General features: G+C 68.4%; 55 protein-coding genes (2 of these 55 running past the window's edge). 20 read left to right on the top strand and 35 right to left on the bottom strand.

The window, feature by feature from the left end; all coding sequences use genetic code 11:
* From ACGFH6_RS32325 to ACGFH6_RS32315, 3 genes are all read left to right on the top strand, one after another.
* A protein-coding gene (locus ACGFH6_RS32325; protein WP_393391466.1) for an FtsX-like permease family protein crosses the window boundary here: on the top strand, positions 1-2198 show its 3' portion. Its footprint begins 901 nt before the window's first position; the window shows 2198 of its 3099 coding nt (coding positions 902-3099); the start codon falls outside the window, past its left edge; it ends in the stop codon at positions 2196-2198.
* Positions 2199-2274: 76 nt separating this feature from the next.
* Positions 2275-3111, top strand: coding sequence for an ABC transporter ATP-binding protein (locus ACGFH6_RS32320; protein ID WP_393391464.1), 837 nt, complete (start codon positions 2275-2277; stop codon positions 3109-3111).
* Positions 3108-3770, top strand: coding sequence for an ABC transporter ATP-binding protein (locus ACGFH6_RS32315; RefSeq protein ID WP_393391462.1), 663 nt, complete (start codon positions 3108-3110; stop codon positions 3768-3770). The genes ACGFH6_RS32320 and ACGFH6_RS32315 overlap by 4 nt, the downstream gene beginning before the upstream one ends.
* Here the strand turns inward: ACGFH6_RS32315 and ACGFH6_RS32310 are convergent.
* The 9 genes from ACGFH6_RS32310 to leuA all read right to left on the bottom strand — a co-directional run bounded on the left by ACGFH6_RS32310 (position 3729) and on the right by leuA (position 13927).
* Positions 3729-3983, bottom strand: a complete 255-nt coding sequence (locus ACGFH6_RS32310) for an SAV_915 family protein (RefSeq protein ID WP_393391460.1) — start codon at positions 3981-3983, stop codon at positions 3729-3731. The genes ACGFH6_RS32315 and ACGFH6_RS32310 overlap by 42 nt on opposite strands.
* 120 nt (positions 3984-4103) lie before the next feature.
* Positions 4104-5561, bottom strand: coding sequence for a GNAT family N-acetyltransferase (locus ACGFH6_RS32305; RefSeq protein ID WP_393391459.1), 1458 nt, complete (start codon positions 5559-5561; stop codon positions 4104-4106).
* Positions 5562-5609: 48 nt separating this feature from the next.
* On the bottom strand, positions 5610-7466 hold the full coding sequence (locus ACGFH6_RS32300; protein WP_393391458.1) for an ABC transporter substrate-binding protein: 1857 nt from the start codon (positions 7464-7466) through the stop codon (positions 5610-5612).
* 64 nt (positions 7467-7530) lie between these two features.
* Entirely contained in the window at positions 7531-7734 is a 204-nt protein-coding gene (locus ACGFH6_RS32295) for a hypothetical protein (protein WP_393391456.1), read from the bottom strand.
* Positions 7734-8792: an ABC transporter ATP-binding protein gene (locus ACGFH6_RS32290; protein ID WP_393391454.1), complete on the bottom strand. Its 1059-nt coding sequence runs from the start codon at positions 8790-8792 to the stop codon at positions 7734-7736. The genes ACGFH6_RS32295 and ACGFH6_RS32290 overlap by 1 nt, the downstream gene beginning before the upstream one ends.
* Positions 8789-9898, bottom strand: a complete 1110-nt coding sequence (locus ACGFH6_RS32285) for an ABC transporter ATP-binding protein (RefSeq protein ID WP_393391452.1) — start codon at positions 9896-9898, stop codon at positions 8789-8791. Before ACGFH6_RS32285 ends, ACGFH6_RS32290 begins: the two co-directional genes overlap by 4 nt.
* Before the next feature lie 14 nt (positions 9899-9912).
* A complete protein-coding gene (locus ACGFH6_RS32280; RefSeq protein WP_393391450.1) occupies positions 9913-10818 on the bottom strand; it encodes an ABC transporter permease in 906 nt (301 codons plus the stop codon).
* Positions 10819-10822: 4 nt separating this feature from the next.
* Positions 10823-11923, bottom strand: a complete 1101-nt coding sequence (locus tag ACGFH6_RS32275; protein WP_393391449.1) for an ABC transporter permease — start codon at positions 11921-11923, stop codon at positions 10823-10825.
* A gap of 330 nt (positions 11924-12253) precedes the next feature.
* Positions 12254-13927: a 2-isopropylmalate synthase gene (gene leuA, locus ACGFH6_RS32270; protein WP_393391741.1), complete on the bottom strand. Its 1674-nt coding sequence runs from the start codon at positions 13925-13927 to the stop codon at positions 12254-12256.
* A 343-nt stretch (positions 13928-14270) separates the two neighbouring features.
* Here leuA and ACGFH6_RS32265 point away from each other — a divergent pair, with 343 nt between their 5' ends.
* Together ACGFH6_RS32265 and ACGFH6_RS32260 are read left to right on the top strand one after the other, a co-directional pair.
* Entirely contained in the window at positions 14271-14939 is a 669-nt protein-coding gene (locus ACGFH6_RS32265) for a response regulator transcription factor (RefSeq protein ID WP_393391447.1), read from the top strand.
* The gene (locus ACGFH6_RS32260) at positions 14936-16300 is read left to right on the top strand and encodes an ATP-binding protein (RefSeq protein WP_393391445.1); all 1365 of its coding nucleotides are present in this window, start codon (positions 14936-14938) and stop codon (positions 16298-16300) included. Before ACGFH6_RS32265 ends, ACGFH6_RS32260 begins: the two co-directional genes overlap by 4 nt.
* Before the next feature lie 19 nt (positions 16301-16319).
* Here ACGFH6_RS32260 and ACGFH6_RS32255 read toward each other — a convergent pair whose 3' ends face one another.
* Positions 16320-17570: a DUF1501 domain-containing protein gene (locus ACGFH6_RS32255; RefSeq protein ID WP_393391443.1), complete on the bottom strand. Its 1251-nt coding sequence runs from the start codon at positions 17568-17570 to the stop codon at positions 16320-16322.
* A gap of 17 nt (positions 17571-17587) precedes the next feature.
* A complete protein-coding gene (locus ACGFH6_RS32250) occupies positions 17588-18898 on the bottom strand; it encodes a DUF1800 family protein (RefSeq protein WP_393391442.1) in 1311 nt (436 codons plus the stop codon).
* 112 nt (positions 18899-19010) lie between these two features.
* On the opposite strand from ACGFH6_RS32250, the gene ACGFH6_RS32245 reads away from it, so the two are divergent.
* From ACGFH6_RS32245 to ACGFH6_RS32235, 3 genes are all read left to right on the top strand, one after another.
* Complete coding sequence (locus ACGFH6_RS32245; RefSeq protein ID WP_393391440.1) at positions 19011-19841, top strand: hypothetical protein; 831 nt, start codon at positions 19011-19013, stop codon at positions 19839-19841.
* Between the two features lie 54 nt (positions 19842-19895).
* Positions 19896-20312, top strand: a complete 417-nt coding sequence (locus tag ACGFH6_RS32240) for a PPOX class F420-dependent oxidoreductase (protein ID WP_393391439.1) — start codon at positions 19896-19898, stop codon at positions 20310-20312.
* Positions 20313-20378: 66 nt separating this feature from the next.
* The gene (locus ACGFH6_RS32235) at positions 20379-21368 is read left to right on the top strand and encodes a GNAT family N-acetyltransferase (protein ID WP_393391437.1); all 990 of its coding nucleotides are present in this window, start codon (positions 20379-20381) and stop codon (positions 21366-21368) included.
* A gap of 1 nt (position 21369) precedes the next feature.
* On the opposite strand, the gene ACGFH6_RS32230 is transcribed toward ACGFH6_RS32235, so the two are convergent.
* The 7 genes from ACGFH6_RS32230 to ACGFH6_RS32200 form a co-directional block, all read right to left on the bottom strand.
* Positions 21370-21645 (bottom strand): hypothetical protein, encoded by a 276-nt coding sequence (locus ACGFH6_RS32230; RefSeq protein ID WP_393391435.1) that lies wholly within the window; start codon positions 21643-21645, stop codon positions 21370-21372.
* A gap of 90 nt (positions 21646-21735) precedes the next feature.
* On the bottom strand, positions 21736-22401 hold the full coding sequence (locus ACGFH6_RS32225; RefSeq protein ID WP_393391433.1) for a GNAT family N-acetyltransferase: 666 nt from the start codon (positions 22399-22401) through the stop codon (positions 21736-21738).
* A 25-nt stretch (positions 22402-22426) separates the two neighbouring features.
* A complete protein-coding gene (gene era / locus ACGFH6_RS32220; RefSeq protein WP_393391431.1) occupies positions 22427-23359 on the bottom strand; it encodes a GTPase Era in 933 nt (310 codons plus the stop codon).
* Positions 23343-23678, bottom strand: a complete 336-nt coding sequence (locus ACGFH6_RS32215) for a cytidine deaminase (RefSeq protein ID WP_131350068.1) — start codon at positions 23676-23678, stop codon at positions 23343-23345. The genes era and ACGFH6_RS32215 overlap by 17 nt, the downstream gene beginning before the upstream one ends.
* Before the next feature lie 29 nt (positions 23679-23707).
* On the bottom strand, positions 23708-25012 hold the full coding sequence (locus tag ACGFH6_RS32210; protein ID WP_393391429.1) for a hemolysin family protein: 1305 nt from the start codon (positions 25010-25012) through the stop codon (positions 23708-23710).
* 7 nt (positions 25013-25019) lie between these two features.
* Positions 25020-25505, bottom strand: a complete 486-nt coding sequence (gene ybeY / locus ACGFH6_RS32205; RefSeq protein WP_393391427.1) for an rRNA maturation RNase YbeY — start codon at positions 25503-25505, stop codon at positions 25020-25022.
* On the bottom strand, positions 25502-26428 hold the full coding sequence (locus tag ACGFH6_RS32200) for a PhoH family protein (protein WP_360447387.1): 927 nt from the start codon (positions 26426-26428) through the stop codon (positions 25502-25504). Before ACGFH6_RS32200 ends, ybeY begins: the two co-directional genes overlap by 4 nt.
* Between ACGFH6_RS32200 and ACGFH6_RS32195 the strand changes: the two genes are divergently transcribed.
* From ACGFH6_RS32195 to ACGFH6_RS32185, 3 genes are all read left to right on the top strand, one after another.
* The gene (locus ACGFH6_RS32195) at positions 26427-26570 is read left to right on the top strand and encodes a hypothetical protein (RefSeq protein WP_393391425.1); all 144 of its coding nucleotides are present in this window, start codon (positions 26427-26429) and stop codon (positions 26568-26570) included. The two genes, ACGFH6_RS32200 and ACGFH6_RS32195, sit on opposite strands and share 2 nt — an antisense overlap.
* A gap of 148 nt (positions 26571-26718) precedes the next feature.
* On the top strand, positions 26719-27228 hold the full coding sequence (locus ACGFH6_RS32190; RefSeq protein ID WP_238162982.1) for a SigE family RNA polymerase sigma factor: 510 nt from the start codon (positions 26719-26721) through the stop codon (positions 27226-27228).
* Entirely contained in the window at positions 27225-28364 is a 1140-nt protein-coding gene (locus ACGFH6_RS32185) for a Gmad2 immunoglobulin-like domain-containing protein (protein WP_393391423.1), read from the top strand. Before ACGFH6_RS32190 ends, ACGFH6_RS32185 begins: the two co-directional genes overlap by 4 nt.
* A gap of 72 nt (positions 28365-28436) precedes the next feature.
* Here the strand turns inward: ACGFH6_RS32185 and ACGFH6_RS32180 are convergent, their stop codons facing one another.
* The 5 genes from ACGFH6_RS32180 to ACGFH6_RS32160 form a co-directional block, all read right to left on the bottom strand.
* Positions 28437-29153, bottom strand: a complete 717-nt coding sequence (locus ACGFH6_RS32180) for a 16S rRNA (uracil(1498)-N(3))-methyltransferase (protein WP_393391422.1) — start codon at positions 29151-29153, stop codon at positions 28437-28439.
* A gap of 196 nt (positions 29154-29349) precedes the next feature.
* Positions 29350-30492 (bottom strand): molecular chaperone DnaJ, encoded by a 1143-nt coding sequence (gene dnaJ, locus ACGFH6_RS32175; RefSeq protein WP_393391420.1) that lies wholly within the window; start codon positions 30490-30492, stop codon positions 29350-29352.
* 28 nt (positions 30493-30520) lie between these two features.
* Positions 30521-31543: a heat-inducible transcriptional repressor HrcA gene (hrcA, locus tag ACGFH6_RS32170; RefSeq protein WP_393391418.1), complete on the bottom strand. Its 1023-nt coding sequence runs from the start codon at positions 31541-31543 to the stop codon at positions 30521-30523.
* Between the two features lie 120 nt (positions 31544-31663).
* The gene (locus tag ACGFH6_RS32165) at positions 31664-32767 is read right to left on the bottom strand and encodes a Gfo/Idh/MocA family protein (RefSeq protein WP_393391416.1); all 1104 of its coding nucleotides are present in this window, start codon (positions 32765-32767) and stop codon (positions 31664-31666) included.
* A complete protein-coding gene (locus ACGFH6_RS32160) occupies positions 32752-33393 on the bottom strand; it encodes a ThuA domain-containing protein (RefSeq protein ID WP_393391415.1) in 642 nt (213 codons plus the stop codon). Before ACGFH6_RS32160 ends, ACGFH6_RS32165 begins: the two co-directional genes overlap by 16 nt.
* A 154-nt stretch (positions 33394-33547) precedes the next feature.
* Here ACGFH6_RS32160 and ACGFH6_RS32155 point away from each other — a divergent pair, with 154 nt between their 5' ends.
* From ACGFH6_RS32155 to ACGFH6_RS32145, 3 genes are all read left to right on the top strand, one after another.
* Positions 33548-34318: an MBL fold metallo-hydrolase gene (locus tag ACGFH6_RS32155; RefSeq protein WP_393391413.1), complete on the top strand. Its 771-nt coding sequence runs from the start codon at positions 33548-33550 to the stop codon at positions 34316-34318.
* Between the two features lie 115 nt (positions 34319-34433).
* A complete protein-coding gene (locus tag ACGFH6_RS32150) occupies positions 34434-35969 on the top strand; it encodes an NCS1 family nucleobase:cation symporter-1 (RefSeq protein WP_393391411.1) in 1536 nt (511 codons plus the stop codon).
* 25 nt (positions 35970-35994) lie between these two features.
* Positions 35995-36819: a DUF3097 domain-containing protein gene (locus ACGFH6_RS32145; RefSeq protein ID WP_393391410.1), complete on the top strand. Its 825-nt coding sequence runs from the start codon at positions 35995-35997 to the stop codon at positions 36817-36819.
* On the opposite strand, the gene ACGFH6_RS32140 is transcribed toward ACGFH6_RS32145, so the two are convergent.
* The 4 genes from ACGFH6_RS32140 to hemW form a co-directional block, all read right to left on the bottom strand.
* Positions 36794-39376 (bottom strand): DUF3376 domain-containing protein, encoded by a 2583-nt coding sequence (locus ACGFH6_RS32140; protein ID WP_393391409.1) that lies wholly within the window; start codon positions 39374-39376, stop codon positions 36794-36796. The two genes, ACGFH6_RS32145 and ACGFH6_RS32140, sit on opposite strands and share 26 nt — an antisense overlap.
* A 102-nt stretch (positions 39377-39478) precedes the next feature.
* Entirely contained in the window at positions 39479-40486 is a 1008-nt protein-coding gene (locus ACGFH6_RS32135; protein WP_393391407.1) for a LacI family DNA-binding transcriptional regulator, read from the bottom strand.
* Between the two features lie 81 nt (positions 40487-40567).
* On the bottom strand, positions 40568-41896 hold the full coding sequence (locus ACGFH6_RS32130) for an extracellular solute-binding protein (protein WP_393391405.1): 1329 nt from the start codon (positions 41894-41896) through the stop codon (positions 40568-40570).
* A 207-nt stretch (positions 41897-42103) separates the two neighbouring features.
* Positions 42104-43309: a radical SAM family heme chaperone HemW gene (gene hemW, locus ACGFH6_RS32125; protein WP_393391404.1), complete on the bottom strand. Its 1206-nt coding sequence runs from the start codon at positions 43307-43309 to the stop codon at positions 42104-42106.
* 83 nt (positions 43310-43392) lie between these two features.
* Here hemW and ACGFH6_RS32120 point away from each other — a divergent pair, with 83 nt between their 5' ends.
* Positions 43393-45408 (top strand): MDR family MFS transporter, encoded by a 2016-nt coding sequence (locus tag ACGFH6_RS32120; protein ID WP_393391402.1) that lies wholly within the window; start codon positions 43393-43395, stop codon positions 45406-45408.
* 69 nt (positions 45409-45477) lie between these two features.
* On the opposite strand, the gene ACGFH6_RS32115 is transcribed toward ACGFH6_RS32120, so the two are convergent.
* Both ACGFH6_RS32115 and ACGFH6_RS32110 read right to left on the bottom strand, forming a co-directional pair.
* The gene (locus tag ACGFH6_RS32115; protein WP_393391400.1) at positions 45478-46233 is read right to left on the bottom strand and encodes an inositol monophosphatase family protein; all 756 of its coding nucleotides are present in this window, start codon (positions 46231-46233) and stop codon (positions 45478-45480) included.
* Positions 46234-46245: 12 nt separating this feature from the next.
* Positions 46246-47772: a SulP family inorganic anion transporter gene (locus tag ACGFH6_RS32110; RefSeq protein WP_393391398.1), complete on the bottom strand. Its 1527-nt coding sequence runs from the start codon at positions 47770-47772 to the stop codon at positions 46246-46248.
* A gap of 189 nt (positions 47773-47961) precedes the next feature.
* On the opposite strand from ACGFH6_RS32110, the gene ACGFH6_RS32105 reads away from it, so the two are divergent.
* Positions 47962-48294 carry a hypothetical protein gene (locus tag ACGFH6_RS32105; RefSeq protein ID WP_393391396.1) on the top strand — a complete coding sequence of 111 codons (333 nt, stop codon included), beginning with the start codon at positions 47962-47964 and terminating at the stop codon, positions 48292-48294.
* A gap of 54 nt (positions 48295-48348) precedes the next feature.
* Here ACGFH6_RS32105 and ACGFH6_RS32100 read toward each other — a convergent pair whose 3' ends face one another.
* The gene (locus ACGFH6_RS32100) at positions 48349-48828 is read right to left on the bottom strand and encodes a GNAT family N-acetyltransferase (RefSeq protein WP_393391395.1); all 480 of its coding nucleotides are present in this window, start codon (positions 48826-48828) and stop codon (positions 48349-48351) included.
* A gap of 110 nt (positions 48829-48938) precedes the next feature.
* Between ACGFH6_RS32100 and ACGFH6_RS32095 the strand changes: the two genes are divergently transcribed.
* The gene (locus tag ACGFH6_RS32095; RefSeq protein ID WP_393391394.1) at positions 48939-49700 is read left to right on the top strand and encodes a class I SAM-dependent methyltransferase; all 762 of its coding nucleotides are present in this window, start codon (positions 48939-48941) and stop codon (positions 49698-49700) included.
* On the opposite strand, the gene ACGFH6_RS32090 is transcribed toward ACGFH6_RS32095, so the two are convergent.
* The 4 genes from ACGFH6_RS32090 to ACGFH6_RS32075 all read right to left on the bottom strand — a co-directional run bounded on the left by ACGFH6_RS32090 (position 49693) and on the right by ACGFH6_RS32075 (position 52531).
* On the bottom strand, positions 49693-50124 hold the full coding sequence (locus tag ACGFH6_RS32090) for a hypothetical protein (protein WP_393391393.1): 432 nt from the start codon (positions 50122-50124) through the stop codon (positions 49693-49695). The two genes, ACGFH6_RS32095 and ACGFH6_RS32090, sit on opposite strands and share 8 nt — an antisense overlap.
* A gap of 5 nt (positions 50125-50129) precedes the next feature.
* Complete coding sequence (locus ACGFH6_RS32085) at positions 50130-51503, bottom strand: DUF4331 domain-containing protein (protein WP_393391391.1); 1374 nt, start codon at positions 51501-51503, stop codon at positions 50130-50132.
* Between the two features lie 37 nt (positions 51504-51540).
* Positions 51541-51816, bottom strand: a complete 276-nt coding sequence (locus ACGFH6_RS32080) for a hypothetical protein (RefSeq protein ID WP_131350022.1) — start codon at positions 51814-51816, stop codon at positions 51541-51543.
* A gap of 67 nt (positions 51817-51883) precedes the next feature.
* Entirely contained in the window at positions 51884-52531 is a 648-nt protein-coding gene (locus ACGFH6_RS32075; protein ID WP_393391389.1) for a TetR/AcrR family transcriptional regulator C-terminal domain-containing protein, read from the bottom strand.
* 97 nt (positions 52532-52628) lie between these two features.
* On the opposite strand from ACGFH6_RS32075, the gene ACGFH6_RS32070 reads away from it, so the two are divergent.
* Complete coding sequence (locus ACGFH6_RS32070; RefSeq protein ID WP_393391387.1) at positions 52629-54110, top strand: FAD-dependent monooxygenase; 1482 nt, start codon at positions 52629-52631, stop codon at positions 54108-54110.
* Positions 54111-54153: 43 nt separating this feature from the next.
* Here ACGFH6_RS32070 and ACGFH6_RS32065 read toward each other — a convergent pair whose 3' ends face one another.
* Positions 54154-54642: an NUDIX domain-containing protein gene (locus tag ACGFH6_RS32065; protein ID WP_393391385.1), complete on the bottom strand. Its 489-nt coding sequence runs from the start codon at positions 54640-54642 to the stop codon at positions 54154-54156.
* A gap of 166 nt (positions 54643-54808) precedes the next feature.
* Here ACGFH6_RS32065 and ACGFH6_RS32060 point away from each other — a divergent pair, with 166 nt between their 5' ends.
* Positions 54809-56071: an ATP-grasp domain-containing protein gene (locus ACGFH6_RS32060; RefSeq protein WP_393391384.1), complete on the top strand. Its 1263-nt coding sequence runs from the start codon at positions 54809-54811 to the stop codon at positions 56069-56071.
* Positions 56068-56349, top strand: partial view of an MFS transporter gene (locus ACGFH6_RS32055; RefSeq protein ID WP_393391382.1) — the 5' end (the start) only. It continues 948 nt past the right edge of the window; the window shows 282 of its 1230 coding nt (coding positions 1-282); its start codon is at positions 56068-56070; the stop codon falls past the right edge of the window. Before ACGFH6_RS32060 ends, ACGFH6_RS32055 begins: the two co-directional genes overlap by 4 nt.

Raw genomic sequence — 56349 nt, 5'->3', positions numbered from 1 at the left:
TCCTGGCCTTGGCGCTCGGGGCTGTGGTCGACCAGCGGCGGCCCGAAATCGCTCTCGCACGTCTGCGGGGCTCGTCTGCCCGCCGTACCGCACGCTCCTTGTCTGTCGAGCTCGGGCTGCCTGTGCTGGTCGGCGGGCTGGCAGGTGCTTTCGGTGGGTTCGGACTGCTGCTGATCGTCCGGGTGACCTGGCTGCGCCACGGCTCCCCCATCGAGTTGCCGTGGACAGTGCCAGTGGCGCTGGCCGTTGCCGTCGTCCTCTCGCTCATCGTGGTGGCCCTGCAGGTTCGCGGCGGCGTACGGCAGCCGATCTCGAGCCTGCTGCGTCGAGTGGTCCCACGACGGCGTGGCAGGGCGATCGGGGTGCTCGACCTATGCGTCATCGTCTTCGCGGTGGCTGGTCTGGCGGCCGCGCTCACCGGTGACGGCCGTGGGCCACTGCCTGTTCTTACTCCGGCTCTGCTGGCGCTGGCGGTCGGGCTCACGTTCGCTCACCTCCTGCTGCCGATCGCAGGGCTGATCAGTCGGCAGGCGGCGCGACGCGGACGGCTGGGCCTCGCGCTCGGCGCACTCCAGGTCTCCCGTCGGCCCGCGGTCACTCGCATCGTCGCAGCGGTCGCGGTGGCCGGCGGACTGGTCGCCTTCGCCGGCCAGGCCGCGTCGGTCGGCGACCACAACCGCGACACCCGGGCGGGCTACGAGACCGGAGCCGAAGCGGTACTGCGGATGAATGCCTTGTACCTGAACGAGTTCACCCAAGCGGTCGACCAGGTCGATCCGGACCGGCACTGGATGACCCCGGTGGTCACGTCTCGACCGCCGGCACCGGACTCGCTGAAGTCGATGATGATCGAGCCGGACAGCTTTCGGCGGATCGCGTACCGCGGCGATCTGATGACCGACGCGGAGGGCTGGCAGACGCTGAAGGCACCGGCCGGGCTGAAGCCGATCGAGTTCCGCAGCTCCCAGCTCACCGTCACCGCCTCGACCGGTCCGATGAAGCCGCTCGCGTCGCAGACGCCGAACGGCGCGCAGACGGCCACCGAGCCGGCGAAGTCGGTCGTCCTGCGGGCGAACGTGGTGAGTCTGCGCAACGGCGGCCGCTACCTGGTCACCTTCCCGCCGATGCGGCTGGTCCCGGGCAAACCGCTCCAGTTGCGTGCGGCGGTCGACTGCCTGGGTGGCTGCCAGTTGCTCCGGCTCGGCATCGGTCGCGAACCACTCGACCAGGCCGGCGTCCAGGGCGACGTGACCATCAGCAAGATCTCCAGCGACGACCGTCCGTCCATCACGATCGGATCGCCGGACAACTGGCAAGCGGTGCGGCAGCCCGACTCCGACCAAGGATCCGTCACCGCCAAGACCGGCGGATTGTTGACAATCGCAGTGAAGAGCCTGGGCAACGACCAGTTCCTGCAGTACGCGACGGTGCCGCCGGTGATTCCTGCGCTAGTGACGCCGGAGTTCCCGTACGACGACGGCGCGACCACGAGTCCCGCGATCGACGGCACACCGCTGACGCTGGGCAAGGTCGACCGGCTGAAGGGCCCGGTGGACCGCTACCCCGACCGCACGGCCGTGGTCGATCTCGAGACGGTACGGCGGCTGGCCGGCACCGTGGACGAGGGCGCGACGGACTACGAGCTGTGGCTGAACGCGGACGGCCTGGCGAACGTCGACACGATCACTCAGAAGCTCAGCCAGGCAGGGTTTGCGGCCGAACTCGTCGACCGCCGGGCCGACCGGATCGCGTCGTACGGGCGGTCGGCGAGTGCGCTCGCACTGCAGCTGACGCCGGTTGTCGGCATCGCGGGCTGGGCGCTGGCGCTCGTCGTACTGCTGCTGACCGTGGTGACGTCGTGGCGGTCGCGGGCGCAGGACTACGCGAGCCTACGGATCACCGGCGTACCGTCCAACACCACAGGTCGAGCTGCCCGGTGGGAGCAGACCGGTCCGGTCGCGTTGGCTGTATTCCTCGGGTCATTGTGTGGAGTGGTCGGCGCGCAGATCGCGCTGCCGCTCATCCCTCTGTTCGCTGACACCGGTGGGCCGATACCGCTGGAGCTCGCGACCAACTGGCCCGTCGCGCTGGTGTTGTGGGTCGCCGGTACCGCAGTCCTCGCCGCAGCCACCCTGCTGCTCGGCACCGGGGTCAACCGACGCGCCGGCTACAGCCGGATCCGGGAGGAGCTGACGTGAAGGAGCGAAGCGAGTTCACCATCAAGCAGAGCACTGGCTCCCACTCAGCCGCGCCCGGAGCGAAGCGAGGACGCGGATGAGTGGTCTGGCGATCAGTACGACGGGACTCGTGCACATCTACCGTGCGCACGGGCATGACGTCGCGGCGTTGTCCGGCATCGGGATCACGGTCCGCCCTGGTGAGCTGGTCGGACTCCTCGGCCCGTCGGGTGCCGGCAAGTCGACGCTGCTGCAACTGTGCGGCGGTCTGCTGACGCCGAGCGCGGGCCGGCTGCAGATCGGTGAGCACAACGTCGCCACGATGACCGAGGCCGAGCTGGACCGGATGCGCGCCGCCGATGTCGGCATCGTGCTGCAAGGCGCGGGCCGGAACCTCATCCCCTACCTGACGCCCACCGACAACATCCGCTACGCACAACGCGCCGCACCGCGCGGCCACGACCTGCCGCAGCCGGACGACGTACTGCACATGGTGGGACTGGGCGATCACGCCAGTACGCCGTTGACGTCGCTGACTCCTGGGCAGATCCAGCTGTGCGCGGTGGCGGTCGGGATCGCGACGATGCCCGGCCTCCTGCTGGCCGACGAGCCGACCAGCCAGCTGGATCACCAGGCCCGCGACGAGGTGCTCGCGGCGATCCGGACGATCAACGCCGAGACCGGGATGACCGTGCTGCTGATCACGCACGACCCGGAAGTGGCGGCGACGCTGCCGCGGACCATCACGATCCGGGACGGGCGGATCGCATCCGAAGGCCGGTCCGGTGAGGAGTACGCCGTGGTGGCAACCGACGGCTCGTTGCCACTCCCCCCGCACGTGGCCGAGCTGCTGCCGGCCGGGACGCTGGTGCAGGTGACCACCGACGACGGCGAGATCCGCCTCACCCCGATCGAGCAGGAGGGCCCACGGTGATCAACGTCGACAATGTGACAGTCGCGTACGGCGACCTGGTCGCCGTGGCGGACGTGTCGTTCACGGTGCCGCCCGGGTTCGTGCTCGCGGTCAGCGGGCCGTCCGGCGCCGGCAAGAGCTCGTTGCTGTGGGCAATCGCCGGCGCGGTGCCGGTGAAGTCCGGCCAGGTCGAGGTGGACGGGCTCGTCATCACCGACCGGCCGAAGGCTGCCGCGCACGGCGTCGTACTGATCCCGCAGGGCAACGGGCTCGCGCGGGTGCTGACCGCGCGCGAGAACCTGACCATCCCGCTGCTGGCCGACCGCAAGCCGAGCGGCGACGCGGAGCTCGAGGAGGTCGACCGGGCGATCACGTCCGCACTCGAGTCCGTCGGGCTCGCGGACAGCGGTGATCACCTGGTCGAGGAACTGTCCGGCGGCGAGCAGCAGCGGGTCGCCGTTGCACGCGGGATCGCCCAGCAGGGCAAGGTGATCCTGGCCGACGAGTCCACCAGCGAGCTGGACAGCACCAACCGCGAACGCGTCCTCGGCCTGCTACGGGCTCAGGCCGACCGCGGCGCCGCCGTCATCATCGCCACCCACGACCCGAGTGTCGCGGAGAGCGCCGACGGCCACGCGCTAATGGACGAAGGCCGGCTGAGCTGGGTACGACGGCTGTGAGCTCCCGACGTCCGGACCGACGAGCACCGGGTCGAGCTGGATCCTGGTGACACCGAGCGGCGCGAGCACCTCGTGCAGCGTCTCCTCGTCCATCCGCAGCCACTCCTGCCGCGGTCCGGTCGCGGCCCGCAGCTGGGCCAGCGTCGTGAACGCGATGCCCACCCGCGGCCCCTCCGGCAACCGGCCGGTCTGCAGCGTCGCCGCCGCGCCCACCGACCGAACAGGAACAAACCAGTCATCACTATGTCGAGACTTCACACCTAAAAACTAGGCCGAACACGGCCCCTGAATCCCGCGTCCTCACACGCTTCCCACAACTTCCGAACGTCGCTCTCACACGCCGAGCGCCAGCGGGATGGTGGGCGGGCCGTCGCGCAACACCGACTCCACCAGGCTCGGCAGGGATCGGGGGGCGAAGCGGTCCTCGGCGGACTGGAGTTCGGGCAGGGTCCACCAGCGGTGGCCGTGGAGGTTCTCGGCCTGGAGCTCGGCTTCGGTGAGGGTGCCGCCGACTGTGAACGGGCCGGTGCGGATCAGGAAGACGTCGTTGAGGACACCGTCGTACCCGGTAGCGTGGCCCTCGGCAACGACCTCCTGGTGCCAGAGGTGTGGCGGGTCGTCCGGAGTCTCGAGACCGATCTCCTCCCGCAGCTCGCGGCGCAGCCCTTCGATGAGCGTCTCGTCCGCCTCGAGGCCACCGCCGGGGGTCGCCCACAACGGCCCGTCGTCGAACTCGAAGCGGACCAGCAGGATGCGGTCGTCCGGGTCGACGACGAGAGCGCGAGCGGCCGGACGCAGCCGCGGACAGGTGAGCTCGATCTCGCGGTTCTGCTCGACCGAGCGGAAACCGAAGCGGGCGTTGACCTTCTGCATCGGGGCGTTCGACAGTGCCGTCCACGTGTGCAGGAAGCGCTGGGTGGTGCGGTGCTTCGCCAACTGGTCGAGGTTCGCCAGCTTCAGGTGCGTGCCCAGGTTGTGCCCGCGGTGCTCCCGCAGTACCAGGGTGTCGTCCTGCTGGGCATGCTCGGCATCAGCTCGCGGCAGGTACATGAGCGTGTAGCCGGCCGGCGCGCCGGACAGCGTGTGCGCCATCGTCACCAGCGCCAGGTAGTTCCGATCGACCCGCTGCTCGCTCGCCTGCAGCTTCTCGACCGTCCACGGCACGACCTCGCGCGTCATCCCGCCGGTCGGCACGTCCTCGTCCATCGCGGTGTGCAGATCGGCGTACGCCTGCTGATGTTCCGGCGGGCACACTCCCGCCCACGAGGTGAGCCGATAGCCGTCCAGCGTCCCGGCGGACCACCGCAGCTCGTCCAGGCGGGCCTCGTCGTACGGCAGCGGTACGACGAGATGGTCCTCGACATGCTCGACGGTGAACCCGAGTCGCTCGGCGAACGCGCTGCCCGGCGACGACTCGCCCGGCACCCCGATCTCGGACTGGAAGATGGTCCGCCCGAGCTGCGCCGCGCGGGTCACGGCCCACTGCCACAGCGCCGTCCCGATCCCCCGCCGCCGATGCTGCGGCGGTACGTCGATCTCGACCTCGACGATGTCGAGGTTGTCGGTCAACCGGTACTCGAACAGCATCGCGCCGAGCACCCGGTCGTCCTCGAAGGCGCCGACCGCGATCCGGCGCTTCAGCGGGCCCGGAGTACGCAGCGAGAAGCCGAGCGCCTCCCGCCCGACCACGAGCGCGGCCTCGCGTCCCGCGACCACACCGGCCCGCAGGGCGTCGTACCACTCGTCGAACAGTGCCAGGTCGGCCGGGTCGATCTCGCGAACGATGATCACCCGGCCGACCCAACCAAACGAACGGGTCAGACGCTAGTGATTAACCGACTAGGCCGGGGCGACCTTGCCCTGGTACATGTACATGATCACGAAGTTGTCGGCGTACGGCGCGTTCTTCAGGATGGGGTCGTCGTCCGCCGGGAACTTGGCGACCCGGGTCCCCTCCAGCGCCGGGTTGTTTCCGTAGCGCTCCCACAGCGGGATGATCGGGAGCAGTTCGTTGAACGCCATCGCCGCGGCGGTGATGTTCTTCTTCTGCTCGTCGACGTTCAGGCCCTGGGCCGACTTGTCCACCACGGCCTGCAGGTCGATCGGACCCGCCGAGGTGGTCTGCTTGAGCGGGAAGTTCATTCCCTTGCCGCCCTGGTTCGCCGCGATCACGTAGTTGAACGTGTACAGGTCCTGGACGAACGCGAAGTACGGGTGCGGGTGGTTCGAGGCGCCCCAGCCCTGGATGGCGATGTCGAACTTGCCGGCCAGGACGTCGGGGTTCAGCTGGGTGAAGGTGATGCCCCGCTTGGTGATGTTGAACCCGAACTTGTTCAGCTGGTCGGCCGCGTTGGTGGCGGCCGGGTTCCAGTCGGCGAACTCGGTCGGGAACTTGATGTCGTACGCGGCCGGCTTGCCCGCCGGCGTCTGCCACTTGTCACCGGACTTCTTCCAGCCGGCCTCCTGCAGCAGCTGGGTGGCCTTGTCGAGGTCCTTCTCGTAGGCCTGGAGCTTCTGCTGGTCGGCGTCGGTGATCCAGTCGGGGACGAGGATGTCGGAGAACCCGGCCATGAACTTGCAGGGCTTGCCGGAGTCGCCGAGCGCGACGGTGCCGTTCTCGTTGCGGTCGAGGACGTAGGCGATCGCCTGCCGGACCCGGGCGTCGGAGAACTCCGGGCGGGTGGTGTAGTTGAACACCAGCGAGGGACCGGAGTACACCGGCGGGCGGAGGATCCGGAAGCCGTTCTGCTGGAACGTCTTCTCGCTGGCCACGGCGAAACCGTGGGTGGCGTAGTCGACGTCCTTGTTCATCACGACCGGAGTGATGTCGGAGGTCTCACCGTTGTACAGGACGACCTTGCTGAACCCGATCTTGTCGGCGAACAGGCCCTTGTCGTTCTTCACCAACGTCATCTGGGCGTTGGTCATGGTCTTCGGGTCGTAGTTGAACGGTCCCGACACGACCGGGTTCTCCGGCCGGAACTTCTGGAAGTCGGCGTTGACCTGCTTGCCCTCGCCGCTGTCCAGGCTGCCGTTGGCCTTGCGGAGCGTCTCGGCCTTGCTCGCCCAGTCCTTGTAGACCGAGTCCGGCAGGATCGGCGCGCGGAGGATGAAGCGCTCGAGGACCGTGGACGGCGTGCCGATGGTGAACACGACGGTGGTGTCGTCCTGCGCCTTCACGTCGGACAGGAACGTCCAGTCCTGCTGACGCATCAGCCAGCGCAGGTTGAACGTCGAGACGACGTCCTTGGCGGTGAGCGGCGAGCCGTCGCTCCAGGTCAGGCCGGACCGGAGCTTCATCGTGTAGGTCTTGGCCGTTTCGTCCAGCGTGTTGGACTCGGCCAGCAGGTACTCCCACTTCTTGTCGGCCCAGTAGTACATGCCCGCACTCGGGTAGATCAGGTCGAGGTACGGGCTCTGCTGCTGGATGCCGTCGAGGACGCCGGCGCCGAGGTTGAAGTGGCCCTTGGGCGGCAACTGGTAGGGGTACGCGCCGTGGAACTCCCCGGACTTCTTGGCGTCGTTTCCAGCGTCGTCCGGACTGCTCGGCGAACACGCCTCCAGCGACCCGATGCCGGCGATGCCGACCCCGGCGATGCCGAACAGCTGGAGCACATGCCGGCGGGAGACTGCGTTGGTCACGGCGCGCGCGCCGGACTCGCTGGTGCCGGGATCGTTGGTGCCGGTGGGACTCATCCTTCGTCCTTTCTGATCTGACCACACGCCCATGTGGGTCAGGCACTACTGGTTTGGGGTACTGCTAACCGCCCTCGCGTTTCTCCCGCCGCCGCAGCACAAGGACCGCGGCGACGACGATGAGGCCCAGTAGCAGGCCCAAACACAAGGTGAACAGGGTGACGACGAACTCCGGCGTACCGGGCGTCAGCGTGAGTAACAGAACCCCGCTGGCCAGTACCAGGAACGCCGCCCAGCTGAGTGCCAGCCGTCCGATCTGTGGTGCCATCAGGCCACCGGCTCATCGCGGACCTCGGCATCTCCGGCTCCGTCGCGCGCCACCACGTGGCACGCGGTCGACTGACCGGGACGGACTGCGACCAGCTCGGGCACCGCACCGTCGCACAGCCCGCCCTCGAACTGCGGGCAGCGCGGATGGAACGAACACCCGGCCGGCAGGTGGGCGAGACTCGGAATCTCCAGGCTGCGCAGCGATCCGGTGCCCTTGGTCTTGGTCAGGTCCGGATCGGGCTCGGGGATCGCGTCGATCAGCGCGCGGGTGTACGGATGCGTCGGCGAGTTGATGAGCTGCGGTGTCGGCCCGAACTCGACGATCCGGCCCAGGTACATCACCGCGGTCTTGCCGTGCCAGCCGAAGTACTTCGCGATCGCCAGGTCGTGGGTGATGAACAGGAACCCGACCCCGAGGTCGTCGCGCAGCCGGCCGAGCATCGCCAGCACGCTGATCCGGATCGACACGTCCAGCATCGACGTGGACTCGTCCGCGATGATGATCTTCGGGTCCAGGGTCAGCGCCCGGGCTACCGAGATCCGCTGCCGCTGACCACCGGACAACTGGTGCGGGTACTTCGACAGATAGTTCTCCGGCGGGGTCATGTCGACCTTGGTCAGCAGCTCGGCGGCGCGCTCGGCGGCGGCCTTCGCTCCCTTGACCACCCCGTGCTTGAGCAGTGGCGCCGTCATCGTCTGCAGGATGGTCCGCGTCGGGTTGAGCGAGGCGTACGGATCCTGGTGGACGTACTGCACACTGCGCCGGAAGTCGCGGAAGCCGTTGCGGTTCATCGACCAGATGTCGGTGCCGTCGAAGGCCACCCGGCCCTCGGTCGGCCTGGACAGGCCGGCCGCCATCCGCGCCGCGGTGGTCTTGCCGGAGCCGCTCTCACCGACCAGGCAGAGCACCTCACCGGGGTTGATGGACAGGTTGACGTGGTCGACCGCGCGGATCGGCCCGGCCTTGGTGTCGAACACCTGGCTGACCCTGTCCAGGGTCATCAACGGCGTACGCCCCTCGGCCTTGGCCGCCGGGGCAGTTTCGGTCGCGGTCATGAGGCGGTCCCTAAGTCGTCCTGCACTCTGACGTCCTGCACTCTGTCGTTCTGCACTCGGCGTTCGAGATGCACGTCCTTGGAATGGATGCAGGCGACCTCGTGCCCGGAGCCCGGCTCATCGGTCACCGGGATCAGTGGCGGGTCGGCCTCCGTGCACTCCGCGGTGGCGAACCCGCACCGAGGATTGAACTTGCAACCCGGCGGCAGCGCGGCCAGGCTCGGCGGCCCACCCGGGATCGACTCGAGATCCGGCAGGTCGCCGACGATCGGCGGCACCGCCTTGATCAGGCCGAGCGTGTACGGATGCCGCGGCTGGTAGAACATGTCCCGGACGCCACCGGTCTCGACGATGCGACCGGCGTACATGGTGGCGACCCGGTCGGCGAGCTCGGCGGCCAGCGACAGGTCGTGCGAGATGAAGATCATCGAGAAGCCGAGCCGTTCGCGGACCTCGTGCAGTACGTCGACGATCGAGCGCTGGGTGAGGATGTCGAGTGCCGTGGTCGGCTCGTCCAGGATCAGGACCTCCGGCTCCAGCAGCAGGCTCATCGCGATCAGCACCCGCTGCCGCATTCCGCCGGACAACTCGTGCGGGTAGCAGTCCATCACCCGCTCCGGCTCCAGCCGCACCAGCCGCAGCAGTTCGGCGGCCCGCTCTTCGATCTCGCGTTTGCTGGCCTTGGTGTGCGCCCGCATCGTGTCGTGCATGTGGCCGCGGATCTTCATCACCGGGTTGAACGCGTTCATCGCGCCCTGGAAGACCATCGCCGCGTCCCGCCAGCGGAACTGCCGCAGATCGCGCCCGTCCAGACCGAGGATGTCGATCTCGGCCCCGTCACCGCGGTTGAAGATGACCTTGCCGGAAGCGTGTCCCAGCCGTGGCAGCAGCCGCAGCAGGCCGAGCCCGAAGGTGGTCTTCCCGCAGCCGCTCTCGCCTACCAGCGCGAGGCTCTCGCCGGGGTACAGGTCGAGGTCGATACCGCGTACGGCGCGCACGGTGGCGCCGGAACCGGTCCGGTACTCGACGTTGAAGTCGCGGATCGACAGCAGTGGCTTGCCCTGACCACCGCGCACCGCGCGGGCGCTGGTCGTTCCCTGAGGCATCGAAGTCACCATGCTCACCGGTCCCGGAGACGCGGGTTGAGGATCTCTTCGAGTGATCTCGTCATCATCACCAATCCGAGCAGCAGCAGAATGATCGCGACGATCGGGCTCAGGATGAACGGCAGGCTGTCGTCGTTGAAGATGGCGCCCGCGATCCAGGCGCGGTTGAGCATGATGCCCCAGTTGGAGCCGGTCAGCGGCGCGAGCCCGAGCAGGTAGAGGCCGACCAGCGCGTAGATCGCGTTCGTCACGCCGATGATGAAGTTCATCAGGATGAAGCTGGCCATGTTCGGCAGGATCTCGACGAAGACGATCCGGATCGTGCCGAGGTCGAGCAACTTGGCCGCCTCGACAAACTCGCGTTCCTTCAGCGAGAGCACCTGGGAGCGCACCGCCCGGGTCAGCACCGGCCAGCTCAGGACACCGACCAGTACAGCGAGCAGGATCGGCGAGTCCAGCTTGAACATCGCACCGAGCACCGCGAGCAGGACGATCGTCGGGACCGTCAGTACGACGTCCGCCGCCGTCGTGACCACGGAGTCGGTGCTGGCGCCCAGGTAGGCGGCCAGGGAACCGAGGACGATCGCGATGAAGGTCGAGATCGCAGCGGCGAAGAACCCGATGAAGATGACGGATCTGCCGCCGTCGATCATCTGGATCAGTACGTCCTTGCCCTCGTTGTCGGTCCCGAGGAAGTGCCCGGGCGACCCGAACGGCAGCAGGATCTCCTTGACGTTGGGCTCCACCGCGGGGGTGAAGAACGGCCCGATCGCGGTGATCAGCACCAGCAGCGCCACGATGATGAAGCCGATGAAGCCGGCCGGGCTGCGTCGCAACCCGTGCATGATGCCGGCGAAGCGGGAGACGCTTGTCGTGCCGATCGCTCCGGACGCGCCGGCGGTGGTCATAGTCTCGGCCATCTCGTTACTCCCCTCCCCCTGGTGCGTCTCCCCCTGCGTCGCCCGCGACCGCCGCGCGCGCTTTGTCGGACCTGACGCGGATCCGTGGATCCAGCCGGCTGTAAAGAATGTCGGCGAGCAGGTTGGCCACCACCACAGAGATCGTGATGACCAGGAAGATCCCCTGCAGCACCGGGTAGTCGCGGCCCGAGATCGCGTTGTAGAGGCTGAACCCGATGCCCTGGTAGCCGAAGATCCGCTCCACGAAGATCGACCCGCCGACGACGAACCCGAGCGAGATCGCCAGCACGCTGAACAGGGGCAGTACGGCGTTGCGCCCGACGTACCCGGACCGGATCCGCGCGTCGGTCAGGCCTCGCGCCCGGGCGACCGTGACGTAGTCCTCGCCGAGCGTCTCGACCGTGGAGGATTTCATCACCAGCGCCCAGGACCCGACCGTGGTCAGCAGGTACGCCAGGATCGGCAGCATCGCGTGATAGAAGATGTCGTTCACGAACGCCAGGCTGAACGACGGTTCCACCCCCGGTGTGTACGAGCCACGGGCCTCGGTCAGGTTGAAGACCTGCAGCTTCACCCCGAGGAACACCACGATCAGGATCGCCAGGATGTAGTTCGGGATCGCGTGCAGGAATGATCCGATCGAGCTCAGTGTGTGGTCGATCCAGCTTTCCCGGCGGTAGGCCATGATCATGCCGGCCACGATGCCGATCATGAAGCTGAGGATCGTGGCGACGCCGACGGAGAACAGCGTCCAGGGCAGGTAGGTCTTGATCACCTGCGCCACGGTGGTCCCCGGCGAGAGCAGCGAGTTGCCGAAGTCGCCGTGCAGCAGGTTGAGCATGTAGGTGGCGTACTGCTGGATCAGCGGTTGGTCCGGATCCAGCGAGAACAGGTTCTTGGCCTGTGCGGCAGCAGCCTCGTACGAGATCCCTGTCTGCGCGATCTGGGTCTGGATGTAGGTGTCGACCGGGTTACCGGGCAACAGCCTGACCAGGAAGAACGTTCCCGTCGTCACGATGAAGACAGTCAGCACCGCCTTGGCTAGTCTTCGCACCAGCCAGGAGTTGAAGAATCTCTTCGGGGCCGTGGGTTTCGGTTCCTCCACCGGCCTCTCTATCAGCTTCGAGGCCGGAGTCTCGACCGCACCACTCACAGCTCACCTCCACGCGGGGTACCGACGGCGTGTCAACGCAGAAGCCGAATGCAGCCGTACTAACGCATGCTGTCTTGCATTCATCTGCGCGCAGTGTCGCTAGTTTGCGCAACCACATACACCGAGTCAACGGTTTCTACGTACCCGAGGCCACGGTCACCGAATCGTGAGTATTCGGTTGCTCTATGCACCGATTCTGACACCCTCAGTACCGGAATTCGGTACGTCGCAACGCAAACGTCGCCCGTCACCTCTAGCGGTGACGGGCGAACGTTTGATAAGTCAGCGAGTTGCGCGGTTGATCGCGGAGACAACGGCCTTCAGCGAGGCCGTGAGGATGTTCGCGTCGCGGCCGACGCCCCAGTAGACCTCGTCGCCGACCTCGCACTCGACGTACGCCGCGGCGAGCGCGTCACCGCCCGCGGAGAGCGCGTGCTCGTGGTAGTCCAGCACCCGTACGTCGTACTTCAGCGGCTGGATCGCGTCGACGAACGCCGACACCGGGCCGTTGCCCTCGCCCGACAGTTCGTGCGGAACACCATTGGAATAGACCTGAACGCGGAGCTGGTCGCCCTGCCCCTCACCGGACGACGAGTTGACGCTCAGCAGCGACAGCTTGCCGGGCGAGAGGTACTCGGCCGCGAAGATGTCCCACATCTGCTGCGGACCGACCTCGCCACCCTCGGAGTCGGTGTGCTGCTGGATCACCCGGCTGAACTCGATCTGCAGCCGGCGCGGCAGGTCGAGCCGGTGCTCCGACTTCATGATGTACGCGACGCCGCCCTTGCCGGACTGCGAGTTCACCCGGATCACGGCCTCGTACGACCGGCCGACGTCCTTCGGGTCGATCGGCAGGTACGGCGCCTCCCAGGTGATCTCGGACACCGGCCGGCCCTCGGCCGCGGCCTGCTTGTCCAGCGCCTCCAGGCCCTTCTTGATCGCGTCCTGGTGCGAGCCGGAGAAAGCGGTGTAGACCAGGTCACCCGCGTACGGCTGCCGCTCGGGCACGCGCATCTGCGTGCAGTACTCGACCGTGCGGCGGATCTCGTCGATGTCGGAGAAGTCGATCTGCGGGTCGATGCCCTGGCTGAACAGGTTCATCCCCAGCGTCACCAGGTCGACGTTGCCGGTCCGCTCGCCATGGCCGAACAGGCAGCCCTCGACGCGGTCCGCGCCGGCCATCAGGGCCAGCTCCGTCGCCGCTACCGCCGTACCGCGGTCGTTGTGCGGGTGCAGGCTGATGGTGCTGTGCTCGCGCCGGGTCAGGCCCCGGCTGAACCACTCGATCTGGTCGGCGTACACGTTCGGCGTCGACATCTCGACGGTGGCCGGGAGGTTCAGGATGATCTCCCGCCCCTCCGCCGGCTGCCACTGGTCGCTGACCGCCTCACACACCTCGAGCGCGAACTCCAGCTCGGTGCCGGTGAAGATCTCCGGGCTGTACTGGTACCCGAACTGGCAGTCGCCCAGCATGTCGTCGGCGTACTTCATCACCGTCTCGGTGCCGCGGACGGCGATGTTGAGGCACTCGGCCTTGTCCACGTTGAAGACGACCCGGCGGAACAGCGGCGCGGTCGCGTTGTACAGGTGGATGGTCGCCTTCGGCGAGCCCTGCAGCGACTGCACGGTCCGCTCGATCAGCTCGTCCCGGGCCTGGGTCAGCACCGAGATCGTGACGTCGTCGGGGATGACGTCGTCCTCGATCAGGCCGCGGACGAAGTCGAAGTCGTACTGGCTCGCGCTCGGGAAACCGACCTCGATCTCCTTGTAGCCCATCTTCACCAGCAGGTCGAACATCCGCCGCTTGCGGGCCGGCGACATCGGCTCGACCAGGGCCTGGTTGCCGTCACGGAGGTCGGTGGACAGCCAGCGCGGAGTGCGGTCGACCGACCTGGTCGGCCAGGTGCGGTCCGGCAGGTCGATCGGCGGGAACGCCCGGTAGCGCTGGATCGGCATACCGGAGGCTTGCTGGACGGGCTTGGGCTGGTTCTGCGGTGCCACGGGGGTTCTCCTCGGGAAGGTGTACTGCGGGGGTCGTGAGGGACGACCGGCGTACGACCGAACTCCGCGGCGAGGGAACCGGCCTTGTCAGGCCTCGCCGCGGCAGCGAAGGAGGAGAAGCTGGTGCCGCATGATGCCAGTGAGTCTATGCACAACCACGCTCGGCCGTCGAACCGGGGGTCTCGATCGGCGAGACACGGAGCGTGACGGCCTTGTGCCGGACAGAGTGCTGAAGAAGTGCTGAAGATGTGCGTCCTGCGGTCCTTGGCTGGCGCCGTGGCGATGCAAGGATGGCCGGATGGCGGCGCGGGTGCTGGTGGTCGAGGACGCGGAACCGATCCGCACCGGCGTCGGGATAGCGCTGACCGAGGCGGGCCACACGGTGCGGACGCACTCGGATGGCGCTGGCTTCGAGCGAGAGCTGGCGGAGTGGCAGCCGGACCTGGTGCTACTCGATGTGATGCTGCCCGGCCGGGACGGGTTCGAGCTGCTGACGGTCGCTCGGGAGATGTCGAACGCGGGTGTGATCCTGCTGACCGCGCGTGATGGGGTCGAGGACCGGCTCCACGGGCTGCGGACCGGGGCTGACGACTATGTGGTGAAGCCGTTCGTTCTGGCCGAGCTGATCGCGCGGGTCGAGGCGCTGCTGCGGAGGATGGGCCGGCTCCGCACCGTGCTGGAGATCGGCGACCTGGCAGTCGATGTCGAGGCCGGGTTGGTACGGCGGGCCGGGCAGGAGATCGAGCTGACGGCGACGGAGTACAAGCTGCTCGCGTTCCTGGCCGGCCGCAGCGGCAAGGTGGTCGGCAAGACCCAGCTGTTGACCGCGGTCTGGGGGTACGACGACTACGCGGCCAACCTGGTCGAGGTGCACGTGAGCGCGCTCCGCCGGAAGCTGGAGGCACACGGACCGCGCTTGCTGCACACAGTCCGCGGTTCGGGCTACGTCTTGCGGCCGCCGACATGAGGCCGCTGCGGACGGCGTCCTTGCGGGTTCGCGTGACGCTGACGGCGATCGCCGTACTGCTCGTCGTGCTGCCGGTGACCGGGCTGGTGGTGAAGGCGGTCTTCGACGCGCAGGCCGAGCGCAGCCTCGACTCGCTGCTGACCGGGCGGGCGCAGCTGGCTCAGCAGCTCGCCCGGCAGAACGTTGCCCCGAGCAACCTCGTACGGCGGATCGACGCGGACGGGGTCCGGGTCACGCTGATCCTCCGGTCGGGTCAGCAGCTCGGTGCGCCACCGGTCGACCCGGGTGGGACCGTTCGGCAAGTGCGTGCGACGTTGCAGGCGGGGCAGCGGACGCGCGGCGCGACGTTGCTGTTGTCGGCGGACACGGCGTTGCTGTCGGACGCGAGCGCGCGGCTCCGGACGGTGCTGCTGGTGTCGGGGGCGGCGGCGATCCTGATCACCGCGCTCGCGTTGATCATCGGGATGAGGTTCGCGCTGGCACCGCTGGATGCGATGACGGGACTAGCGCGATCGATCGTGGCAGGCCGGCGAGGTGAGCGGCTGCAGCCGGAGCGGGCCGACACCGAGCTCGGGCGTACGGCGGCTGCCTTCGACGAGATGCTGGACGCGTTGGAAGGTGCCGAGGGCTCGGCACGCCGATCGGAGGACCGGATGCGCGAGTTCGTCGCCGATGCCGCGCATGAGCTGCGTACGCCGGTCGCCGGGTTGCAGACCGCTGCGGAGACGTTGATCCAACTCGGTCCCGAGGCCCCGGCCGAACGCCGCGAAGAGCTCGAGCTCCTGCTGGTCCGCGAGTCCCGGCGCGCGGGCACTCTCGTCGCCGACCTCCTGGAACTCAGCCGCATCGACGCCGGCCTCCAACTCAACGTCGCCCAGGTCGACCTCCGCCACCTCGCCGAGGCCCAGGCCGCCCGCATCCGGTTGGTCGCGCCCGACGTCGCTGTCCAGGTGACCGGGTCGGCGACGGTCAGCGGCGATCCGGAACGCCTGGCCCAGATCCTCGCCAACCTCCTCGACAACGCCCGCCAGGCCGGTGCGCGGTCGGTGCGAATCGCGGTCAGCCCCGCCGGGCTGCTGGTCGAGGACGACGGGCCAGGGGTTCCAATCGAGGTGCGGGAACGGATCTTCCACCGGCTCGTGCACGGTCCACAGAGCAAGGGCGCAGGTCTCGGCCTGGCCATCGCGCGAGGTGTGGCCCGGGCTCACGGCGGCGACCTGACGGTCGCTGACCGGAGTGACGGCCGGCACGGTGCCGCCTTCCGGCTGGCTCTGCGGACCTACAGGCCATCACAACAGACGGCTCCCGGTCCTTCCCACGGCGAAATCAGGCCTGGCACGCCCTCGGCTGAGCCATTGTGATGGCCTGGCGGTCCGCCAGTCAGGCCCTGAGGAGACCGTCGACGGTCGTCGTGTGGCCGGCCAAGATCTTGGCGGGGTCGGTGCCGAGGACGTCACGGAGGACCGTGGCGTAGACGTCGCGGAAGTCGGTGCTCGCCTTCAGGTCGCCGTTCGAGAGGTCGGTGAGACTCGGCTGCTCGCCGAAGAAACCGCCGGACACCTTGTCCCCGACCACGAACACCGGACCCGCCGTACCGTGATCCGTCCCGTCGCTCCCGTTCGCGTGCACCCGCCGCCCGAACTCCGAGTACACGAGCACTACCGCGTTCTTGCCCCGGTCCGTCTTGCGAAGCCGTTGCACGAACGGCGTCACCGCCGCGTCCAGCTCGGTCAGCAACCGCTGCTGCGTCCCGCGCTCGTCAGCATGCGTGTCAAAACCTCCGAGGGAAGCCGAGTAGGCCCGCGTCGGCACACCCGCCTCGATGAGTCCCGCGATCAGTTCGAGCTGCGCCCCGAGTTGCGACGTACCGCCCGCCGATGCTCCCTGCGTGCGCTGCTCGTCCTCGTCTTCGTCCTTCTCGTGGCCGGTGCGGACCGCGTTGCCGAGCACCTTGGTCGCGTCCTGCAAGTCCTGCACTGCCTTGGCCGCCCGCGCCTGCCAGTGCCCCTCCCCCGGACTCGGCTTGCCCAGCGCCGCGTACGCCGTACCGAGTGCACCCTTCGGGAGGGCCAGCCCGCGCAACGGCAGCGACGCTGCCGCAGTGGTCTCGCCGGCCAGCAGCGGTGGAAGGGTGGGCTCGACCGACACGGCCCGGAGCGGATCGGCACCGGTCGCATCAAGCCAGCGACCGAGCCATCCGGTCGGAACCGGCGACTTCGGTGACGCTGTCTGCCAGATCGCCATCGAACGGAAGTGACTGCGATCCGGCTCGGGGTACCCGACGCCACGCACGATCGCGAGCCGCTTCTCGTCCCACAGACCCTTCAGGCCCTTCATGCCCGGGTTCAGCCCGAGCCCGTCACCCAGGTCAAGCACCTCGTTCTGCTCGTACGCCAGATCCGGACGCGCCTTCTGGTACGCCGGATCGCCTGCAGGCACGACCGTGTTGAGTCCGTCGTTGCCGCCGTACAAGGTGATGACCACCAGCACGGACTGGTCGCTGGGCAGTGGATTGTCGACCGCCGCGGCCATCAGGTCGGACCAGTTCACCTGCGTCGCCCCGACCGCCAGCGCTCCGGCTGCCGTCACCCCGCTGAGCGCCAGGAACCGCCTTCTCGTCAAGTTGTCCATCGGTCCTCCTCGGCCGCTCATCCGCTGACCACGTACTCGGGTGCGCAGGCGGCGAGTGCCGTCAGCTGCTTGGGGTCCTTCACGCCGCCCAGTGCCGTCCTGGTCCGCTCGGTCCAGGCATCGACACCGAGCAGGGTCGCGACCGCGGCCACTTTGTCCTTGGCGCCTTCCACTGTGGGGATCTCGGCCTGCTTCACCAGGTGCTGGGCCAACTGCAGCCGGGTCACCCCGGCCGATGTCGTCAGCCAACTCGCGCCGGCCGGCCAGCCGCCGACGCTCGGCGGCCGGAACGGCAGCTGCCCCATGCCGCGGAGCCCGGCGAGCAGCTTGGTCTGCTCCTTCTCGGCGAGCTTCCCCGGCTGGATCCGCAGGGCCCGCAGCAAGCCGGCCGCCCACTCCACCGGCTGCTTGACCAGCGCGGATTCCGGATCCCGGAACGCCGCCTCGGCAACCATTGCCGTCAGCAACGACCGTACGTTGCGCTCGGTGCTGTACGCCGTGGTCAGCCGGGCGATCGTGGCCGCATCCGGCGGCGTCGCCGAGACCAGCCGGAACCACAGCCGCCCGATCACGAAGCCGGCTGAGGCAGGTTGCGCCAGCGCCAGCCCGGCAAACCCTTTGGCGTCGAAGTTCCCGGTCCTGCCGAGCAGCGTCTTCGAGCCCGAGTCGAACCGCCTCCGCTGGAACGTCGCGCCCTTCCCGTCGCGGCCGAGCACCCACCCGGTGAGGCAGCGCGCGCCCTGGGCGACATCGGTCTCCTGATAGTGGCCGATGCCGAGCGTGAAGAGTTCCAGGTACTCGCGGGCCAGGTTCTCGTTCGGCGAGCCTCTGCGGTTCTTCTGGCCGTCGAGCCAGCGGATCATCGCCGTGTCGACGACCATCGCCTGGGCCAGGTCGCCGAACCGGCCGAGCGCATGCGTGCGCTGCGTCTGGTTCTGCGCGAGCATCCACGCGGCGTTGCGGACCTTCTGGTTGCTGGTCGCGAAGTGCCCGTGCCAGAACCAGGTCAGCCGCTCGCTCGCCGTCCGGCTCGCGACCATCCGGTCCAGCCACCACACGGTCAGCTTCCGCTCCTGCGCCGTCCGCGCTTTCGCGGCCGCCTTCTTCGCGTCCTTGTCTTTCTTGGCGTCCGGATCCTTCTTGCCCATCGGCGGAGGTGGCGCGAGCCCGGTCGGCGGCGGCAGGGCGGCGGCCGCCGCGTCCGTCGCCGGACCCAGCAATCGCCGCAACGTCGCATCGAACCCGGCCGTCAGGTCCCCGGCCGCCGGCCCGAATCCGAGCCGGTCGTTCAGCCGCCGTACCGCGGCCCGCTCGCTGATCTCGGTCATACCCCGATCGTTTCCAGCCGGGTCCGCCCGGACCAGTCTCCGGCGGCTTTCTTCAGCCAACCCACAGGTGTGGGTAGACAGTGTCTATCCTCGTCCTGTAGACACTGTCTACGTGATCGCCCTCGGCCTCCTGACCGCATCCGCCTGCTGCCACGCGGCGTGGAACCTCCTGGTGAAGAAGACCTCCCAGACCGGCCCGGCGTTCGTCTGGCTGTGCGGTCTCGTCACCCTCCCGCTTTCGGTCGCACTGCTCAGCTGGTCAGGCCTGCGAGGCAGCCTGGGGACGGCCTGGTGGTCCGGTCTGGTGAGCATGCTCCTGCACACGACGTACGCCGTGACCCTGCAGAAGGCGTACGGCGCGGGCGAGTTCTCGACGGTCTATCCGGTCAGCCGGGGGGTGGCTCCCGTACTCGTGACGGTGGCAGCAATCCCATGGCAGGGATGGCCGGCACCGAAGGCGTGGGGCGGCGTCGTACTGGTGGTGTGCGGCGTGCTGGTGATGGACGGACTACGCCGCCACCGAAGGACGGCGCTCGGTCTCGGGCTGGGTCTCGCGGTCGCGACCTGCACTGCCGCCTACACGCTGTGGGACGGCTTCGCCATGACCTCGCTCGGCGCGAACCTCGTGCCGTACCTCGCGATAGCCAACGTGGCTCAGATCGTCATGTTGTCGACAATCCTCGCACCGCGTCGCGGCGAACTGCGTGCGGTGCTCGGCCACTGGCGGCAGGCGATACCGATCGCGATCCTGACGCCGGCGAGTTATGGGCTGGTGCTGCTCGCCCTGTCCGTCGCATCCGTCGGCACCGTCGCGATCGGCCGCACCCTCAACGTCGTACTCGGCGCGATCGTGGGTCTCGTCGTACTCCGCGAGCGACTCAGCCTCGCTCGGATCGCGGGTCTGACCACCGTCGTCGCCGGCGTCCTGATCGTCACCACCTGAGACGGACCGGTCCGGGTTGCCTTCAAGCGTGCTTGAAATCTTAAGCTCCTTGGTATGACACGAACTCTCGCGGACCGGATCGGCACTCACGGGCTGGGCGTCCTGGTCACGCTCAAACGCGACGGGCGGCCGCAGTTGTCGAACGTCACCTATGTGTACGACGGCGAACGGATCCGGGTCTCGCTGACCGACGGCCGGGCCAAGACGAAGAACCTGCGCCGCGATCCGCGCGCCAGCCTGTACGTCGACGGCCCCGGCGGCCGCTCGTACGTCGTACTCGAGGGCAAGGCCGAGCTCAGTCCGGTGGCGGCAGACCCGCACGACGCGGTCGTCGAGGACCTGGTCGACTACTACCGCACCGCGTCCGGCGAGCACCCGGACTGGGACGACTACCGCCGCGCCATGATCGGTGAGAAGCGCTTGATGTTCTCGATGGTCGTCGACCACGCCTACGGCATGCCACAGCCCTGAGTGGGGAACTTCTCCACGGCGGATAAACCACTCGCGGTAACCGACGGCGTGGTGGACTCTGAGGGCGTGGAGATCACGAGACTGTCACCCGACGACGAGGCCGGGTGTATCGATGCCGTAGCCGTGCAGAACGCCGGCACGAAGCTGGACTGCCCGGAGATGCTGGACATGACCCCACGAGGGTTCGCCAACATGCTGCGGTACGGCTGGGACATGAACCCCGAGCAGGCGTTTCTGGCCCGGGAGAACGACGGCACCGCGATCGGACTGCTGATCGTGTCGGCTCCGTCGTACGAAAACCTGAACCAGGTCTGGATCGACGTCAACGTCCATCCGGACCACCGCGGTCGCGGGGTCGGGTCCGCCCTGGTCGAGTACGCCGAGAAGGTGACCCGCGAGCTGGGCCGGAGCGTGATCGGGTTCGGCGGGTACGACCTGCCCAAGGCGCAGGCGTTTGCCCGGCGGCACGGCTTCGAGCAGAAGACGATCGAGGTGAACCGCCGGCAGGACCTCGACGGCCTCGACTGGTCGAGCGTGCAGAGCCTGTACGACGCCGCCGTCGCCCGCTCGTCGGCGTACGAGTTGGTGCAGATCACCGGGGCACTGCCGGACGAGTTGCTCGACGGCATGGTCGCGGTGACCGAGTCGATCAACGACGCGCCGAAGGACGACCTCGACCTGGAGGACGACGTCTACAGCCCGGAGCGGTTGCGCGCCTACGAAGAGGCGCAGGTCAAGGGCGATCGGACCATTCACCGGGTGATCGCCCGGGAGAAGGCGACCGGTGAGCTGGCCGGCCACACCACCATCACGGTCGAGCACGAGCGCCCGCACATCGGCAGCCAGAACGACACGGCCGTCTCGCGCGACCACCGCGGCCACCGCCTCGGCGCGCTGCTCAAGTCCGCCATGCTCTTGTGGATGCGCGACGAGGAACCGGCGCTGAGCCTGGTCGACACCTGGAACGCCGAGTCCAACGACCACATGATCTCGATCAACGAACAGCTCAACTACCGCATCATCGCCCGCGTCCTCGTCTACCAGAAGACGCTGTAGTTCACGCCGGGTGGCCGAGCCCGAACAACTCGGCCACCCGGAGCGTGAGCTGGTCCTCGGTCCGGCTGCCGTCGACCGCGATGCTCGTCAGCCCGAGCCGCCGCGTCTCCGTCGCGACCTGATCGGTGAACCTCCGCTCCCGCTCCAACAAGTTGCCCAGGGCACGCTCCGGTGCGGTCGTCCGCCCGGCGATCGCCCACAACGACCCCCGGAACCAAGGGAACGTCTCGAGCATCGTCGCCGGTGACCGGTCCGCCCACCGCTCGTCGATGTCCATCGCAAGGAACTTCTGCAGGTGCGGCGTATCGCCCGGCGCACTGCGTGCGGTGTGATCCGCCGCCGAGCCGGAAGACGTGGGAGAGGTCGTTCACAGGGCCTGGACCAGGGTGACCTTCATGCGGTTGGTGAGGGTGAAGCCGAGGGACTTGTAGAGACGGATGGCGTTGGTATTGCCGCCGCCGGTGTGGAGCATCGGGGTGCGGCCGGTGGCAGTGATGTGGGCGGCTACGGCGCGGATGAGGCGGGTGGCAAGGCCCTGGCCCTGGTACGACGGATGGGTGCAGACGGCGCTGATCTCGGTGTGGTCCGGTAGCGCGAAGCGGGTGCCGGCCATCGCGATCAGCTCGCCGCCGCGGCGGATCCCGAGGTAGGTGCCAAGCTCGATCGTGCGGGTGCGGAACGGACCCGGATCGGTGAGAGCTACGAGCGCGAGCATCTCGGGTACGTCGTCCGGACCGAGCAGGACCGCCTCCGGGTCCTCGGCCGCGAGGTCCGCCGGTGCGACGAACTGCACCAGGTCGATGTGCAGGTCCAGCTTGAAGCCGTCGGGGATCGGGAACTCCGGCCGCATCAGCGCGGCCGTAGTCCCAGGGCCGAGCAGGACGGCCGCGTCGGCCCAGTCCTGCGGCGTCGGGTCGTCCGGCAGAGCGAGGAACGGCGCGACCGCGGGCGGATACCGACGGGCGTTGCCTCGAACCTCGGCGAAGCCGGAGTGCCGACCGGTCAGAGCGGCGTACACAGGATTGGTCAGCACTCGGTCTTCCCCCACGACAGATTGATCAGAATCCCAGTTTGCGCAAGTGTTTCGCGTCTGTCTGCCAGTTTTTGGCGATCTTGACGTGCAGGTCGAGGTAGACCGGCGTACCGAGCAAGGCCTCGATCTGGCGACGGGCGGCGGCGCCGACCTCGCGCAGACGGGCGCCCTTGTGGCCGATCACGATGCCCTTCTGGCTGTCCCGCTCGAGGTAGATGTTCGCGTAGATGTCGAGCAGCGGCTTGTCCTCCGGCCGGTCCTCGCGCAGGCCCATCTCGTCGATGGTGACCGCGATCGAGTGCGGCAACTCGTCCCGGACGCCCTCCAGCGCGGCCTCCCGGATGAGCTCCGCGACCAGGGTCTCCTCGGGCTCGTCGGTGATGTCGCCGTCCGGGTAGAGCGCGACGCCCTCCGGCAGCAGCTTCACCAGTTCGTCCGCGACCACGTCGACCTGGAAGCCCGACGTCGCCGACACCGGCACGATCGAGGCCCACTCGATGCCGGCCGACTCCCCCAGCGCGGCGATCTCGGCCAGGTGCTCGACCATCCGGTCCGGCTCGACCAGGTCGGCCTTGGTGGCCAGCGCGACCTTAGGGGTCTTCGCGACCTTGGCCGCCTCGGTGACCAGGAACCGGTCACCGGGCCCGATCTTCTCACTGGCCGGCAGGCAGACCGCGATCACGTCGACCTCGGCCCAGGTCGTCTTGACCAGGTCGTTCAGCCGCTCACCGAGCAGCGTCCGCGGCTTGTGCAGACCAGGGGTGTCGACCAGGATCAGCTGGGCGTCCGGCCGGTGCACGATGCCCCGCACCGCGTGCCGGGTCGTCTGCGGCTTGGACGACGTGATGACGATCTTCGTCCCGACCAACGCGTTGGTGAGGGTGGACTTGCCGGCGTTGGGGCGGCCGACGAAGCAGGCGAAACCGGACTTGAAGGCGGCCTCAGGTGTGGACGACATCGCGGACCTCTCCGGTGCCTTGGGCAACTACTACGGGGATGGCGGCGCCGGCGAAGTGGCGGACCACGTTGACGTCGACGGACTCCGCGTCGGTGACCACCGCGGCGGCCTCCAGACCCTTCACACCGGACGACAGGGCCATCGCGACCGCCAGTTGCAGCGCGGTCAGCTCGACCGTGTCGAGCGCCACCGTGCAGGCGGCGTACGTCCGCCCGTCGGAGTCGCGCACGGCCGCACCCTCGGCCGCCCGGGTCCGGGCGCGGGTGGCGCGGGCGAGCGTGACGAGTTTGGCGTCCTCGGCCGAAAGGTCTGACAACACGTACTCCAAAGAAAGGGGGCGATCCGGGATCAGGCGGGCTGGTGGTTCTGGTCCTGCGGCCGGGTCGCGGTCTCGACCCGTCGCACCAGCACAGTACCGACCTGGTTGCGGCGCCCCGACGGCCGCTCCGCCGTCAGCGACAATCCCTCGATCTCCACCTCGGCACCAGGGATCGGAACCTTGCCGAGCAGTTTCGCCATCAGGCCGCCGACCGTGTCGACGTCGTCGTCGTCCAGCGGTACGCCGAACAGCTCGCCGAGCTCGTCGATCGGGAGCCGGCTGGAGACCCGGTACGCGCCGTCGGACAGCTCCTGCACCGAGTCCGGGTCCTCGTCGTACTCGTCGGTGATCTCGCCGACGATCTCCTCCAGGATGTCCTCGATCGTGACCAGGCCGGCCGTTCCGCCGTACTCGTCGACGACGATCGCGACGTGCATCCGGGCCGCCTGCATCTCGCGCAGCAACTGGTCGACCGGCTTCGAGTCCGGCACGTACATGCATGGCCGCATCACCGACTCGACCCGCTCGGTCGACTCGGCCTGCGCGTTGTCGTAGACGCGGCGCATCACGTCCTTGAGGTAGACGACGCCGAGGATGTCGTCCAGCGACTCACCGATCACCGGGATCCGCGAGTAGCCGGAGCGCAGGGCCAGCGAGGTGAGCTGGCGCAGCTTCTTGTGCCGCTCGATGTAGACCATGTCGGTGCGCGGCACCATCACCTCGCGGACGATGGTGTCGCCGAGCTCGAACACCGAGTGGATCATCTGCCGCTCGCCGGACTCGATCACCGCGGACTTCTCGGCGTAGTCGACCAGCGCCCGCAGCTCCGCCTCGGTCGCGAACGGACCCTCGGCGAACCCCTTGCCCGGGGTGAGCGCGTTGCCGAGCAGGATCAGCACCTTCGGCAGCGGCCCGAGCACCCGGGTCAGCGCCATCACCGGACCGGCGGAGATGATCGCGAACCGGTCCGAGTGCTGCCGGCCGAGGGTCCGCGGGGCGACGCCGATGATGACGTACGAGACCAGCACCATCACCACGGCGGTGATCAGGACGTGCTCCCAGGTGACGTCGAAGACGTTCGACAGCGCCTGGGTGACCAGCACGATCGCGGTGATCTCGCAGCTCAGCCGGAGCAGCAGCAGCGAGTTCAGGTACCGCGGGGCGTCGGACAGCAGGTCCCGCAGCCGGACCGCGCGCAGGTTCCCCCGCTCGACCTGCTCGTTGGCCCGGACCTTCGAGTACGACGAGAGCGCCGCCTCGGCACCGGCGAACAATCCGGCGAGCAGCACGAGCACCGCGGCCACGACCAGCAGGACGAGGTCCTGGGAGCTCACCGGAACGTCACTCCTGTCCGGCCAGCTGGTTCGCCGGCGCTCGCCAGGCTTCCAGCAGGCGGCCCTGCACGTCCCACATCTCCGCCTTCTCGGCCGGCTCGGCGTGGTCGTAGCCGAGCAGATGCAGGATGCCGTGCACCGTCAGCAGCTCCAGCTCGGCCCACGTGCCGTGCCCGGCCTTGGCGCCCTGGGCGGCCGCCACGGTCGGGCAGAGCGCGATGTCACCGAGATGACCGAGCGGAAGATCCGAGTCCTCGCCGTTGTCGTCGGACCCCGGCCGCAGTTCGTCCATCGGCCACGACATCACGTCGGTCGGACCGGGCAGGTCCAGGAACTCGACGTGGTACCGCGCCATCGTGTCCTCGTCGACCAGCTTGATCGACAGCTCACACTCCGGGTGCAACCGCAGCGACGACATGACGAACCGGCTGAGCCGCATCAGTCCGTGCGCGTCGATCTCGACTCCGGACTCGTTGTTGACCTCGACGTTCATCTGCGGGGCTCGCCATTGCCTTCGTAGTTCTCGTAGGCGGAGACGATCCGGCCGACCAGCTTGTGCCGGACCACGTCGTGGGAGGTGAGCCGGCAGAAGGTCAGGTCCTGGACGCCTTCGAGGATCTCCTGGACGACGCGCAGACCGGAGCTCGTGCCGGTGGGCAGGTCGACCTGGGTGACGTCGCCGGTGACGACCATCTTGGAGCCGAAGCCGAGCCGGGTGAGGAACATCTTCATCTGCTCGGGCGAGGTGTTCTGTGCCTCGTCCAGGATGATGAAGGCGTCGTTCAGCGTCCGGCCGCGCATGTAGGCCAGCGGCGCGATCTCGATCGTGCCCGCCGTCATCAGCCGCGGGATCGACTCCGGGTCGAGCATGTCGTGCAGGGCGTCGTACAGCGGCCGCAGGTACGGGTCGATCTTCTCCGAGAGCGTGCCGGGCAGGAAGCCGAGCCGCTCACCGGCCTCGACGGCCGGCCGGGTCAGGATGATCCGGTTGACCTCCTTGGCCTGCAGCGCCTGGACCGCCTTGGCCACCGCCAGGTACGTCTTGCCGGTACCGGCCGGGCCGATGCCGAACACGATGGTGTTCTTGTCGATGGCGTCGACGTACCGCTTCTGGTTCAGCGTCTTCGGCCGGATGGTGCGGCCGCGGCTGGACAGGATGTTCTGGGTCAGCACATCGGCCGGGCTCTCGGCCGTGGCGGACTTGATCATCGCGATGCTGCGCTCGACCGAGTCGGCGGTCAGACCGTGCCCGGTCCGCACCACCGCGATCAGCTCGTCGATCAGCCGCTCGGCCAGGGCCAGCTCGGCCGGCTCGCCGTTGAGCGTGATCTCGTTGCCGCGGACCATGATGTCGGCGGCGAACTCCTTCTCGACGATGCGGAGGAACTCGTCCCGGGCTCCGAGCAGGGCCACCATGTCGATGCTGTTCGGCACGACGATCTTGTGCGACGCCTGCGCGCTGGTGGTGGCGCCGTTCGCGCGCGCCTCCGGTTCGATACTGCGTGGCCTGGACAGGCTCTTCCTCCTGATGCCGATGATGGTGACCCACCCATGCTAGCCGTCTCCCCCGACAGGCTCACTTGTAATTCGCCGCAACACCCCGAAACGAGGCCTGGCGGTGGTCGACCCAGGTGTGTTGTCAACCTGCAAGGGGGTCTCCGCGTCATCGTGTCGTGGCGCAACCAGCCGTGGTGTACGAAGAGTGCGTGACACATGAGTCCTCGTGGGATGCCGACGAGGCGTTGACGGCTGTCTACACGGCGCACTACACGTCGCTGGTCCGGCTCGGCGCCCTGCTGCTGCGCGACACCGGTACGGCGGAGGAGATCGTGCAGGACGCGTTCGTCGCGATGCACGGCCGCTGGCACCGGCTGCGCGACCCCCACAAGGCTCTCGCCTACCTGCGCACCGCGGTGGTGAACCGCTGCCGCTCCCGCCAGCGCCACCTCGTGGTCGTCGACAAGCACACCCCACGCTCGCTGCCGGACGCGCCGAGCGCCGAGCAGGCCGCGCTGCGGACCGCCGAGACCGACCGGGTGATCGAGGCGATGCGCACCCTCCCGGAGAAGCAACGCACCGTGATGGTGCTGCGGTACTACGGTGACCTCTCCGAAGCGGAGATCGCCGACACGATGGGCATCAGCCGGGGATCGGTGAAGAGCCACGCCGCGCGGGCGACGAAGTCGCTGCGCCAGCTCCTGGAGCAGAACGTATGAACGAACATCCCAACGACTCGTTCGACGAGCTGATGCGGCGGTCCCTGCACGAGGAGGCCGACCGGGTCGAGCCGACCGACTCGCTGCCCGAGATCCAGGCCCGCGCCCGGGTCCAGCGCCGTACGACGTCCCGGCGTCCGTGGGTGCTGACCGCCGGCGCTGCCCTCGTCGGCACCGCGGCGGTGATCGGCGCCTTCACTGTCCTCGACAACAACACGAACACCGCAGGTGACAGCGGCGTCGCAGCCGGCCCCAGTACGTCGACCAGCGCCTCCGCACTGCCGTCGTCGACCACCCCAGAGCCCAGCACCTCGCCGAGCCAGGCGCCGACAGAGCCGCCGACGGCGCAGGCCACCTCAGTGCCGAAGGACCGCCGCGGTACGCCGGAGCCGATGGTGAAGGGCACCCTCGTCCCGGTCTACTGGCTCGGCGACAAGACCGCGATCACTCCCACTCCGGGAGCAACGACGAAGGCCACGCCGAAGGTCCGGCTCTACCGCACCTGGGCGAAGGTGAGTGGCCGGCCCGCCGTCGAGGCGGTCCGGATCATGACCTCCAAACAGTCCGGCGACCCTGACTACTACTCGCTGTGGCGGGGCGCCGAGATCAACACCGTCACCAGGTCCGACGGCACGGTCACCGTCGACTTCAAGCGGCTCCCGACGACGAAGCTCGACCCGGAGACCGCGGACGTGGCCGCCCAGCAGCTGATCTACACGGTGCAAGGCGCCCTCGACGACAGCAGCCAGCAGGTCCAGATCACCCAGGACGGCCAGGTCGGTGCCCGGCTGTTCGGCCAGGTCGACACCAGTACGCCACTCAGTCGCGCCCAGGCCGCCAACGTCCAGGCACTGGTCTGGATCACCTCCCCGGCCCAGGGTCAGTTGACCAAGTCGATGGTCACCGTCGAAGGCACGGCCGCGGCGTACGAGGCGACGGTGAACTACGAGGCCACGAACCTGAAGACCCGCGAGGTACGGAAGGGCTACACGAGCACCAAGGAGGGCCAGAAGTTCACGCCCTTCGCCTTCAACCTCAAGCTCGCCCCGGGCCCCTGGCAGATCGAGGCCTTCCTCATCTCCCCCGCCGACGGCTCCACCACCGACGTCGACTCCAAAACCATCGAGGTCCGCTAGCAGGTTGTTTGCTCGATCACCGGTTCATTTGACGCCAGCGATGAAACAACCCGCCATCGGCGGGAGCAGTCGCTAGGTCCAGCGGGAGCGGGACAGGAGGGCCGCGGCTGCGGCCACGCCGGCGGTCGAGGTGCGGAGGACCGTGTCGCCGAGGCGGATCGGCTCGGCGGCGAAGGTGGCCAGCTCGGCCGGGGCGATGCCGCCTTCCGGGCCGATGACGATGACGATATCGCCCTCGGTCGGGAGCTCGAGCGAGGCGAGCGGCGTCTTGGCTTCCTCATGCAGTACGACGGGGAGTGCCGAGGCGGACAGTAGTCGCGCGACGTCCGGCGTACTCGCGATGGGCTCCACGGTGGCGAACCAGGAGCGGCGGGACTGTTTGCTGGCTTCGAACGCCCAGGCCTGCCACTTCGCGTACGTCTTCGCGGACCGCTCGGGGTTGCTGCGGAACTGACTCCGCTCCGCGTTCCACGGGACGATCACGTCGACCCCGACCTCGGTCAGCATCTCCACCGCGAGCTCGGCCCGCTCGCCCTTCGGCAACGCCTGCACCACCACCAACCGGGGCGACGCCGCCGGCTCCACCCCACGGTTGTCAACGGCAACCGTCACCCCGGTCTTCGACGCCGCGGTCACCGGACCTTCGGCCCAAGCTCCACGGCCATCCGTCAACCGGACCCGCTCCCCCGGCCCGATCCGCCGTACGACGGCGGCGTGCCGACCCTCAGGTCCGTCCAGGGTCAGTTCGTCGCCGTCCAGTTCCGCGGCGAAGAAGACCGCGACTCCCATCTGGTCCCCACATCCCTCACCGCATGCCCGACGCCTGCGGCGCCGAACACGCGGGGTAACGAAAGGCAGAACGGCCGGTCAACCCAACACCCACCGCCGCATCCGTAGCACGCACCCACCCATCCGGCGCCGCAGGTGTTGCAGGTGTTGCACGCACCTGCCGTGCTGGCGTCGGTGTGGGTTGGTGGGTGGGCATCTAGTGGGCGCCGAAGGCGTCGCGGAGGCGGCCGAAGACGCCCTTGTGGGCGGCTTGGACCTGACCCTGGGGACGCTCCTCGCCACGAGCCTCGGCCAACTGCCGGAGCAGGTCGACCTGGGAGTCGTCCAGCCTGGTCGGGGTCTCGACGATGACCTGGACGATCAGGTCGCCGCGACCCGCGTGCCGCAGCCGCGGGACACCACGAGCCGTCAGCGTCATCGCCGTCCCGGACTGCGTGCCGGGCCGGATCTCCAGCGGCGTGGTCTCGCCCTCCAGCGTGGGCAGGTCGATCGTGGTGCCGAGCGCGGCCGCCGTCATCGGCAGCGTCACCGTGCAGTGCAGGTCGTCGCCGTTGCGGGTGAAGATGTCGTGCGGCTCGACCTCGATCTCGACGTACAGGTCGCCGGCCGGGCCGCCGCCGGGGCCAACCTCGCCCTGGCCGGACAGCTGCACCCGGGTGCCGCTGTCGACGCCACCGGGGATCTTGACCGTGACGGTCCGGCGGGACCGGACCCGGCCGTCGCCGGCGCACTCGACGCACGGGTTCGGGATCGTCGTACCGAAGCCGCGGCAGTTCGGGCACGGCCGCATGGTGCGGACCTCGCCGAGGAACGACCGCTGGGTGTGGGTGACCTCGCCGCGACCGTGGCAGATCTCGCAGGTGACCGGCTCGGAGCCGGCCGCCGCACCGGAACCCGAACAGGTCGGGCACAGGACGGCGGTGTCGACCTTCAGCTCCCGGGTGGTGCCGAACGCGGCCTCGGCCAGGTCGATCCGCAGCGGGATCAGCGCGTCCTGGCCGCGCCGGGTCCGCGGCCGCGGCCCGCGGGTGGCCCCGCCGGTCTGGCCGAAGAAGGCGTCCATGATGTCGGTGAACGTGAAGGCCTGGCCGAAGCCCGCGCCGCCCGGGCCGGCGCCCGCGGTCGCGAACGGGTCACCGCCGAGATCGTGCATCTGCCGCTTCTGCGGGTCGCTCAGCACCTGGAAGGCGCGGCCGATCTCCTGGAACTTGTGGTGGGCGTCCTCGGAGTCGTTCACGTCCGGGTGGTACTGGCGTGCCAGCTTGCGGTACGCCTTCTTGATCTCGTCCGGCGTCGCGTCGCGGCTGACGCCCAGGACGGCGTAGTAATCGGTGCTCATACTCCAGACCAGGGGTTGATGGCGATAGTCATGAGTCGGCCAGGATCTGGCTGACGTAGCGCGCGACGGCCCGTACGGCGCCCATCGTGCTGGGGTAGTCCATGTGGGTCGGGCCGACGATGCCGAGCGTGGCCAGCGCCTCCGACTTGGACCCGTAGCCGGTCGCGACCACCGAGGTGGTGGCCAGTTCCTCGTACGGGTTCTCGTGCCCGATGCGGACCGTCAGGGTCTGCGGGTTGGTGGCCTCGCCGAGCAGCTTGAGCAGAATGACGTGCTCCTCCAGTGCCTCCAGCACCGGCTTCACGTTCCGCTCGAAGTCGTCGCCGTACCGGGTCAGGTTGGCGGCGCCGCCGACCGCGATCCGCTGCTCGCCGACCTCGTCGGTGAACGTCTCCAGCAGCGTCGTCACGATCGCCGCGACCAGCGGCCGGTCCGCCGGGGCGAACAGGTCGGTGACCGCGGCCAGGGACGTGGTCGCATCGGTCAGCCGCTGCCCGGACAGCGCGGTGTTCAGCCGCGAGCGCAGGTCGGCGATCAGTTGCTCGTCGACGTCGTTCGTCTGCTCGACGATCCGCTGCTCGACCCGCCCGGTGCTGGTGATCAGCACCAGCAGCAGCCGGCGCGGGGTCATCGTGACGACCTCGATGTGCCGGACGCTGGAGCGGTTGAGCGACGGGTACTGCACGATCGCCACCTGGCGGGTGATCTGGGCCAGCAGCCGGACAGTACGGCGTACGACGTCGTCCAGGTCGACCGCGCCGGCCAGGAACGAGGTGATCGCCTTCTTCTCCGCCGGCGACAGCGTCTTGACCGTGCTCAGCTTGTCCACGAACAGCCGGTAGCCCGCGTCGGTCGGGATCCGGCCGGCGCTGGTGTGCGGCTGGGTGATGTACCCCTCCTCCTCCAGCGCAGCCATGTCGTTACGCACGGTTGCCGGCGACACCCCGAGGTTGTGCCGGTCCACCAGCGTCTTCGAGCCGACCGGCTCGTGGGTCGCCACGTAGTCCTCGACGATGGCGCGGAGAACATCCAGCTTGCGATCGTCCAGCACGCGCACCACCTCCCTCGCCTCGACCGTACGACTCAGTGACCCTTGGCACTCAGCTGAACCGAGTGCCAGTCTACCGAGCCGTAGTAGCTCACACCGACGCGTAACGGCGTGGGACGGGTCTCAGCCACGCTCGGGAGATGCTCCCAACGGTACGGCGGCGGGCCGGGTGACTGTGCTCGCGACATCCACTGGCTGGTCCTGGGCTGCCGCTTCGAGCAGGGACTCGAGTACGTCGAGCACGTGGTAGGCCAGTGCACCGTCGGCCCGGTGCGGCTGACCTGTGCGGACGGCCCGGGCCATGTCCGCGACCCCGACGCCCCGGCCGGCTCCGGCGTACCCACCGGCGACCGGGACCTCGGCCCAGTCGCGGTTGGCGGCGGTAGCGATCTCGACCTTGCCGTCGAACCCGTTCGGGTCGGGCACGGACAGGCTGCCCTCGGTCCCGTGCACCTCGATCCGCGGCAACCGCGCGGCCCAGATGTCGAACGACATCAGCACCGTGGTCAGCGCACCCGACTCGTGCTCCAGTACGCCGGTCACGTGCGTCGGCACCTGGACCGGGAACGTCTCGCCGGCTCGCGGACCGGTGTGGATCTTCCGCTCCTGCTTCGACTGACCGGCCCGCGCGGTGACGCGTCGTACCGGACCGAGCAGGGTGACCAGGCTCGTGACGTAGTACGGACCCATGTCGAGGACCGGACCGCCGCCGGGCTGGTAGTAGAACTCCGGCGCCGGGTGCCACAGCTCGTGCCCGGGCGTCACGAACGACGCCGTGGCAGCCGTCGGTACGCCGATGTCGCCGCGGTCGATGACAGCCCGGGCGGTCTGGGTACCAGTGCCGAGCACAGTGTCCGGCGCGCAGCCGACGCGGAGGTTGTTCGCGGCGGCGTACTTGAGCAGCGGCTCCGCCTCGGCCCGGTCCACGGCCAGCGGCTTCTCGCCGTACACGTGCTTGCCGGCTTCGAGGGCGGCCTGGTGCACCGGCGCGTGGGCGGCGGGGATGGTCAGGTTCAGCACGATCTCGACGTCGTCCGCGGCGTACAGCTCGTCCGGGGACAGTGCGCGTATGGCCGGGTTACCGTCGGCGATCGCCTGCGCGCGGCTGACGTCCAGGTCGGCGACCGCGACCACATCGACGCCGGGCAGCTTGGCCAGATGGTCGAGATAGGTGCCGGAGATGACGCCCGTACCGACGATGCCGATGCCCGTCACTTGCTCGCCCACAGCAGCCCCCGCTCGACGATGGTCCGCACCTCGGGTACTTCGAGGTCGTCCAGCTTGTGCCCGACGGTGCAGACGAAGACCTTGCCCGCGCCCCAGGTCCGGGTCCAGACGGCCGGCATCACGGCACCCTCGATCCACGGGTAGTCCGGGTGGGACTGGAAGGTGGTGGTGGCCAGCACGGTGTTGGTGGGGTCGTAGTGCACGTAGTACTGCTCGGTGTGGACGTCGAAGTGGGTGATGCCCTCGACGATCGGGTGTTCGGCGACGACGTCGACGCGGTAGTCGGTGAAGCCGTGCGGGTGCGAGATGAACTGCCCGCCGGTGATGAAGCTGTAGTCGGCGTTGGCCCGGAACGAGTCGACGATGCCGCCGTGCCAGCCGGCGAACCCGGTGCCGCGGCGGATCGCGGCCTCCAGGCCCTTGAAGTGGTCGGCGTCGATCTCGCTCATCGTGACGCACTGCAGCACCAGGTCGGTGCCGTCCAGGTCGAGGTAGCTCTCGGTGCTGTCCGAGACGGTCACCTCGTAACCGTTGCCTTCCAGGAACGGGATGAACAGCTCGGTCGCCTCGACCGGCGAGTGCCCTTCCCAGCCGCCCCGGACCACCAGTGCACGTCGTGTCGTCACGCCGACCGCCCTTCGAAAGTTTCGCTGCCGAGTTCGGAACCGTTGCGAACCGCCACCGCGACCCTAAGCGCCGCCCGACCGGCCTTCAAGTCTTGATCCGCCCCCTGGATAGGGCTTGCTCGGCGGAAGGTGCCGAGCAAGTAGGGTCGTCGGCATGAGTACGTGGGCCGAGGTCGGGGATCGCTGCTGGGTCCGCCGGTACGACGAATGGGACCTCAACGTCGGTGTGGTCGTCGGAGAACAAGGTGCGGTGCTGATCGACACCCGGGCCACCACCGAGCAGGCCCAGGAGCTGCGCGAGCACATCCGCGAACTGACCGACCAGCCGGTGCGCTGGGTCGTCAACACCCACGCGCACTTCGACCACGTCGCCGGGAACAGCGTCTTCGACCAGGCCGAGGTCATCGCCCACGAGAACGCCGCGACGGCCGCCGAGCTGACGGCGCAGACCTTCGCGGTGGCGAAGGTGATCGATCTCGGCGACCGCAGAGTCGAGTTGCTGCATCTGGGGAACGCGCACACCGACGGCGACGTGGTGGTCGTGGTGCCGGATGTGGACGTGTACTTCGTCGGCGATCTGATCGAGGAGTCGGCGCCGCCGTCGTACGGCGAGGACTCGTTCCCGCTGGAGTGGCCGGACACGATCGACCGGGTGATCGGGATGCTGTCCGGCTCGTCGAAGGTCGTCCCGGGTCACGGCGCGGTCGTCGACGCCGAGTTCGTGCGCGACCAGGCCGGCGACCTCGGCACCGTCGCCAACACCATCTCTGGTCTCCACCACGGCGGGACCCCACTGGAGCAGGCGCTCGCCCACACCGACGACTGGCCGTGGCCGCTCGAGAAACTCCAGGACGCGATCAAGCGCGGCTACGAGGCACTCGGCACCCCGCGCCGCCCGACGCTGCCCCTGCTCGGCCCGGGCTGATCCCGAAAGCGCGCGGGTCGGCGGTCAAGTTGTAGTTGTCCGTTGACACCGGGTCAGGTTTGCCGCACTTTGTTGCGAAGTGCGGCGCGAACCACGACCGGATGGGGTGGTAACCATGACCACGATCGAGCAGACCACTCATCCCGACGGCAGAGTCGAACTGGCTGATCCCGCCGTCCTCGCGGACAGCCCGTACGCCAACGCGGAGCTCGCGCCGACCCGATTGCCCGAGCGGCACTGGACGACGTACAACTATGCGGCGCTCTGGATGGGGATGGCGCACAACATTCCCAGCTACCTGCTGGCCGCGGGTCTGGTCGCGCTCGGGATGAACTGGCTGCAGGCGTTCATCACGATCACGCTGGGGAACCTGATCGTGCTGATCCCGCTGCTGCTGAACAGTCATGCCGGGACGAAGTACGGCATCCCGTTCCCGGTCTTCGCGCGCGCCTTCTACGGCGTCCGCGGCGCGAACTTCCCGGCCCTGTTGCGCGCGTTCATCGCGTGCGGCTGGTTCGGCATCCAGACCTGGATCGGCGGCCAGGCGATCTTCGTGATCGTCGGCGAACTGTTCGGCAACGGCTGGACGGAGGCGTCCGCGGTCGGCGGGCACCCGTGGACGATGTGGCTCAGCTTCGCGTTCTTCTGGGTGATCCAGATGGTGCTGATCTGGCGCGGCATCGAGGGACTGCGGCGGTTCGAGAACTGGGCGGCGCCACTCGTCACGGTCGCGTTCCTGGCGCTGATGGTGGCGATCCTGGTCAAGGCCGGCGGGTTCGGCCCGATCCTGTCCCAGCCGTCGAAGCTCGGCTGGGACGCCGACTTCTGGAAGATCTTCGCGCCGTCGCTGATGGGCATGATCGCGTTCTGGGCGACCCTCAGCCTGAACATGCCTGACTTCACCCGGTTCGGTAAGGGTCAGCGCCAGCAGGTCGTCGGCCAGATCATCGGCCTGCCGACCACGATGTCGTTCATCGCGCTCGTCTCGATCATCACGACGTCCGGCACCGTGCTGGTCTACGGCACGGCGATCTGGGACCCGGTCGAGTTGACCCGCCGCTTCGAGAACCCGGTGGTCGTGACGATCGGCCTGGTGATGGCGATCCTGGCGACGATGTCGTGCAACGTGGCGGCGAACGTGGTCAGCCCGTCGTACGACTTCGCCAACGCCGTCCCGCGCTGGCTGAACTTCCGGACCGCCGGCCTGGTCACCGGCGTGATCGGCGTCGTGATCCAGCCGTGGCGGCTGATCTCCGATCCGTCGATCTACATCTTCGTCTGGCTGTCCTTCTACGGCGGCCTGCTCGCCTCGGTCGCCGGCGTACTGATCGCCGGGTACTGGCTGATCGACCGCACCAGCCTGCACCTCGCCGACCTCTACCTACCGGGCGGCCGCTACTGGTACTCGGCCGGCTGGAACTGGCGCGCGGTCGTCGCCACCGTCATCGGTTCTGTCCTCGCCGTCGGCGGCGCGTACTCGAACCCCGGCGCCGGCCCGTTCCCGGAGGACGGCCTGATCCCCTTCCTCAAGCCGCTCTACGACTACTCGTGGGCAGTCGGCCTGGTCGCCGGCTTCCTCACCTATCTCCTGTTCACGGTCGCTTCCCCGTCCCGCCAACCCACCACAACCCAAGCCGCTCCCACGTTCTAGCAGTACGACGACATACGGTTGGGCGGTGGCTGACAGGTATGGGAACGACGTACTGAGTGGGGACTGGCGCAAGCCCAAGAACGGGCGGACAGTCGAGGTCGAGATCGAGAAGGGCATGGTCGTCGAGGAGCCGACCTCCGGGTTCGTCGGCGCGATCGTGCGCTGGGAGCACGGCGTGGTCGATCTCGAGGACCGGTTCGGGAAGATCCGGACGTACCCGCTCGGGCCCGGGTTCTGGCTGGACGGCAAACCGGTCAGCCTGAAGCCGCCGAAGAAGGCCGGGCCGGCGAAGAAGACGCGGACCGCGTCCGGTTCGGTTGCGGTGGACAACGTCCGGGCGAAGGTGGCCCGGGCCAGCCGGATCTACGTCGAGGGACGGCACGACGCCGAACTGGTCGAGAAGGTGTGGGGCGACGACCTGCGGATCGAAGGCGTCGTGGTCGAGTACCTCGAAGGTGTCGACGACCTGCCCGGCATCGTCAACCGCTTCCAGCCCGGTCCGGGCCGGCGGCTCGGCGTCCTGGTGGACCACCTGGTCGACGGGTCCAAGGAGTCGAAGATCGCGGCCCAGGTGACCAACCGGCACGTGCTGGTGGTCGGGCACCCGTTCATCGACATCTGGGAGGCGGTCAAGCCGTCGTCGGTCGGGATCAAGGCCTGGCCGCGGATCCCGCACGGGCAGGACTGGAAGAAGGGCGTGCTGCAGTCGTTCGGCTGGCCGGCCACGGATCAGGCCGATGTCGCCGCGGCCTGGAAACACATCCTGTCGAAGGTGACCAGCTTCGCCGATCTCGACCCGGCGCTGCTCGGCCGGGTCGAGGAGCTCATCGATTTCGTGACGCTGGACTGATCTCCGGCATCCGCCGTTCGACCCAGGCCTGGATCCGCTTCCGTGCACGCCGGACGTACCAGGTCACGGCACCGAGCACGGCGGTCGCCGCCAGCACCACTCCGGCGAGCACTGCCGCGATGATCCGTACGGCGCTCTGCTCGACGAGCCCGGCGACGACCAGCAACACCACGCCGAGCACGATGCCCGCCACCGGCAACCACTGCTCGAAGACCAACGGGCGCTTGGCCGGCGACACCTTGGCGCCGCGCACCAGACGGGTCCACACCGACTGCCGCGCCGGCTCGGTGAACCAGCGCGCGCACTGCAACAACCACGAACCGGGCTTGTCCTTGCGGCCCGCCATCGCCTTGACCCAGTCGCCGACCTGCGGCCCGAGTCCGCTGGACACGTCGACCATCCGGTCCGCGAGGCCCTTCGTGGTCGCCCGGCCCTCGTCCGACTGGTTCAGCTCGTCGCGCATCGTCGTGAGCGCACCGAGACCCGCGCCCATCGGGAAGTCCTGGGCCAGCCGCTGGACGCGCTCGGCGACCGCCTCGACCTTCCACTCCTCTGCTTTCAGGACCTGCCGTTGCGTCTCGCGGATCCAGTCCTCGTCGGCGCCGAGCATCGCGCCCAGGTGCGCGACACAGTGCAGCCGGCCCATCAGCCAGTCCCACCGCCGCCAGTCCGCCGCACCGAACGCGCCGAAGTGCCCGACCTGCGACCCGTAGAGGATGCGGTCCTTGAGGTTGTTGGCAATCGAGCCTTCCGGCTGGTCGTCCAGCAGCGGCAGCGGGATGTCCGGCCCGAGCCGGAGGAACTGGAACGGCGCACTCCGCTGCTGCGGCGTCCGCGCCGACGTACAGCGCGACACGATCTCCACCTCGAGGGCGGTCTCGACGAGGTCCCGCCCGACGACCGCGATCAGCTCGGCGAACGTGTCGCCCAGCGCCCGCTGGATCTGCAGGTCGGTGAAGATGTCCTTCAGCCCGACCGCGACGGCCTCGGCGCCACCGGCAGGGCTCAGGTCGAGGTCAGCGGCGGTCAGCCGCTCGGTGAGTGCGTCCCGCACAGCCTGCGTTTTCAGCAGAGCATCGCTGGCCGCCTTCAGCCGCCGCTCCAGCTCGGCCCGCTGCTCCTTCGGCGCCTCGCTGATCCGGTTGCGCAGCGAGCGCAGGATCAGCCGTACGACGCGCTCCGCCGCACCTGTCCCCCACAGCCAACTGGGATTGCCCTCGGCATCGTTCTGCAGCGGAGCCGTCGAGCCGTCCGGATCGGGCACCCACGGGTGGCCGGTCCCGAGGATCTCGTCGATCTCCTGCTCGGACAGCGCGGTCGCCGCGTCGAGGACGGTCGACTGGTCGTGACTGGCGATCGTCACCGCCTCCCAGACCCCGCCGGCGGCGCGGCCGCGCGAGTACGTCGGCTGCAGTGCCCTGGCCGCCGACTGCAGCCGGTCCCGCTCGACTGGTTGCTTCATGCAACGATCGAACAGCCGCTGGGTGTCGGACCAGGACGCGTCCGCCTCCAGCAGCAACCGCTCGAGCTGCTCCACATCGGACCGGAAGTCGACCTCACGCGGGAACTGCACGGCGGACAGCGCCGCCACCCGCCAGCTCGGCTCCTTCGCCTCCGGCAACGCCGTCGACGCACTCCCGATCCCGGCCGACGGTACGACGTACAACACGTAGCGGCTGGCGCGTCCGGCGACCGGTCGCCTTGCCACGACATCGAGGACCGGACCGAAGGGTGCGTTGTCCAGTACGCCGCCGTCCACCAGCCAGGCACCCGACTCCGCGGTCGCGGGCTGCACGCGTGGCGGTGAGTCGGCCAGATTCGGGGTCTCGAGCACCGGGCCGAACGCGGCCGGGAACGAGGCCGACGCGCGGGCCGCGCGCGCCAGCAGCTTGGTGTCGTTCAGCCCGTTCTTGTCCGCGACCGCGAACGCCCGCGTCGATCCGTCGTACGTCGCCGCGTTCTCGCTGGTGAAGGCGAACAGGTACCGGTGGTCGGGTACGACGAAACGCTGCCCGGCGGCGTCCTTGGCCTCGAACTGCTGGACGCCGAGCCCGGACGCGGTGACGAACAGCGTGACCGGCTCCTCGGCCTCCGTCTCGCCCGCGTCGACGACGCCCTTGAGCAGACTGTCGAGCTCCTGCAGGAAGTACTTGCCGTCCAGCACCGAGGTGGATTTCTTGCCGGCTGACGGCACCAGCTTGCCGACCTCGAGCGAACCGAGCGCGACCCACTTCTGCCGCAGCCACGGCCCGTGCTCGCCGTCGGGGTCCAGGGTCGAACCGTTCGAGATCGCTGTCGCCAGCAACGAACCGTTCAGTCCGCCGGCGCTCGTACCCGCGATCACGTCGACGACCACGCGCCGGTTCTCGTCGCCGCGCCGGCACAGCTCACGCCAGCGCTCGGCCAGGACCTCGTCGTACGGCTGTGGACCGGGCGCGCCGCTGGGGCCGGACGCCCGCCGGATCAGATCCAGCTCGTGGGTCACCCCACCCATCCAGACGGCCAGGCTGACCCCGCCGTTCAGGACCAGCGCGATCCGGATCTCGTGGTCGGTCATCCGTTCCCTTTCCCTGGGGGACCTCACGGGCGTGACGCGATACGACAATCGTCGCAGCGGAGGGTGAAGAAAGGCGTGACATTACTCCTGGCGTGGCTCAGCTCAGGCGGAGTCGCGGACGATCAGTTCGGTGTCGTAGATCTCCGGGCTGGTGAGCTTCGTGCCGCCGATCTTGGCGAGCAGGATCTCGGCCATCCGCGCACCCAGCTTCTCCACCGGCTGCCGCACGGTGGTCAGCCTCGGTGTGGTCGTGGTCGCGAGCACAGAGTCGTCGAACCCGACCACCGCGACGTCGTCAGGTACTCGCCGGCCGCGCTGCGACAACACCCGCAGCGCCGCGGTCGCCATCAGGTCGGACGCGACGAACAGACCGTCCAGGTCGGGGTGTTCGTCGAGCAGTCGTATCGCTGCCTGCTCACCACCGTCGGCGGTGAAGTCCCCGAAGGCTACGGCCTCGGGCAGCTTCGCTTCCTTCATCACGTCCTGGTACCCGGTCAGCCGATCGAGGCCGGCCGTCATGTCGAGCGGACCGGTGATCGTCCCGAGCTTGCGACGCCCGATCGACAGCAGGTGCTCCACTGCCGTCCGCGCGCCCGCGACGTTGTCCACGTCCACACTGGCCACCGGTACGTCGACACCGATCGGCCGGGCACTGAACACGATCGGCAGCGGCAGTTGCGCCAACTCCTGCAGCACGTTGTCGCGGCCGTGGTGGCTGACGATGATCGCCCCGTCGACGTGGCCGCCGCGCAGGTAGCGCAGCAGGCGCTGGTCGTCGGCCTCGGCCGGCTCGATCAGCAGCACCAGTTGCGACGACGTCGGCGCCAGTGTCCGGCTGACACCGCGCAGGATGCCGGCGAAGAACGGGTCGGAGAAGACGCGGCTGTCCGGCTCCGGTACGACGATCGCGACCGAGTCGGTCTTGCGCGTCACCAGCGCGCGGGCGGCGCGGTTCGGCACGTAGCCGAGTTCGCCGATCGCCCGCTCGACCGCGGCCACCGTCTCCGGCAGCACCTTCGGCGAGCCGTTCACCACCCGCGAAACGGTCGCCCGGGAGACACCGGCGAGCGCCGCGACCTGCTCCAGCGTGGGAGAACCTGAGTGGTCCATCGGTCCTCCCCGCGTCGGTTGATGTGCCTTCACACCGTAGTACTTCGGCCGGGCGTTCGCGCACCGCCGGCGGCCGGGGTGTCAGCCACTCTTCCGGGTGTTCGCGGCCTTGTCGGCGAGGTCGAGCGCCTGCTTCCAGGCCGCGTCGGGAGACTGCTTGCCTTCGTCGACCTTGGTCAGTGCGGCGCTGAACACCTGATTGATCTCACCGTCGCGTGGTCCCTTGTGCTGCTTGAGGATCACGTTCTTCGCGCGGTTGACGAAGATCTGCCCGACCGGCGCGTTGTTGAAGTACGCGTTCACCTGCGACTTGACCTGCGGATCGTCGTACGCGTCGAGGGTCGAGGGGAACGAGCCGACCTTCTTGAACACCTTGATCTGCTGCTCGGGCGCGGTCAGCCAGGCGGCCAGCCGGGCCGCTTCGACCGGCTGCGGCGACTGCTTCGGCACGGTCAGATACGAACCGCCCCAGTTGCCGCCACCGCCGGGGAACACGTCGGCGACGTCCCACTTGCCCTTGCCGTAGCTGCCCGCGTTGCTCTGGATCACGCCGAGCAGCCAGCCCGGGCAAGCCATCGTCGCGAACTTGTCGGTGCGGAAGGCCTTGTTCCACTCGTCGCTCCAGGCCGGCAGCCCGGCGGACAGGCCGTCGGCGGTGCCCTTCACCACCTGGTCCCAGGTCTTCTTCAGCAGCGGGTTCTCCGCGCCGAGGAAGCGGTCCTGGTTGGAGTAGTAGGCCTGGATCAGCTGGTTGCGCATCGCCTCCCAGGTCAGTACGGCGGAGTCGTACCAGGCCGAGCCGGGCACCTTCTGCTTGAACGTCCGGCCGGTGGCGAAGTACGACGACCAGTCGGTGAACAACTTGGCGACCTGAGTCCGGTCGGTCGGCAGCCCGGCCTTCGCGAACAGGTCGCGGCGGTAGCAGATCGCCTCCGGCCCGATGTCGGTGCCGTACCCGATGATCTTGCCGTCCGGGGTGGTCGCGCCGGCGACCTTCCAGTCCAGCCAGCGGTCCTTCAGGTCGTTGGCGCCGAAGTCGCGCAGGTCGACGAACTGGTCCGCCTTGGCCAGGTAGTTGTAGATCCAGCTGACCTCCATCGCCTCGATGTCGGCCAGACCGGACCCGTTCGCCAGGTTGGTGTCCAGGTTCTTGATGTGCGCGTCGACGGTGGGCGCGCGGCGCTCGACGATCTTGATGTTCGGGTGCTGGGCCTCGTACTCGCGGTACAGGTCCTCGTAGCCGAACTCGTTGAAGGTGGCGATGGTCAGTTCGATCTTCTGGCCGTCGTCGGCATTGTTGCCTGAGGCATCCGATCCCCCGGACCCACCGCAGGCGGAGGCGAGCAGGACGGCCGTACAAGCACACAGCAGTGCGATGGGGCGGAGGCCGGCACCGTTTCTGGGCCGCATCAAAAGCTCCCTGGACTGGACGGAGTTGAGAGCGCTCTCGGATCGCGAAAGTGTGCTGAGTTTCGAGCGTCGCGACTGGGTATGTCAAGCACTTCGTCGTCACGCAGCGAAACGAGGCCGACCAGGTCAGTACATACTTCCGCGTGTCGTCACGCAGCGAACCGCGTCGATCACCGAACGCTGACCACAGGGAGTGATATCAGGTGGTTACGGCAGCAGGTCCCGGACGACCGCGTCGGCGAGGAGACGGCCCTTGCGGGTGAGGACCAGACGGTCCGCTGCCCGCGTCACCAGGTCGGGCATCCGCTCCGCCGCGGCTCTGCCTTCGTCGTCGAGGACGTCGAGTGGGAGGCCGGCGGACAACCGGATCTCGAGCAGGACGCGTTCCACCCGGCGGGTTTCGGCGTCGAGGGTTTCGCGTGCGTACGCCGGGCTGTCGCCGGCGCCGAGGCGGTCGGCGTACGCGCTGGGATGCTTGACGTTCCACCAGCGAACGCCGCCGGCGTGGCTGTGCGCGCCGGGGCCGATCCCCCACCAGGTGTCGCCGCGCCAGTAGAGCTCGTTGTGCCGGCAGCGGGCGTCCTCGGTGCGGGCCCAGTTGGAGACCTCGTACCAGGTCAGGCCTTGGGCGGACAGCATCTCGTCGGCCAGCAGGTACTTGTCGGCGAGGTCGTCGTCGTCCGGCATCGGCAGTTCACCGCGCCGGACCCGGCGGGCCAGTTGGGTCCCGTCCTCGACGATCAGCGCGTAGGCGCTCACGTGATCGGGCTGGGCCGACAGCGCCGACTCGAGCGAGGCCCGCCAGTCGTCGAGTGACTCGCCGGGTGTGCCGTAGATCAGGTCGAGGTTGACGTGCTCGAACCCTGCGGCCGTCGCTTCCTTCACCGCGTCGAGCGCGCGACCGGGAGTGTGCTGCCGGTCGAGAATCTTCAGCACGTGCGACGAGGCGCTCTGCATGCCGAAGCTCACCCGGGTGAACCCGGCCTCGAGCAGACCTTCGAGGTACGCCGGATCCACCGACTCCGGGTTGGCCTCCGTCGTCACCTCGGCGCCCGGCGCCAGTCCGAACTCGTCGCGTACTGCGGCCAGCATCTTCCCGAGGTCCTTGGCCGGCAGCAGGGTCGGCGTACCGCCGCCGAAGAACACCGTGTCGACGGGTTGATCCAGGCCTCGGAGGACCCGCCGAGCCATCCGCACCTCGCCGATCGCGGTGTCGGCGTACGACGCCTGGGACGCGCCGCCACCGAGTTCCTTCGCGGTGTAGGTGTTGAAGTCGCAGTACCCGCAGCGGGACGCACAGAACGGCACATGGAGGTAGAACCCGAGCGGCCGCGTGGCGGCCTCGCGGACTGCGGTTTCCGGCAGCGCCCCGTCTGGGGGCGCAACCTCCCCCTCGGGCAATGTCGACGGCACCCACCCATCGTACGGACTCGATTTTGACGAGATCGCCGCGGAGTTGTGCTGGCAGAGAGTGGTCGCTTGGTTACATTCGGGTCATGGAGACCGAGGCTCAGTCGGTGGGACGTGGCACGCGGAACGCCGTCGTGGTGGCGATCATGCTCGGAATGTTGCTCGCGGCCCTCGATCAGACGATCGTGGCGACCGCGCTGCCGACCATCGTCAGCGACCTGGGCGGCGCCAACCACCTGTCCTGGGTGGTGACGTCGTACCTGCTCGCCGAGACGATCATGACCGCGCTGATCGGCAAGTTCGGCGACCTGTACGGCCGCAAACCGATGTTCCTGATCAGCGTCGTCCTGTTCCTGGCCGGGTCGGCGCTCTGCGGCATGGCCGACTCGATGCTGTGGCTGGTCGGCTCCCGCGCGATCCAGGGCCTCGGCGCCGGCGGCCTGATGGTGACCGCGATGGCGGTGATCGCGGACGTGGTACCGCTCAGCGAGCGCGGCAAGTACCAGGGCGTGATGGGTTCGGTCTTCGGCGTCTCCACCGTCGCCGGACCGCTCCTCGGTGGGCTGTTCGTCGATCACCTGAGCTGGCGGTGGGCGTTCTACGTGAACATCCCGCTCGGCATCGTCGTACTGATCGTCGCGTCGATCACGCTGCCGTCGGTCAAGGCCGCGATCAGTCCGAAGATCGACTATCTCGGCATCTTGTTCATCGGCCTGGCCGCGACCGGGCTCACGCTGGTGACCACGTGGGGCGGCAACGAGTACGCCTGGACCTCGACCGTCATCATCTCGATGGCCGTCGGCTCGGTGATCGCGTTGATGCTGTTCGTCGCGGTCGAACGACGAGCGGCTGAACCGATGCTGCCCTTGAGACTGTTCCGGTCCCGGGTGTTCACGGTGTGCGCGGTGATGAGCTTCATCATCGGGTTCGCGATGCTCGGCGGGGTCACGTATCTGCCGACGTACCTGCAGTTCGTCCACGGCGCCTCCGCGACCGAGTCCGGGCTGCAGATGCTGCCGCTCGTCGGCGGTCTGCTCGTCGCGTCGATGGTGGTCGGCCAGATCATCAGCAAGACCGGGCGGTATCGGGTGTTCCCGATCATCGGCACTGTTCTGATCGGTGGTGGGCTCTACCTGCTGTCGCTGCTCGACAACGAGACGCCGTACGTCGAGACCGCCAGCTTCATGGTAGTGCTCGGGCTGGGGGTCGGGCTGTGCATGCCGGTGCCGACTGTCGTCGTACAGAGCACTGTCGACTATGCGGATCTCGGGGTCGCGACGTCGGGAGTGAGCTTCCTGCGGACGATGGGGAGCTCGTTCGGGGTCGCTGTCTTCGGGTCGATCTATGCGCATCAACTGCCCGTGCATCTGGAGGAGGCGGTTCGCGCCACGGGTGTCGATCCGCAGGTCGTCACCACGGTCGAGGGGGTGCGGTCGCTGCCGCCCGACGTGCGTCCTGCGATCACAGCGGCGTACGCGGACTCCTTGCATGTGGTGTTTCTGTGGGCTGTGCCTGTCGCGGCCCTTGGGTTCGTGGTCGCGTTGTTGTTGAAGGAGGTTCCGCTCCGCGACACTGCCCGGATGGCCGTGCGGGACGTGGGCGAGAACTTCGCCGCACCCGCTTCGTTCGACTCCGAGCACGAGCTCCAGAAGCTCACCGCACTTGTCATCCAGCACCACCGTCGCAGTCCTGCGACCGAGGTCCTGGCCCAGTCGGGCGTTCCGCTGAACGCCGCCCAGGCCTGGATGATCATGCGCGTCTTCCGGGCCGGCGCCGCATCGGGCTCCGCCACCCTCGCGGAGATCACCGGCGACCTCCGCGTCCCACCCGGCGTCTTCGAACCCCTCGCCGGCCAACTAGTTGCCGACGGCTACCTCTCCGAGACCCTCGGCCACTACCGCTTCACCACGCTCGGCCTGGAGATGTTCCAGCGCTTCGTCGGCGCCTTCCGCGTCTGGATCCTCGACCGCCTCGCCGACTGGGAGCCCGACAACACCGAAGCCTTCTCCGCCGCCGTCGACCGCCTGGCCGCCCAGATGATCGACCAAGGCCATTCCCTCACCACCGGCAAACATGCCGCCGCCCTGGTCAGTACGTCGTAGTCGTTCAGCGAAACCTGGTCGATCCCACGCGTCATCCGGCTCTTGGTGTGTGGCTCGGCCCGCGGTGCGTCACGGGTAGTGCAGTGTGGTGACGAGTTGGGTGTGGAGGTTGGCGTTGGAGTAGAGGCCGCCGCCTTGGTCGCCGGTGTGGGTTCCGGTTGGGTTGGTGAAGTGGCCGCCTGCTTCTTCGACCAGGAGGATCCAGGGCGCGTGATCCCAGATGTAGTAGCGCTCTACGAGGAAGGCGTCGAGCTCGGCACGAACGAGCTCGATCAGCGGGAGAGGCGTGGCAGGTGGGCGCGCCACGGCCGGTGCCAGTCGGGCTCTGGACGCGGCGTCCAGAGCCTCGATCCGAGCATCAGCCAAGCTTGACGTGGTGCTGACCTCAAGGCGCTTCGCTTCGGCCGCCGCGCGTGGCCAGGATGACTCGAAGGAACCGCCGCCGCGGGTCGCCCACCAGCAGCGTCGCAGCGCCGGTGCGATGACGACCGCGATCTCGATGCTCCCGGCAACTTCCAGCGCAATCTGAACCCGCCAGTTCGGGTCGTGCCGGCTGAAGTACGACGTACCGTCGATCGGATCGATGATCCAGACCCGATCTGACTCGCCGAGCCGACCGAGTTCCTCGCCGAGGAGCGCATCGTCCGGCCTCGCCGCAGACAACGTCTCGCGCACCAATCGCTCGACCGCCCGATCAGCTTCCGTGACTGGCGTGCCGTCGGCCTTCAGCGTTGCCGAAACGCCGGACTCGAAGTACCGGAGCGCGACTTCCGCTGCCAGATCCGAAGCGTCGAACGCGAGTTGCAAGTCATCAGCGCCGCCCACAATCATCCCCGACTAGTGGCCGGCGCCTAGTTGCCCGGCCAGGCGTTGGTGGCGTTCCGCGCTGGAGGGGTTCAGGCCGACGATGCGGACGGTCTTGCCGTACCGCTCGTACTTCGTGGTGATCGCGTCCAGGGTCGCGACGGTCGACGCGTCCCAGATGTGGGAGTCGGTCAGGTCGATGACCACGTTCGCGGGGTCGCCACGGTAGTCGAACTGGTAGACCAGATCGTTGCTGGAGGCAAAGAAGAGCTCACCGGTGACGGCGTACGTCTTGGTGTTCTCGTCGGGATGGGCCACCTCGCTCACGGTGGTGAAGTGCGCGACGCGGCGCGCGAACAGCACCATCGCGACGAGGACACCGACGACGACCCCGATGGCGAGGTTGTGGGTGATGACGACGATCACGACGGTCGACAGCATCACGATCGTTTCACTGCGCGGCATCCGGCGCAGCGTCCTGGGCTGGATGCTGTGCCAGTCGAACGTGCCGACCGAGACCATGATCATCACCGCGACCAGCGCGGCCATCGGGATGTCGCCGACGAGGTCTCCGAGGCCGACGACGAGGATCAGCAGGAACACGCCGGCCAGGAACGTGGAGATCCGGGTCCGGGCACCGGAGGCCTTCACGTTGATCATCGTCTGGCCGATCATCGCGCAGCCGCCCATCCCACCGAAGAAGCCGGTGATGATGTTCGAGACGCCCTGCCCCCAGGCTTCGCGGGTCTTCACCGAGTGCGTGTCGGTGATGTCGTCGACGAGCTTGGCGGTCATCAAGGATTCGAGCAGTCCGACGAGAGCCATCGCCACGGCGTACGGCGCGATGATGCGCAACGTGTCGAGGCTCAGCGGCACGTCCGGGAAGAAGAGTGAGGGCAGGCTGTCTGGCAGTTTGCCCTCGTCCCCCACGGTCGGCACGGTCATCGAGGTCAGCGCCACGAAGAACGTGACGGCGAGGATCGCGATCAGCGGGGCCGGGACCACCTTGGTCAGCCTCGGCAGGAACACCATCACGGCGATGCCGGCCGCGACCAGCGGGTAGACCAGCCATGGGACGTGGGTCAGGTGTGGAAGCTGCGCCAGGAAGATGAGGATCGCGAGCGAGTTGACGAAGCCGACCATGACCGATCGCGGGATGAACCGCATCAGCCGGGCGACGCCGACGACGCCGAGGACGACCTGCAGGATCCCGGCCAGGATCACCGTGGCGACGAAGTACTCGAAGCCGTGGTTGCGCATCACCGGCGCGATCACCAGCGCGACCGCGCCGGTGGCCGCGGAGATCATCGCCGGGCGCCCGCCCAGGAACGCGATCGACACCGCCATCGTGAAGGAGGCGAACAGCCCTACCCTCGGGTCCACGCCGGCGATGATCGAGAAACTGATCGCCTCGGGAATCAGCGCCAGCCCGACAACCAGGCCGGCCAGCACCTCCGTCCGCAGCCGGCGGTGCGACCGCAGCGCGGCCAGGACAGAGGTGATGTCGGTGGGGGACGGAGCGGATGCGGGCGTGGCTGACTCAGGCGTCAGCGAGGTCATGCGGTCTCCAGACACAGGAACAGGCGGGGCCTCAGGGCAGGCCGGCTCCTGCGCGTCCTTGCGCGGGGGTCACAGCTCGAGGGTCGCTTGATCGGGACAGGCAGGGTGAGGTGCAGACAGGCGAATGAGGAGCACCAGATCCCCTCACCGCACCAAACTTTACCCTGACGTGGAGAGAGGACAGTCGTGATGTCGAGAGTCAAGATCGAGGTCTGCGTTCCCGACGACCATGTGTCCGCGATTCTGGCGGCGCTGGAATCCGCCGGTGCCGGACGGGTCGGCCGCTACGACCAGGTGACGAGCTTCTGGCAGATCGGTGGAACCTGGAAGCCGATGCCCGGCGCCGAACCGTTCGCCGGCGAGATCGGGAAGCTGATGCACGGGACCGAGACCCGAGTCGAGTCCGAGTGCGAGACCTCAGCGGCACCACTCGTCCTGAAGGCGCTGAAGGCGGCGCATCCCTACGAGGAGCCGATCATCCGCTTCATCCCGCTGCACCAGCCGACCGAGCTCGAACCCTGACGCTGAGCTCACCATCGTCTCGTGCGCAGGTCGGGAGTCCGTGTTCCAGGGGTCTCACGCCTGTGGGGCGGCGAGGACGTAGACGTACTCCTGGATGCCGTCGTCGGGTGGCGGGGCGGTTGCTTCTTGGGCGCGGTCTCGCTGGAAGCCGCACTTTTCGAGGACTCGGATCGAGCCGGCGTTGTGGGCTACGACGTGGGCAGTCAGGGGCCGGGTCGGCATCTCGATCAGGAACTGTGTGAGGGCCTGCGTGGCAACACCGCGGCCCCAGAGGTCGCGGCCGACCCAGTAGCCGAGCATCTGTTGCCCGTCCTGCTCCCAACTCACGACGTTGCCCGCCACCGCGCCGTCCGCCACGATCGTCCGCAGGATCTTCGTGTCGTCGCCGCGGATCTTCGCCCAGTGCGCCGCGAACTCATCCTTGTCGCGAGCCGGAACTGCCGCCATCCCGTTCGCGATCGGATCGGCCTGGTGATCGAAGAACACCTCGAGGTCGCGATCCTCGACCTGCCTGAGGCGAACCTCATGTGTCATCTCCCGCTCCCTTACCTCGGTCCGGTACGTCGACCACCCGATCGTCGCACCGTCCACCGACAGTTCGCGAGACGGTCAGACCGACCCGGCGAACTGCGAAGATGGCGCGCATGCGTTCATTCGAGGAACTCGTCGCCGAAGGCGAAGCCGTCTCGGTCGAGGGCTGGGACTTCTCCTGGTTCAAGGGCCGCGCCACCGAGGAACGGCCGTCCTGGGGATATCAGAAGCTCATCGGTGCCCGGATGGCGACCGCCGAGGCGGCTCTCGACATCCAGACCGGCGGCGGCGAGGTGCTGGCCGGAATCCCGGCTGCGCCGCCACGGCTCGCCGCGACCGAGTCGTGGCCGCCCAACCTCGAGATCGCCCGCCGCAACCTCGCGCCCCTCGGCGGGACGGTGGTCGAGGTTGCTGACGACGCCCCACTACCGTTCGAGTCCGAATCCTTCGACCTCGTCGTGAGCCGCCACCCGACCGTGGTCATCTGGCCGGAGATCGCCCGGGTACTGCGGCCCGGTGGCGTGTACCTGTCTCAACAGATCGGCTCCGGCACCGTGATCGAGTTGACCGAATACATGATGGGGCCACAGCCTGTCGGTACAGGGCGCGGTACCGAACAGGCTGTGGCGTCAGCAGAAGCCGTCGGACTGTCCGTCGTACAGGTCCGGCCGGAGTCGTTGCGGATGGAGTTCTTCGACATCGCCGCGGTGGTTCACTTCCTGCGCAAGGTGATCTGGATCGTTCCGGACTTCACCGTGGAGCGATATCGCGACCGGCTGCTGGCGTTGCACGAGCAGATCCAGACAGACGGTGTGTTCGTGGCGACCAGCGAACGGTTCCTCTTCGAGGCCGGCAAGCCGAGCCCCGTCAGCTAGGCCAGGTCGCCTCGGTGACTCGGCCGCCCTGGATCTCGACGGTCAGCTGCACCGGGCCGTACGGGCGGAGGTACAGCTCATAGGTGCCCTGGGCAACTTCTGAGAAGACCGCGGAGTGCGCCGTCGTTCCATCGGGCTTCGGGCGAGGTACGACGGCAACGTGCGGCCACACCCCAGGCCCGTGACCGTGCCCATGCCCATGCCCGTGTCCATGCCCGTGTCCATGTCCGTGGTCGTGGTCGTGGTGGTGGTGGTGATCGGAAGGACCCGGCGAGCCGGCCTTGCGGAGTTCGACCTCCTCGTCCTCGAGCTCGGCCGGCATGTCGATCACGAGGGCACCGATGTCCCCGCCGATGTCGAGCAGGACCGAGGATCCCTTCCCCGCATGGGGATTCTCGACCGCGTTGTTCCCTGGGCCGCTCATCGTGATCACGCGGCCGGGGTGCCCGGCAGCGACTGGTAGCCGCCGCCCGGAGTACCGAGGTAGGGGAACCGGTCGAGCAGCGGGCCGTTGGTGTTCGACGTACCGTCCTTGATCGCACCGGCTGCGTCATCGGGCTTGAACGACTTGTCGACCAGCGGGATCGTGATGCCGGCGACGGCCCGCAGTTCGACCGTCACGACGTCGTCGATCAGGCGCCGGCCGTTCGGGAATCCGGCCGCGTCACCCGCGACCAGGCCGAGTGGGTTGGGCGACTTGGCCGGCGGTACGGCGACGTTCAGGCGCAACATGTCGGCCTGGACCGGACCGGTGTAGTTCTGGAAGCCGTCGACGACATCCTTCGGGATGCCGGTCAGCAGGATCGCCGCCAGGTCCGCACGTGGCTTCTTGTACGCCGCCAACCTCGGGAACACACCCGGGTACAGGACCGGCAGCAGGCCGGCGAGCTCCGGCTTGGTGACGAATCCGGCGAACCGCTTGTCGGCGGACGGTGGCAGGCTGTTCCAGCGGTCCTTCTCCGCCATCGGCACGATGACCTCGTTGAACAGCGGGTTGCCCAGCCGGGAGACCTGCTTGTACGGGCCGTGCCACACCGAGGTGCCGTTGCCGTTGACGATCCGGGACTGCTGACGGCTCGCCGACGCGTAGACACCGATGACGGACTTGGGGTCCAGCACCTTCGTCGGCCGGCGGCCGTCGCGGGTCAGGTCGGTGATCGGGACCTGGATCGCGATGGTGTGCACGTTGGAGCCCTGCAGCCCGTTCACGCCCATGGCGGCGGCCGACGGGATCAGGTGAGCCATCTGGAAAGGCCGCAGGGTGCCGAGGTCGAAGATGCTGCCGAGGTCGGCCCAGAACGCGTCGGCACGCTGCCCCGCGAACACCTTGCGACCGGTGCCGATGGTGTGGATCGCCTGGCGGGCGAGCCTGACGTAGTTCGGCGTACTGCGGACTCCGACGTTGACCGGCGGGGCCGTCAGGTTCCGGGCGAGGATCCGGGACCGGCCTTGCTCGACGCGGGTCACGGAGTAGTACTGCGGCCGGTTCCAGGTACGGTCCTTGATCGAGGTGATCGGACCGGTGTTGTACAGGAACGTCTTCTTGTTCCGGATCTCGGCGTGGAAGCGGAACTGATAGCTGATGTCGGCCTGACCGGTTCCACGGTTGGAGATGTGGATCTGGTAGAGCACGTCATCTCCGAACTCGTAGAAGTTCGGCCCGCCGAACGGGTTCTGGAACGGGATGAAGTTGGCGATGATCGTGACCGTGTCCGGCGCGTCCGGGCTGACGAACGCGTAGACATCGGTGTTGTCGGCCACCGGATCCTTCGAGATCTCCGGTGCCTCGCGGTGCGAAGACATGACAATTCCTCCAAGAACAGATGCTGAAAGGCTGGGATCAGGCGGTCGTCACGCCGGCAAGGCGGGCCGCGAGTTCACGATCGGTCACGAGCACCTCGCGGTGGCCGACCATGATCGCCAGTTGACCGGACTTCACGTCCTTGACGTGGACGACGAACGACTCGGCGTCAGCCAGGTCGCCCGGTTCCAGTGATGTCTTCGCCGCGTCCGCGGCCTTGTCGCCGACCGCACCAACCGCTGCGACCGCTCCCACTGCCGCAACCGTCCCCGCGCCCGCGAACACCAGGAACCCCCGGCGCGTTGCGTTACTCATGTTCTGACCTCCCACTGGTAGAAACCCCGTGCAGCCGACATTCGGGGCGTTCTCACCAGCGGATGGGTCAGACTTCGGGTCGCGCGGTCGCCTGGACTCCGGCAAGGATGATCCGCAGGCCATGATCGAACTCCGCGTCGGGGTCGGCGGTGAACAGGTCGCCGACCATCCGTGCGGTCAACGGGTAGCGGTCGGAGTCGACGGCCCGGGTGATCTGCTCGGGGTTGTAGGGATTGCCGTCGGGATACGCGACGCCGGTCTGCGCCTGTTCTTCGAGGACGAAGCCGATCGTGTAGTGCAGGAGGATCGGGAAGATCCGTACGGCGTCCCGCATCGGGAAGCCGGCGTCCTCCAGGGTGCGCAACGTCAGCTCGGTGACCCGCCACATCGAGTCGTCACTGACGTTCGTGCCGGCCAGCACCCGAGCGCCGTCGCGGTACCGCAGCAGCGCCGCGCGCAGGCGGCCGGCCAGCTCGATCAGCCAGTCCTGCCACTGCGTCCCGCGCCGCGGCGCCTCGACGCCGTCGACGGCGGAGACGAACAGCACGCGAGCCATCGCGTCCAGCAACTCCTGCTTGTTCTTGACGTGCCAGTAGAGCGCGGGCGCCTGGACGCCGAGCTCGGCCGCCACCTTGCGCATCGTCAGGCCGTCGACGCCCGTGTCGTCGAGCAGCCCCAAGGCGGCCGTGGCGATGGCGCCGGCATCGAGCTTCACGTTGCCTCCTGTGTCTGCAGCTGCCTTGACAGGTTAACAGCGTTCTGTTCTCCTTAACAGCATTAAAGTCACTTTAATGTTGTTAAGGAGAGAGCTCATGGAGACTCAGGTGGTCATCGCCGGCGCCGGACCGACGGGACTGATGCTGGCCGGCGAACTGCGGCTGGCCGGGATCGACGTGATCGTGGTGGACGCCCTGCCGGCCCGGACGGGCGAGTCCCGCGCGGGCGGCATCCACGCTCGGACCATGGAGGTGTTCGACCAGCGCGGTCTGCTGGAGCGGATGCTGCCGCACGGCCGACCGATCCAGGCGGGTCACTTGGCCGGCCTGCGGCTGGACTTCTCCGACTTCCCCACCCGCTACCCGCACACGCTGGCCATCGTGCAGGCGGACATCGAACGGGAACTCGACCAGCACGCAACTTCTCTGGGAGCATCCGTGCGGTGGGCCTCCCCGGTGCTCGGGTTCCGCCAGGACGCGACTGGTGTCGACGTCGAGATCGGCGGCCCGGACGGCGGCTGGATCCGTGCCGCCTACCTGGTCGGGTGCGATGGCGGACGAAGCGCCGTACGGAAACTGGCCGGGATCGGCTTCGACGGGACCGACGCGACCATGACCGGCATGCTGGCCGACGTCGAGCTGACCGACCCGCCGGCTGGTCCCCTCTTCTCGCAGCGCGGCGGTCCTGGCGACTTCTCCGTCCTCGGCTTCCAGGAGGGCTGGTACCGGTTGATCGTGCAGCGGCACGACCGCGTTCTCGACCGTGCGGTCGAGCCCGGGTTCGAGGCGTTCCGCGAGTCGTTCCGTGAGGTCGCGGGCACCGACTTCGGGATGCACAGTCCGCGCTGGTTGTCGCAGTACGGCGATGCTGCGCGGCAGGCTGATCGCTATCGCGAGGGTCGGGTGTTCCTGGCCGGCGATGCCGCCCACATCCACTACCCCGCGGGTGGTCAGGGATTGAACATGGGCGTGCAGGATGCGGTGAACCTCGGCTGGAAGCTCGCGACCGTCCTGCGCGGCGAGGCGTACGACGACCTGCTCGACAGCTACGCGAGCGAGCGGCATCCGGTGGCTGCTCGCGTTCTGCACAACACTCGGGCGCAGACCGCACTGTCGCGCCCCGGCCCGCACAGCGATGCGTTGCGCGAGCTCGTCGCCGGTTTGTTCGGCATCGACGACGTACGCCGGCGGCTCGGGCTGATGATCGCGGCGCTCGACATCTGCTACGACACGAAGTCCGACCACCCCCTGGCCGGACGCCGGGTGCCCGATGCCGATCTCGTCACGGCCGATGGAGCCGGTCGTGTCCACAGACTGTTGGCTGCGGGGCGTCCGATCCTGCTGGCGCTCAACGGCGGCGACGTACCGTCGGTCGAGGGCTGGACGGACCGGGTCGACTGCGTGACGGCCACTTGCGCCGACGATCGGTGGACGGTCCCAGGCGTCGGCGAGATCAGCGTGCCGGCAGCGGTGCTCATCCGCCCGGACGGCCACGCCGCATGGGCCACCAACGGCCCCGACGACGGACTGACCGACGCCCTCAGCACCTGGTTCGGTCCGGCCCACCTCACAACCTGACCAGGCATAGGCTGCTGAGCATGACCGGCCTGGACGAGCAGGTCTAGCCGGCGAGCTTGCTTGAACCGTCTGCGCCGATCGTGATGAAGCGGAGGGTCTCGTCGTGGTGGCCATGGCTCAGCCAATGGGTGAAGGCGATGCGGGCCGTGGGCGGCATCTCTAGGTCCGAGGGATCCATGGTCAGATCGAACCAGTGGAGATCACCCTCGGCACAGCCGACGGGAAGCGGCGCCTCGGGCCGGAGTGCGGCGGTGAAGTAATAGGTCTGGCGTAGTTCGGTGCCGGTGTCCCGGAGTGCCACATACCGCAGGGCAAGATCAGAGAGCTGGTCAGGACGTACGCCGATCTCCTCTTCAAGCTCGCGGAGAACGCCGGCCGTGGGGTCAGCTGTCTCGCCGGGTTCGAGGTGACCGCCGACTCCCACCCAGGAGTCCTCGTCCATCGCACGCGAGCCCTTCCGGTACAGCAGGAGGACCTGGCCGCCGCGGACAAGGAACACCGATGTCATCAGCCGGCTGGATCGCAAACCCACGCGCGGAGGCTACACGAACGACCTGGGTACTTAGGCGCCCGCGCACCGTACGGCGGATCCCTAGGAGCTTGTCGGGGATCGCGGATAGGGAGGAGTTCCGATATGCGGGTGCCACCTCAGACCGGCAGGGTATGGGTCCCACGGATCCACTCTGACAGGAGCCACGGTGTTCGACGATGGTGTGCCCAACACGCGGCCTCGCGTGCTAGTTGTCGGCGGCAAGCTGAAGCATGTGCGCAAGGCGCGGGAGCTCGGCCTGGACGTGGTTCACGTCCAGTACCCGAACGAGTTCGACCGCGGCCACTGGCCGTACGTCGATCAGGCGCTGCTGCTCGACTACGGCGACATCGACCGGCTCCTGCCGCTGGTCCGGGCGCTGCACGCGGCGTACCCGTTCCAGGCGGCCGTGTCGCTGTCCGAGCTCGGGCTGCTGCCGACGGCGCGGATCAACGAGGCGCTCGGCCTTCGCGGCGAGTCGGTCGAAACGGTGGAACTGCTGCTGGACAAATGGCGGATGCGGCGGCACCTAGCCGCACGGGATATCAGTCCGGTGGCCTCGGCGGTCGGCCGGTCCGGGCAGGACATCCGGGAGTTCGTGAAGGCGCACGGGCTCCCGATCATCGTCAAGCCGGTCCGCGAATCGGGCAGCCTCGGCATCTTCCGGGTCCGCGACCAGGCTGACGTGGACGTCGTCGCCGACCGGTACCGATCCCTCGACGACGTGCAGTGGGCCACCGGCGACCTGGCCTTTGCCGACTCGTTCGACGAGTTCCTCATGGAGGAGTTCCTGGACGGCCCGGAGATCAGCGTGGAGACCCTGTCCTTCGACGGCCGGCACGTGATCGTCGCGGTGACCGACAAGGAGATCGGCGGCACCGGGTTCGTCGAGATCGGACATTCGCAGCCCAGCGGCCTCTCCGCCGGGATGCTCGGCGAGGTCACGCAGTTGGTGACCGACTTCCTCGACGCGGTAGGCCTGCGCAACGGTCCCGGGCACACCGAGGTCAAGCTGACCTCGCGCGGCCCGCGGATCGTCGAATCGCACAACCGCATCGGCGGTGACCGGATCAACGAACTGGCCGAGATCGCGTACGGCGTCGACATGGAGCGCTACGCGCTGGGCGCCGGCTTCGGCCTGGTGGAACCGCTGACCACGTCGCCCGAGCCCCGGGGCGGAGCCGCCGTACGGTTCATCACACCGGAGCCCGGACGGGTCGTCGAGGTGACCGGCGTCGAGGCCGTCCGCGCGGACCCGGCGTACGTCGACCTCCAGCTGGACGTGAAGCCCGGCGACGACGTACCGCCGCTGACCTGGAACGAGGACAAGGTCGGTCACGTCATCGCCCGTGGTTCCACCGCGGCCGAAGCGATTGCCAACGGCAAACGACTGGCCGCGGCGATCCACGTACGCACGGAACCCAGCCCGTGAGCACCGCGCCGTCGGACCCGCCCGGCGTCGACGAGGCGCGATTCCGCGACGCGCTGCGCGGCCTGCCCAGCCGGGTGTGGATCATCAGTCTCGGCATCCTGGTCAACCAGGTCGGCAACTTCCTGCCCGTGTTCATCGTGCTCTACCTGACCCAGCGCGGCTATTCCGCCGGTGCCGCGGGGCTCGTGCTCGGCGTGACGGGTCTGGGCAAGGTGCTCGGCAACGCCGTCGGTGGCTACCTCGCCGACAACCTCGGCCGGCGATGGACGATCGTGCTG

The sequence above is a fragment of the Kribbella sp. NPDC049227 genome, assembly GCF_043197265.1.
GTDB lineage: Bacteria > Actinomycetota > Actinomycetes > Propionibacteriales > Kribbellaceae > Kribbella.
Note: the sequence above shows the minus strand (reverse complement) of the source record. Positions and strands in the feature narration are given on the sequence as shown.

What these genes read in the sequence shown, in the direction of transcription:
- ACGFH6_RS32320 (WP_393391464.1), top strand. Translation starts at nt 2,275, where the DNA reads ATGAGTGGTCTGGCGATCAGTACGACGGGACTCGTGCACATCTACCGT.
- ACGFH6_RS32300 (WP_393391458.1), bottom strand. Translation starts at nt 7,466, where the DNA reads ATGAGTCCCACCGGCACCAACGATCCCGGCACCAGCGAGTCCGGCGCG.
- ACGFH6_RS32295 (WP_393391456.1), bottom strand. Translation starts at nt 7,734, where the DNA reads ATGGCACCACAGATCGGACGGCTGGCACTCAGCTGGGCGGCGTTCCTG.
- ACGFH6_RS32290 (WP_393391454.1), bottom strand. Translation starts at nt 8,792, where the DNA reads ATGACCGCGACCGAAACTGCCCCGGCGGCCAAGGCCGAGGGGCGTACG.
- ACGFH6_RS32285 (WP_393391452.1), bottom strand. Translation starts at nt 9,898, where the DNA reads ATGCCTCAGGGAACGACCAGCGCCCGCGCGGTGCGCGGTGGTCAGGGC.
- ACGFH6_RS32280 (WP_393391450.1), bottom strand. Translation starts at nt 10,818, where the DNA reads ATGGCCGAGACTATGACCACCGCCGGCGCGTCCGGAGCGATCGGCACG.
- leuA (WP_393391741.1), bottom strand. Translation starts at nt 13,927, where the DNA reads ATGCCGATCCAGCGCTACCGGGCGTTCCCGCCGATCGACCTGCCGGAC.
- ACGFH6_RS32265 (WP_393391447.1), top strand. Translation starts at nt 14,271, where the DNA reads ATGGCGGCGCGGGTGCTGGTGGTCGAGGACGCGGAACCGATCCGCACC.
- ACGFH6_RS32260 (WP_393391445.1), top strand. Translation starts at nt 14,936, where the DNA reads ATGAGGCCGCTGCGGACGGCGTCCTTGCGGGTTCGCGTGACGCTGACG.
- ACGFH6_RS32255 (WP_393391443.1), bottom strand. Translation starts at nt 17,570, where the DNA reads ATGGACAACTTGACGAGAAGGCGGTTCCTGGCGCTCAGCGGGGTGACG.
- ACGFH6_RS32250 (WP_393391442.1), bottom strand. Translation starts at nt 18,898, where the DNA reads ATGACCGAGATCAGCGAGCGGGCCGCGGTACGGCGGCTGAACGACCGG.
- ACGFH6_RS32240 (WP_393391439.1), top strand. Translation starts at nt 19,896, where the DNA reads ATGACACGAACTCTCGCGGACCGGATCGGCACTCACGGGCTGGGCGTC.
- ACGFH6_RS32230 (WP_393391435.1), bottom strand. Translation starts at nt 21,645, where the DNA reads ATGGACATCGACGAGCGGTGGGCGGACCGGTCACCGGCGACGATGCTC.
- era (WP_393391431.1), bottom strand. Translation starts at nt 23,359, where the DNA reads ATGTCGTCCACACCTGAGGCCGCCTTCAAGTCCGGTTTCGCCTGCTTC.
- ybeY (WP_393391427.1), bottom strand. Translation starts at nt 25,505, where the DNA reads ATGAACGTCGAGGTCAACAACGAGTCCGGAGTCGAGATCGACGCGCAC.
- ACGFH6_RS32195 (WP_393391425.1), top strand. Translation starts at nt 26,427, where the DNA reads ATGTCGATGCTGTTCGGCACGACGATCTTGTGCGACGCCTGCGCGCTG.
- ACGFH6_RS32200 (WP_360447387.1), bottom strand. Translation starts at nt 26,428, where the DNA reads ATGGTGGCCCTGCTCGGAGCCCGGGACGAGTTCCTCCGCATCGTCGAG.
- ACGFH6_RS32185 (WP_393391423.1), top strand. Translation starts at nt 27,225, where the DNA reads ATGAACGAACATCCCAACGACTCGTTCGACGAGCTGATGCGGCGGTCC.
- ACGFH6_RS32180 (WP_393391422.1), bottom strand. Translation starts at nt 29,153, where the DNA reads ATGGGAGTCGCGGTCTTCTTCGCCGCGGAACTGGACGGCGACGAACTG.
- dnaJ (WP_393391420.1), bottom strand. Translation starts at nt 30,492, where the DNA reads ATGAGCACCGATTACTACGCCGTCCTGGGCGTCAGCCGCGACGCGACG.
- ACGFH6_RS32155 (WP_393391413.1), top strand. Translation starts at nt 33,548, where the DNA reads ATGAGTACGTGGGCCGAGGTCGGGGATCGCTGCTGGGTCCGCCGGTAC.
- ACGFH6_RS32150 (WP_393391411.1), top strand. Translation starts at nt 34,434, where the DNA reads ATGACCACGATCGAGCAGACCACTCATCCCGACGGCAGAGTCGAACTG.
- ACGFH6_RS32140 (WP_393391409.1), bottom strand. Translation starts at nt 39,376, where the DNA reads ATGACCGACCACGAGATCCGGATCGCGCTGGTCCTGAACGGCGGGGTC.
- ACGFH6_RS32135 (WP_393391407.1), bottom strand. Translation starts at nt 40,486, where the DNA reads ATGGACCACTCAGGTTCTCCCACGCTGGAGCAGGTCGCGGCGCTCGCC.
- ACGFH6_RS32130 (WP_393391405.1), bottom strand. Translation starts at nt 41,896, where the DNA reads ATGCGGCCCAGAAACGGTGCCGGCCTCCGCCCCATCGCACTGCTGTGT.
- ACGFH6_RS32120 (WP_393391402.1), top strand. Translation starts at nt 43,393, where the DNA reads ATGGAGACCGAGGCTCAGTCGGTGGGACGTGGCACGCGGAACGCCGTC.
- ACGFH6_RS32110 (WP_393391398.1), bottom strand. Translation starts at nt 47,772, where the DNA reads ATGACCTCGCTGACGCCTGAGTCAGCCACGCCCGCATCCGCTCCGTCC.
- ACGFH6_RS32105 (WP_393391396.1), top strand. Translation starts at nt 47,962, where the DNA reads ATGTCGAGAGTCAAGATCGAGGTCTGCGTTCCCGACGACCATGTGTCC.
- ACGFH6_RS32100 (WP_393391395.1), bottom strand. Translation starts at nt 48,828, where the DNA reads ATGACACATGAGGTTCGCCTCAGGCAGGTCGAGGATCGCGACCTCGAG.
- ACGFH6_RS32095 (WP_393391394.1), top strand. Translation starts at nt 48,939, where the DNA reads ATGCGTTCATTCGAGGAACTCGTCGCCGAAGGCGAAGCCGTCTCGGTC.
- ACGFH6_RS32090 (WP_393391393.1), bottom strand. Translation starts at nt 50,124, where the DNA reads ATGAGCGGCCCAGGGAACAACGCGGTCGAGAATCCCCATGCGGGGAAG.
- ACGFH6_RS32085 (WP_393391391.1), bottom strand. Translation starts at nt 51,503, where the DNA reads ATGTCTTCGCACCGCGAGGCACCGGAGATCTCGAAGGATCCGGTGGCC.
- ACGFH6_RS32080 (WP_131350022.1), bottom strand. Translation starts at nt 51,816, where the DNA reads ATGAGTAACGCAACGCGCCGGGGGTTCCTGGTGTTCGCGGGCGCGGGG.
- ACGFH6_RS32070 (WP_393391387.1), top strand. Translation starts at nt 52,629, where the DNA reads ATGGAGACTCAGGTGGTCATCGCCGGCGCCGGACCGACGGGACTGATG.